This is a genomic window from Syntrophales bacterium (assembly GCA_023229765.1).
Taxonomy (GTDB): Bacteria; Desulfobacterota; Syntrophia; order Syntrophales; family UBA5619; genus DYTH01.
Genome location: JALNYO010000031.1, coordinates 1 through 45,713 on the forward strand (window position 1 = coordinate 1; position 45,713 = coordinate 45,713).

The 45,713-nt window shown below is 53.6% G+C and carries 42 protein-coding genes, 1 tRNA gene and 1 pseudogene; 28 read left to right on the top strand and 16 right to left on the bottom strand.

The features are described 5' to 3' along the window. The first annotated feature begins 252 nt into the window (after positions 1-252). From M0P74_13675 to M0P74_13710, 8 genes and pseudogenes are all read left to right on the top strand, one after another. Positions 253-2,463, top strand: a pseudogene (locus tag M0P74_13675) (FAD-dependent oxidoreductase). Between the two features lie 126 nt (positions 2,464-2,589). Then, positions 2,590-3,270: a 4Fe-4S binding protein gene (locus M0P74_13680; GenBank protein ID MCK9364633.1), complete on the top strand. Its 681-nt coding sequence runs from the start codon at positions 2,590-2,592 to the stop codon at positions 3,268-3,270. Between the two features lie 152 nt (positions 3,271-3,422). Beyond that, positions 3,423-4,079 carry a hydrogenase iron-sulfur subunit gene (locus M0P74_13685; protein MCK9364634.1) on the top strand — a complete coding sequence of 219 codons (657 nt, stop codon included), beginning with the start codon at positions 3,423-3,425 and terminating at the stop codon, positions 4,077-4,079. 51 nt (positions 4,080-4,130) lie between these two features. Further along, positions 4,131-4,583 carry an NAD(P)H-dependent oxidoreductase subunit E gene (locus M0P74_13690; GenBank protein ID MCK9364635.1) on the top strand — a complete coding sequence of 151 codons (453 nt, stop codon included), beginning with the start codon at positions 4,131-4,133 and terminating at the stop codon, positions 4,581-4,583. 12 nt (positions 4,584-4,595) lie between these two features. Then, complete coding sequence (locus M0P74_13695) at positions 4,596-6,524, top strand: 4Fe-4S binding protein (GenBank protein ID MCK9364636.1); 1,929 nt, start codon at positions 4,596-4,598, stop codon at positions 6,522-6,524. Continuing rightward, on the top strand, positions 6,521-7,156 hold the full coding sequence (locus M0P74_13700) for a 2Fe-2S iron-sulfur cluster-binding protein (GenBank protein ID MCK9364637.1): 636 nt from the start codon (positions 6,521-6,523) through the stop codon (positions 7,154-7,156). Before M0P74_13695 ends, M0P74_13700 begins: the two co-directional genes overlap by 4 nt. 296 nt (positions 7,157-7,452) lie before the next feature. Then, positions 7,453-7,602: a hypothetical protein gene (locus M0P74_13705; GenBank protein MCK9364638.1), complete on the top strand. Its 150-nt coding sequence runs from the start codon at positions 7,453-7,455 to the stop codon at positions 7,600-7,602. A gap of 303 nt (positions 7,603-7,905) precedes the next feature. Then, complete coding sequence (locus tag M0P74_13710) at positions 7,906-9,351, top strand: diguanylate cyclase (protein ID MCK9364639.1); 1,446 nt, start codon at positions 7,906-7,908, stop codon at positions 9,349-9,351. Between the two features lie 70 nt (positions 9,352-9,421). On the opposite strand, the gene M0P74_13715 is transcribed toward M0P74_13710, so the two are convergent. The 5 genes from M0P74_13715 to M0P74_13735 all read right to left on the bottom strand — a co-directional run bounded on the left by M0P74_13715 (position 9,422) and on the right by M0P74_13735 (position 13,446). Further along, entirely contained in the window at positions 9,422-9,697 is a 276-nt protein-coding gene (locus M0P74_13715) for a hypothetical protein (protein MCK9364640.1), read from the bottom strand. Beyond that, on the bottom strand, positions 9,697-9,963 hold the full coding sequence (locus M0P74_13720) for a type II toxin-antitoxin system ParD family antitoxin (GenBank protein ID MCK9364641.1): 267 nt from the start codon (positions 9,961-9,963) through the stop codon (positions 9,697-9,699). The genes M0P74_13715 and M0P74_13720 overlap by 1 nt, the downstream gene beginning before the upstream one ends. Positions 9,964-10,333: 370 nt before the next feature. Continuing rightward, positions 10,334-11,329, bottom strand: coding sequence for a methylmalonyl Co-A mutase-associated GTPase MeaB (gene meaB, locus M0P74_13725; protein ID MCK9364642.1), 996 nt, complete (start codon positions 11,327-11,329; stop codon positions 10,334-10,336). Beyond that, positions 11,326-11,736 (bottom strand): cobalamin-dependent protein, encoded by a 411-nt coding sequence (locus M0P74_13730; GenBank protein ID MCK9364643.1) that lies wholly within the window; start codon positions 11,734-11,736, stop codon positions 11,326-11,328. Before M0P74_13730 ends, meaB begins: the two co-directional genes overlap by 4 nt. 24 nt (positions 11,737-11,760) lie before the next feature. Next, on the bottom strand, positions 11,761-13,446 hold the full coding sequence (locus M0P74_13735) for a methylmalonyl-CoA mutase family protein (protein MCK9364644.1): 1,686 nt from the start codon (positions 13,444-13,446) through the stop codon (positions 11,761-11,763). A 263-nt stretch (positions 13,447-13,709) separates the two neighbouring features. Between M0P74_13735 and M0P74_13740 the strand changes: the two genes are divergently transcribed. The 6 genes from M0P74_13740 to M0P74_13765 all read left to right on the top strand — a co-directional run bounded on the left by M0P74_13740 (position 13,710) and on the right by M0P74_13765 (position 18,890). After that, positions 13,710-14,459, top strand: coding sequence for a TetR/AcrR family transcriptional regulator (locus M0P74_13740; protein MCK9364645.1), 750 nt, complete (start codon positions 13,710-13,712; stop codon positions 14,457-14,459). A gap of 13 nt (positions 14,460-14,472) precedes the next feature. Next, entirely contained in the window at positions 14,473-15,267 is a 795-nt protein-coding gene (locus M0P74_13745) for an EFR1 family ferrodoxin (GenBank protein MCK9364646.1), read from the top strand. A gap of 632 nt (positions 15,268-15,899) precedes the next feature. Continuing rightward, a complete protein-coding gene (locus M0P74_13750; protein ID MCK9364647.1) occupies positions 15,900-16,130 on the top strand; it encodes an antitoxin in 231 nt (76 codons plus the stop codon). A 298-nt stretch (positions 16,131-16,428) separates the two neighbouring features. Continuing rightward, a complete protein-coding gene (locus M0P74_13755; protein ID MCK9364648.1) occupies positions 16,429-16,920 on the top strand; it encodes a DUF3795 domain-containing protein in 492 nt (163 codons plus the stop codon). 30 nt (positions 16,921-16,950) lie between these two features. Then, entirely contained in the window at positions 16,951-17,208 is a 258-nt protein-coding gene (locus M0P74_13760) for a hypothetical protein (protein ID MCK9364649.1), read from the top strand. After that, positions 17,199-18,890: a glutamine--tRNA ligase/YqeY domain fusion protein gene (locus tag M0P74_13765; GenBank protein ID MCK9364650.1), complete on the top strand. Its 1,692-nt coding sequence runs from the start codon at positions 17,199-17,201 to the stop codon at positions 18,888-18,890. Before M0P74_13760 ends, M0P74_13765 begins: the two co-directional genes overlap by 10 nt. A 7-nt stretch (positions 18,891-18,897) precedes the next feature. On the opposite strand, the gene M0P74_13770 is transcribed toward M0P74_13765, so the two are convergent. Both M0P74_13770 and M0P74_13775 read right to left on the bottom strand, forming a co-directional pair. After that, a complete protein-coding gene (locus tag M0P74_13770) occupies positions 18,898-20,004 on the bottom strand; it encodes an HD domain-containing protein (protein ID MCK9364651.1) in 1,107 nt (368 codons plus the stop codon). Between the two features lie 3 nt (positions 20,005-20,007). After that, positions 20,008-20,610, bottom strand: coding sequence for a TetR/AcrR family transcriptional regulator (locus M0P74_13775; protein MCK9364652.1), 603 nt, complete (start codon positions 20,608-20,610; stop codon positions 20,008-20,010). A 185-nt stretch (positions 20,611-20,795) separates the two neighbouring features. Here M0P74_13775 and M0P74_13780 point away from each other — a divergent pair, with 185 nt between their 5' ends. Both M0P74_13780 and M0P74_13785 read left to right on the top strand, forming a co-directional pair. Continuing rightward, positions 20,796-23,030: a SulP family inorganic anion transporter gene (locus M0P74_13780; GenBank protein ID MCK9364653.1), complete on the top strand. Its 2,235-nt coding sequence runs from the start codon at positions 20,796-20,798 to the stop codon at positions 23,028-23,030. Positions 23,031-23,245: 215 nt separating this feature from the next. Then, positions 23,246-23,599 (top strand): helix-turn-helix domain-containing protein, encoded by a 354-nt coding sequence (locus tag M0P74_13785; protein MCK9364654.1) that lies wholly within the window; start codon positions 23,246-23,248, stop codon positions 23,597-23,599. Positions 23,600-23,938: 339 nt separating this feature from the next. Here M0P74_13785 and M0P74_13790 read toward each other — a convergent pair whose 3' ends face one another. From M0P74_13790 to M0P74_13800, 3 genes are all read right to left on the bottom strand, one after another. Then, the gene (locus tag M0P74_13790) at positions 23,939-24,241 is read right to left on the bottom strand and encodes a hypothetical protein (GenBank protein MCK9364655.1); all 303 of its coding nucleotides are present in this window, start codon (positions 24,239-24,241) and stop codon (positions 23,939-23,941) included. A 187-nt stretch (positions 24,242-24,428) separates the two neighbouring features. After that, positions 24,429-24,632 carry a hypothetical protein gene (locus tag M0P74_13795; protein MCK9364656.1) on the bottom strand — a complete coding sequence of 68 codons (204 nt, stop codon included), beginning with the start codon at positions 24,630-24,632 and terminating at the stop codon, positions 24,429-24,431. A gap of 285 nt (positions 24,633-24,917) precedes the next feature. Continuing rightward, positions 24,918-25,352 (bottom strand): hypothetical protein, encoded by a 435-nt coding sequence (locus M0P74_13800; GenBank protein ID MCK9364657.1) that lies wholly within the window; start codon positions 25,350-25,352, stop codon positions 24,918-24,920. A 109-nt stretch (positions 25,353-25,461) separates the two neighbouring features. On the opposite strand from M0P74_13800, the gene M0P74_13805 reads away from it, so the two are divergent. After that, positions 25,462-26,604 carry a Fic family protein gene (locus tag M0P74_13805; protein MCK9364658.1) on the top strand — a complete coding sequence of 381 codons (1,143 nt, stop codon included), beginning with the start codon at positions 25,462-25,464 and terminating at the stop codon, positions 26,602-26,604. A gap of 177 nt (positions 26,605-26,781) precedes the next feature. On the opposite strand, the gene M0P74_13810 is transcribed toward M0P74_13805, so the two are convergent. Then, positions 26,782-26,855, bottom strand: a tRNA-Gln gene (locus M0P74_13810). A 212-nt stretch (positions 26,856-27,067) separates the two neighbouring features. Between M0P74_13810 and queF the strand changes: the two genes are divergently transcribed. Beyond that, positions 27,068-27,481, top strand: a complete 414-nt coding sequence (gene queF / locus M0P74_13815; GenBank protein ID MCK9364659.1) for a preQ(1) synthase — start codon at positions 27,068-27,070, stop codon at positions 27,479-27,481. 182 nt (positions 27,482-27,663) lie between these two features. On the opposite strand, the gene M0P74_13820 is transcribed toward queF, so the two are convergent. From M0P74_13820 to trxB, 3 genes are read right to left on the bottom strand one after another with little or no spacing between them, the layout of a single operon-like run. Further along, positions 27,664-29,475, bottom strand: a complete 1,812-nt coding sequence (locus tag M0P74_13820; protein MCK9364660.1) for a long-chain fatty acid--CoA ligase — start codon at positions 29,473-29,475, stop codon at positions 27,664-27,666. Positions 29,476-29,529: 54 nt separating this feature from the next. Continuing rightward, positions 29,530-30,375, bottom strand: a complete 846-nt coding sequence (gene lgt, locus M0P74_13825; GenBank protein ID MCK9364661.1) for a prolipoprotein diacylglyceryl transferase — start codon at positions 30,373-30,375, stop codon at positions 29,530-29,532. Further along, on the bottom strand, positions 30,376-31,329 hold the full coding sequence (trxB, locus tag M0P74_13830) for a thioredoxin-disulfide reductase (GenBank protein MCK9364662.1): 954 nt from the start codon (positions 31,327-31,329) through the stop codon (positions 30,376-30,378). 197 nt (positions 31,330-31,526) lie between these two features. Here trxB and M0P74_13835 point away from each other — a divergent pair, with 197 nt between their 5' ends. Both M0P74_13835 and M0P74_13840 read left to right on the top strand, forming a co-directional pair. Then, entirely contained in the window at positions 31,527-33,674 is a 2,148-nt protein-coding gene (locus M0P74_13835; GenBank protein ID MCK9364663.1) for an acetate--CoA ligase family protein, read from the top strand. A 47-nt stretch (positions 33,675-33,721) separates the two neighbouring features. Next, positions 33,722-34,927, top strand: a complete 1,206-nt coding sequence (locus M0P74_13840; protein ID MCK9364664.1) for a DUF362 domain-containing protein — start codon at positions 33,722-33,724, stop codon at positions 34,925-34,927. Positions 34,928-35,249: 322 nt separating this feature from the next. Here M0P74_13840 and M0P74_13845 read toward each other — a convergent pair whose 3' ends face one another. Next, positions 35,250-36,494 carry a benzoate/H(+) symporter BenE family transporter gene (locus tag M0P74_13845; protein ID MCK9364665.1) on the bottom strand — a complete coding sequence of 415 codons (1,245 nt, stop codon included), beginning with the start codon at positions 36,492-36,494 and terminating at the stop codon, positions 35,250-35,252. Positions 36,495-36,910: 416 nt separating this feature from the next. Here M0P74_13845 and M0P74_13850 point away from each other — a divergent pair, with 416 nt between their 5' ends. The 8 genes from M0P74_13850 to M0P74_13885 all read left to right on the top strand — a co-directional run bounded on the left by M0P74_13850 (position 36,911) and on the right by M0P74_13885 (position 45,228). Continuing rightward, positions 36,911-37,870 carry a hypothetical protein gene (locus M0P74_13850; protein ID MCK9364666.1) on the top strand — a complete coding sequence of 320 codons (960 nt, stop codon included), beginning with the start codon at positions 36,911-36,913 and terminating at the stop codon, positions 37,868-37,870. A 390-nt stretch (positions 37,871-38,260) separates the two neighbouring features. Further along, positions 38,261-39,289, top strand: coding sequence for a 3-deoxy-7-phosphoheptulonate synthase (gene aroF / locus M0P74_13855; GenBank protein ID MCK9364667.1), 1,029 nt, complete (start codon positions 38,261-38,263; stop codon positions 39,287-39,289). Beyond that, positions 39,286-40,401 (top strand): 3-dehydroquinate synthase, encoded by a 1,116-nt coding sequence (gene aroB / locus M0P74_13860; protein MCK9364668.1) that lies wholly within the window; start codon positions 39,286-39,288, stop codon positions 40,399-40,401. Before aroF ends, aroB begins: the two co-directional genes overlap by 4 nt. Then, complete coding sequence (gene pheA / locus M0P74_13865) at positions 40,398-41,498, top strand: prephenate dehydratase (protein MCK9364669.1); 1,101 nt, start codon at positions 40,398-40,400, stop codon at positions 41,496-41,498. The genes aroB and pheA overlap by 4 nt, the downstream gene beginning before the upstream one ends. Beyond that, positions 41,498-42,760: a 3-phosphoshikimate 1-carboxyvinyltransferase gene (gene aroA, locus M0P74_13870; GenBank protein ID MCK9364670.1), complete on the top strand. Its 1,263-nt coding sequence runs from the start codon at positions 41,498-41,500 to the stop codon at positions 42,758-42,760. Before pheA ends, aroA begins: the two co-directional genes overlap by 1 nt. Further along, positions 42,760-43,314 (top strand): shikimate kinase, encoded by a 555-nt coding sequence (locus M0P74_13875; protein ID MCK9364671.1) that lies wholly within the window; start codon positions 42,760-42,762, stop codon positions 43,312-43,314. Before aroA ends, M0P74_13875 begins: the two co-directional genes overlap by 1 nt. Before the next feature lie 92 nt (positions 43,315-43,406). After that, the gene (gene aroC / locus M0P74_13880; GenBank protein ID MCK9364672.1) at positions 43,407-44,480 is read left to right on the top strand and encodes a chorismate synthase; all 1,074 of its coding nucleotides are present in this window, start codon (positions 43,407-43,409) and stop codon (positions 44,478-44,480) included. Beyond that, positions 44,473-45,228 (top strand): prephenate dehydrogenase/arogenate dehydrogenase family protein, encoded by a 756-nt coding sequence (locus tag M0P74_13885; protein MCK9364673.1) that lies wholly within the window; start codon positions 44,473-44,475, stop codon positions 45,226-45,228. Before aroC ends, M0P74_13885 begins: the two co-directional genes overlap by 8 nt. Before the next feature lie 3 nt (positions 45,229-45,231). On the opposite strand, the gene M0P74_13890 is transcribed toward M0P74_13885, so the two are convergent. Beyond that, positions 45,232-45,507, bottom strand: a complete 276-nt coding sequence (locus M0P74_13890) for a hypothetical protein (GenBank protein MCK9364674.1) — start codon at positions 45,505-45,507, stop codon at positions 45,232-45,234. Positions 45,508-45,713 lie beyond the last annotated feature (206 nt).

Consider the following 45,713-nt stretch of genomic DNA (forward strand, 5'->3'; position numbering starts at 1 on the left):
TGCGGTTGGCGCAGGCGGTGGAGGCAGGGGCCGAGGAACTGGTAACGGCCTGTCCTTACTGCATCACCAATTTCGAGGACAGCCGCTTGAACATGCAGGATAGCGAAGCGCTGGCGATTAAAGATATTACGGAGATTATCCAGGGATTGATTTAGGGAGAGAAAAAACCTGATAAGGACAGAGAAAATGGGAAAAGAACCAGTTGCAGAACAGCTTTGCGGAAGTATCACAAACGGCAATTTTGGAGATGTAATGGTTGTCGGGGGAGGGGTCAGCGGCATTCAGGCGTCCCTCGATCTCGGCAATGCGGGATTCAAGGTTTATCTGGTTGAGACGTCGCCGACCATTGGCGGCCACATGTCCCAATTAGACAAGACCTTCCCGACCAACGACTGCTCGATGTGAATTCTTTCACCGAAACTGGTCGAGGTCGGCCGGCACCCAAACATAGAAGTAATGACCTACACGGATGTTGACAGTGTAGAGGGAGAACCCGGGGCCTTCAAGGCCACCCTGATTAAGAAGGCCCGGTACGTTAATGTGGACAAATGCACGGGCTGCGCCACTTGCGTGGAGTACTGCCCGGTGCGATTTCCTGATCCCTTCAATCAGCAGATATCATCGAACAAGGCCGTTCATATATACTTTGCGCAGGCGATTCCCTTAGTCACTTATATCGATGAAAGCTGTCTTTACCTGAAAGAGAAGAAATGTCGGGTATGCGAAGCGGTCTGTAAAAACAAAGCCATAGATTTCAATCAAAAGGCCGAGAAGGTGGAAATAAACGTCGGGGCGGTGATCCTTGCTTCCGGGTTGGAGCCGTTTGACCCCAGGCTCCGGGGCGAATATGGCTACGGAACGATGCCCAATGTAGTGACCAGTATGGACTATGAACGGCTGCTGTGCGCCACCGGTCCTTATGAAGGAGAGATACTGCGCGCTTCCGACAAGAAGCATCCCCACAAGATAGCCTGGATTCAATGCATCGGTTCCCGGCAGGTTGTTCCCGGCGGCAACAGCTATTGCTCCGCGGTATGCTGCACCTATACCCAAAAACAGGTGATTTTGACAAAAGAGCATGACGCGGATGCCCAGTGTACGATATTCCATAACGATGTTCGTTCCTACGGCAAGGATTTTGAGAGATACTATCAAAGAACCGAGAATCTTCCCGGAATTCGCTTTATCAGAAGCTATGTCTCAATAGGGAGAGAGATCCCGGGAAGCAGGAATGTAACCATCAGGTACTCTACCGCCGAGGAGGGTGTGAAAGAGGAAGAATTCGACATGGTGGTATTATCCGTCGGCTTGAATCCACCGGCCCTCGCTTCCAGCCTGAGCAGGAAATTCGGGATTGAGCTGGAAAGCCACGGATTCTGCAAGGTAAATGATTCCAATCCGATTGCGTCCACCAAACCCGGGATCTTTGTAAGCGGCGCCTTCCGGGGGCCCGTCGATATCCCTGAGTCCGTTTTTACCGCCAGCGGCGCTGTCTCCCAATGCGGCGAGCTTCTTGACTACCGGCGGGGGGAACTGTCCCGGGAAAGGGTATATCCGCCGGAGCAGGATCTCTCGCAGGAGGAGCCGCGGATTGGCATATTTGTCTGTCACTGCGGCGCCAACATCAGCAGAATCGTTGATGTCCCCTCCACGGTTGAATATGCCTTGAGCCTGCCCAATGTTGTCTATGCCCAGGAACAGCTTTTTTCCTGTGCTACCAATTCCGCTAAGGAAATAACAGACAAGATAAAGGAAAAAGGGCTGAATCGGGTCATTCTCGCCGCCTGTTCTCCCCGGACCCTGGAGCCGCTGTTCCGCGACACCCTGCGCGAGGCGGGTCTCAATCAATACTATCTGGACATGGCCAATATCAGGGAACATTGTTCCTGGGTTCATGCCCGGGAGCAGGAAGAAGCCACCCGAAAGGCGCAGGATATAATCCGGATGTCGGCAGCCCGGGCTAGAAATTTGGAGCCCTTGAAGGAATATAACCTGCCCATCAACAAAACGGCGCTTGTTGTGGGAGGAGGATTGGCCGGCATGACCAGCGCGCTTTCCATCGCCAACCAGGGGCACGAGGTTTACCTGCTGGAAAGGGAAAAAGAGCTGGGGGGGATGGCCCGCAGGCTTTACTATACGCTGGAGGGGTTGGACGTCCAGACTTATCTCCATGAGCTGATCCAGAAGGTTTATAAGCACCCGCTGATACATGTATATGCCGACGCCGTTATCACGTCTGTTGCCGGTTACATCGGAAGTTTCGTTACCCGTGTGAAGTTTGAGGGAAGGACCGCGGAGATTAAGCACGGCGTTGCCGTCCTGGCGATCGGCGCCGACGAATATAAACCCGTCGAATACCTCTATGGAGAAGACGAGCGAGTAATGACCCAGTTGGAGCTGGAGGAGAAGATCGTCAATAGGGATGAGCGGCTGCTCCATTCTGAGAGTCTGGTGATGATCCAGTGCGTGGGCTCCCGTGAGGAAGGGCGAAATTACTGCAGCCGGATCTGCTGCTCTCAGGCTATTAAAAACGCCTTGAAACTCAAAGAGATAAATCCCGGTATGGATATCTACATTCTGTTTCGGGATATGAGAACATACGGTTTCAGCGAGGATTATTACCGGGAAGCGGCGAATAAGGAAGTAAAGTTCATACGCTATGATCCGAATGACAAGCCCGTAGTAGAGGCTGCCATTGAGGAGGGGCGGCAGATTCTTCGGGTAACTGTAACCGATCCGGTGCTGGGAAAGAAGCTTGCCATAGACGCCGATTCGCTCGCTTTGGCCGCTGCCGTTATTCCCTCCCAGGGAACCAAGGAAGCAGCCGGATTTTTCAAGGTGTCAACGGGGCTGGATGGATTCTTTACGGAAGCCCATGTCAAATTGAAACCGGTTGATTTCAGCGCGGATGGCGTCTATCTCTGTGGAACTGATCACTATCCGAAACATATAACGGAAACCGTCAGCCAGGCTTATGGGGCGGCCGGTCGGGCCTTGAACCCCCTTTCACATGAAACAATCGTAGCCTCCGGCTCCGTTTGCGAGGTGGATGAGAACAGGTGCGTCTCCTGCGGGGCCTGCATATCTGTTTGCGCGTATGGCGCGATCGAGTTCAGCGGTGCGCTTCAGGGTACAAAGGCGCAGGTTAATCCCATCCTCTGCAAGGGATGCGGAATCTGCAACACGGTGTGTCCGACCGCGGCCATCCAACTGAAGCACTTTAACGATGAAGAAATACTCAGCCAGATCGATGCCGCGGCTGGCTATTAGTGAAAAGCGAAGTTCAATGTTCAAAAAGGGGGTGAAAGCTAATGAGCGCGGAAGTTAAATTCAAGCCCAAAATATTAGGCTTTGTCTGCCAGTGGTGAGGATACGGCGCTGCCGACCTGGCTGGAGTTTCCAGACTGCAATATACCACTGAAATGAGACTTATACGCGTCATGTGCACCGGCAGGGTTGATTTGTCGTTTGTGCTCCGCGCTTTATCCAAAGGAATGGATGGGGTGTTTATTATCGGTTGCAATCTTGGCGAATGCAACTACACCACTCACGGAAATTTCCATGCCTTGGGCATGGCGCTTCTCTGTAAAAAAATAATGGCGCATATCGGTATTGACCCGGAGCGGTTGAGGGTAGAGTATATGTCTTCCGGGGACGGGATCCGCTTTGCCGAGGTCATGAATGAATTTAGCAGTAAGATAAAACATTTAGGCCCACTCGGCAAGGGCGAGGGAATCGAAAAAGGTCTGTTGGCGCAAAAGCTTGAAGCAGTGTTAGCGATAACCCCGTTCATCCGGCTCTTGGAAAGAGAGCGTTTGCGAGTGCCTCTGCGGACGTCGGAAGAGTATTACAAATTTTTCGCCAGTGCAGATGTCAACAAAATATTCAAGGAGTTTATCGTAGATAAGCTGGCGATAAGCCAGATCATGCTGCTTCTGCGGGAGAAACCGATGCCGACTGGGGAAATTGCCCGGCGCATAGGGCTTACGCCCTCGGAAGTATCAAGGCACATGAACAGTTCGTCAAGACAGGGATTGGTCAGTTACGATGAAGGCCAAAAGAGCTACGCCCTGGCCTGACGTGCAGGAACAGGTTCGGTTCAGCGGAAGGAGAGGGTTGAAAAAGCGGTCATGGATATTGAGAAAGTAAATAAAATTATTGATAAACATCAGGGCGACGCCAGTTCGCTGATTCAGGTGCTGCTGGAGATCCAGAAAGAAAATCATTGGCTTCCCAAGGAAGCGTTGAAGATGGTCAGTGAAAAATTACAGATTCCGCTGACCCGGATACAGCATGTCGCGACCTTTTACAAAGCCTTCAGTCTGGTTCCGAAGGGGCGTCACGAAATTCACGTTTGCATGGGCACTGCCTGTCATGTCCGGGGAGCAATGCGCGTTCTGGACTCGGTGCAGGACCTGACCGGGATCAAACCGGGCGAGACGGACCTGGATCTGAAGTTCAGCTTGGAGACGGTGAACTGCCTTGGCTGCTGCGCCCTGGGGCCGGTGGTGGAAATAGATGGGACGACGCACGGCAAAATGACTCCGTCCATGACGGCAGACGCGTTAAAACATTACGAGTAGGATAATAAAACTATGGCGCAGATCAATTCACCCGCTGAGTTGGAAGACTTCAGAAGGGGCTTGTTGTCGAAAAGAGAGCAAAATAAACCCTGCATTACGATATGTTCCGGGTCTGCCTGCCGCGCTTCCGGCAGTGAGGAGGTCGCCGCGAGCATGGTTGGGGAGCTGGAAAAGCAGGGATTGAGCGGGAAGGTGGATATCCGGAAGACCGGATGCCACGGTTATTGCGAGCGGGGGCCGATTGCGGTTATCCATCCCGAGGAGATCTGTTATCTGCAGATAAAGACCGGGGATGTTGAGGAAATTGTTGCCCATGCCGAAGGCGATCACAAGCTCATCGAACGGCTTCTCTACACGGACCCGGACAGCGGCGAAAAGATAGCTCATGAATCGGAGATTCCCTTCTACAAAAATCAGGAGCGGCTTATTTTTGGCTCCAACGGCAACATAGATCCCAAGAGCATTGACGACTATCTGGCGCTGGGCGGTTACGCCGCGTTATCCAGAGCCCTTTTTCAGATGACCCCCGAGCTGGCATTGGATGAGGTAAAAAAATCCAACCTGCGGGGAAGGGGCGGCGGCGGTTTTCCGACGGGCAGGAAGTGGGAGGAATCCCGCAAGGCGCCAGGCGAGATAAAATATGTGATCGTTAATGCCGACGAGGGAGACCCCGGGGCTTATATGGACAGGAGCATTCTTGAGGGCAACCCCCATTCGGTTCTGGAGGGGTTGACGATCGGCGCCTATGCCGTCGGCGCCCACGAGGGTTTTATCTATGTTCGCCAGGAATATCCTCTGGCGGTAGAGAATGTGACGATGGCAATTGCGCAGGCCGAGGAGTATGGTCTGCTGGGGAAGAATATCCTCGGCTCCGGCTTTGATTTTACGGTCAAGGTGCACCGGGGGGCCGGCGCCTTCGTTTCGGGTGAATCGAGCGCCCTGATGACGGCTCTGGAAGGGAAGACGGGGGAACCCAGGCCGAAATACATCCACACCGCCGTCCGAGGGGTGTGGGACAGACCGAGCGTTTTGAATAATGTTGAGACATGGGCTACCGTGCCCATGATCATCAACCGGGGAGCTGACTGGTTTTGCGGGATTGGGACGGAGGGCAGCAAAGGGACGAAGATTTTCTCGCTGGTGGGCAAGGTGGTTAATACCGGTCTGGTGGAAGTCCCCATGGGGGTAACCCTGCGGGATATCATCTACAAGATTGGCGGGGGAATCCCCGGCGGCAAGAAATTCAAGGCTGTGCAGACGGGGGGGCCGTCCGGAGGTTGCATGCCGGGGGACCTGCTGGACATGAAGGTTGATTTCGATGAACTCGCCCGCGCCGGCTCGATGATGGGTTCCGGCGGGATGATTGTGCTCGATGAAGATACCTGCATGGTGGATGTCGCCCGGTACTTTCTGGACTTTCTGTCCGATGAGTCGTGCGGCAAATGCGTGCCCTGCCGGGAGGGCATCCGGCAGATGCTGAAGATTCTTATCAGGATCACTGAGGGGCAGGGAAAAGAGGGCGACATCGAGCTTTTGCAGGAGATAGCCGAAGTAACGAAGGATGCCTCGCTTTGCGCGTTGGGACGGTCGGCGCCGAACCCCGTTTTAAGCACAATCCACTACTTCCGGGAAGAATATGAGGCGCACATCCGGGATAAAAGGTGTCCGGCGCTCTCCTGCAAGAAGTTGATCTCGTACTATATAGACCCGAAAAAGTGCCAGGCCTGCATGATCTGCTTCAAACAATGTCCGGCCGGGGCGATTATCAGCGGCAAAAACCTGATCCACATCATTGACCAGAATAAATGCACAAAATGCGGAACTTGCCTGCAGGTTTGCCCGCCCCGTTTCGGCGCGGTGAAGAAGCTTTCCGGTGAGCTTGTTCCTGCGCCTGTTTCCGAGGAAGAAAGAACGATAAAGAGAGAGCGGAAGGAAAAATGAGCGAAATAACGTTGCAGATTGACGGCAGGGAAGTTGCGGCAAAAGAGGGGATGACCATTTTACAGGCGGCTCAGGAGGCGGGGATATCCATTCCGACGCTTTGTCATCACGAGAAACTGGAGCCTTACGGCGGCTGCCGGATTTGCTCTGTCGAAGTCGAAAATCGCGGTCGGACCAGCATTGTCGCTTCCTGCCTTTACCCGGTGGAAAAGGGGCTGGTTGTAAAGACGAGATCGGAGCGGGTTGATCGAATTCGCAAGATGATTTTGCAACTGCTGATGGCCCATGCCCCGTTTGCCCCTGAATTGCAAAGGCTTGCCGGGGAGTATGGCGCAAACCCGGACCGTTTTGAAAAAGAGTCCTCCTTCTGCATTACCTGCGGCCTGTGCGTAAGGTACTGCAACGAGGTAAAGAAAAAGAACGCACTCGGCTGGATTGACAGAGGAATAAGAAAAGAGATCAGCTTCATCCCGGAAATAGCCGCCCGGGAGTGCAACGACTGCAAGGAATGTTTTCCGCTCTGCCCGACCTCGTACCTGCAGGCAGCCTTCGTTCTGGTCGAAGCCCTTGCGTTTACGGACATTAAGTGCCGCTTCCCCTCCGCTTCATCCCAACCTGCGCCAATAAAATAGACAACGGAGGTAATTGCAAAACTCCCCATTCTTGTCATTCCCGCAACGATTCTGAGCGGGAAAACGAAGTTTAATGTTCATAATCTGGTTTTAACTGCTTGAAAAACCATATTCCCGATAGAGACATTATGAACATTAAGCTTCGCTTTCGGGAATGACAAATGGTTTTGCAATTGCCTCAACGCTTTGTAATTGTCAGACCAGCCCGCCTTGCCAGATGTTTGCAGTTTCGGTGGGAGGCGGCCGTCCGTCTCCCGGTATTCTTCAAAGCCTTCTGGACGAGGAAACGTTTTTTCGTGGATAATGCGCCCTCGCTCTTTTTGGCCGCCCTGGGCGCCAGCATTTATACTTTTGCTTGGGGCCGCTTTCTCGCAGGTGTTTTGCTGTGGCCGGTTTCTGCCCTGCTCCATCACATGGTTACGGTGATGGAGTTTGCCGGTTTTTAAACCTTTGACAAGAAATATTCGGTGGACTTTTCAGGATATTACGAGTATTTTCAATCGCACTGTGGAGTTATCAGGAGATGATTTTGGGGATGAGTGGGAACAAAAACTTGCTTCCTGTAATCCACAAATTTTCAACCACGACAAAAAACGCAAGCTTTCAGGGGGTAATCAATACCTGTCAGGCTACATTCCATTTGACATTTCCGTGGATACGCGGCATTACTTCCAATAGTTGAGACACCTCCAATAAGCGCTTTACCTTTCTTTCCATCTGTCATCTTTTCTGATGACACGGGGGACAAGATGAAAGATCTATCCGGACCAAATCAAGAACTGCTCGAAGAGAATTCCTTATTGAAGCAGAGAATCCAGGAACTGGAACAATCGGAAGCAGAGCGCTGGCAGGCGACGGCATTACTTCGACAGGAACGTGATTTGTATCTGGATCTGGTCAACAATCAACCTGCGGGGATATATCGTATTCGGGTATTTCCAAGAGAACAGTGGCAAAAGGATGCATGGAGCAGTTCGGAATACTTTCCTCATTGCGTAGAGCTGGTCAGTGACCGCTTCTGTGAAATTCTGGGGATTAACAGGCAGCTTTATGAAACCAACCCCCGTATAATCTTCGATCTGGTTCATACCGAAGACAAAGCAGAATGCGTCCGCAAGAACGAAGAAGCCAATGCTAAGCTGATTCCCTTTCAGTGGGAGGGGCGTGTGTTTGTCGGAGGGGAAATTATCTGGGTTCATTTCGAATCGCTCCCCCGACCCATCGAAAACGGTGATGTTCTCTGGACAGGCATCCTCTATGACATCAGTGAGAAAAAGCAGGCGGAGGCATCGCTGCGGGAGAGCGAGGAACGGTATCGGACCTTGGTGGAAAATGCGAGCGACATCGTCTTCGGATTGGACGACACCGGACACATAACCTTTGTCAATCCGGCGGGACTCCGCATTATGGGATACGAAGAAAAGGAAATTATCGGAAGGCATTATCCGACATTTATCCGCCCGAACATGCGAGAGGAAGCCATGAAGTTTTTTGGCCATCAGTTCGTGAAGGGGATTCCCAATACCTACTCCGAATATCCCGTTATCGTGAAAGATGGCCGCGAGATCTGGTTCGGGCAAAACACCCAGTTGATCTTTCAGGACGGCAAGGTGGTTGCCTTTCAGGCAGTGGCCCGCGACATCACCGAACGTAAGCGGATAGGGGAGGCTCTTCAGAACAGTGAAAACAGATACCGGGAACTCAGCATCGTCGATGATCTCACCCAACTCTACAATTCCCGGCATTTTTACTTTCAGCTTAAAATCGAATTAGACCGGTCGAACCGCTATGAACAGCCTTTAACCCTACTCCTGCTGGATCTCGACAATTTCAAGGTATTCAACGACGCTTACGGCCATGTCGAGGGAGACCAGGTCTTGATGCGACTCGGCCAGGTGGTGAAACGATGCCTGCGCGAGACGGATTTCGCTTTTCGGTATGGCGGCGAAGAATTTACGATCCTGCTGCCGATGACGACAAGCGCGGATGCCGCCATTACAGCGGAAAGAATCCGGACGGAATTCAAGAAAGAGACATTTTCGCCGGTACCGGGTGAAGACGTCCATGTGACGTTGAGCATCGGTCTTGCGCAGTACAAGCCGCAGGAAGCGATGAAGGCGTTCGTTCACCGGGCAGACCAGCTCATGTACCAGGGGAAAAAGAACGGGAAAGACAGGGTTTGTTCTAAGTCATAGTTTCAAGCAGAGTTCAAAGTGTAATCCTCACTTCAAGTCCAACCCCAAAATCATTGATAGGTGAGGTGATTTAGAATCCCCTTCCCCCTGATTTCAAAGGCATTTTCACCCCACCCTTTTTCATTTCAAACCAACGGATCGGCAAGCCGTTGCCGATTAGCCCGACATATTCAATCAATGAGTATTGGCCCGAAGGAAGAAAAAGCATCTCCAGAATCCTGTGCCGACTCTGGGGATGGCTCCAAGCCAACGGCGCCACCAAAGACATGGCCTGCCGGGAGCTTCTTCTCACCTTGGAACGCATGGGACACAAAACGAAGGAGTATCTCTTGTGGATTCTCAACATCAGCCGTTTGCCCTGTTTTGTTGCGCATCAAGCCGTTTGCGGCCCCGTACCTTGATAGCTTCCACGTCTAAAGGGGTTGCTTCACCGCTATCCAAACCTTTCTTTATTTCTGCCCTAAGTTCTTCAACGCGCAAGGAATGTCTTCGATCTCGCTCTTCAAGAAGGCGCAAGGCATCGCGCATAACTTCGCTTGCGGAACCATAAAGCCCACTCTCCACCTTATTTTTCACCAGTGTTTCAAGTTGTGGCGTAAGAGAAATGTTCATTGTCTTATCTCCTTTGAGCTTTACGATAACATAGAATAACAAACTTTGCTATAACAAATTTAAGCCCGAAGGGTAAGTGATGCGCCTTGTAAATGAATGCGAGAAGGGCAAATCTTTTACCACACTCAGGGTGGCTAACAGCTTCCTGAAAGCAGTAAAACAGCAACCTTGAAGAAAATTCTTGATTTCGAACCAATTGCAAAACTCCTTGTCATGCCCGAATGGTTTTGTAGGGCATCCATGATTTCAAGTAGTTAAAAGCTGGATTATGAACATTAAGCTCCGCTTTCCCGCCCAGAAGCGTCGCGGGAATGACAGCATTGGGAGTTTTGCAATTGGCTCTTTCGACTGGAAATAGAGCGCATTACCTCTAAATGGGGTGGCTAAAGTTAAAAGAGGACAGGACCTCTTTGACCAGGGAGTAGGGATCGGTTTTTCCGGCGCGGATGGCTTCGATATATTGGCGTTTTTTCCCCGTGCCCTTGAGTCCGGCAAAAACCACCTTTTCCACTTCGTCTTTGAAAATCAGCCCCAGTTCCTGCTCGATTCGCTGGGCTTGCACCTCATCGATTTTACGTGTTTCGTGCAGGTATGACTGATGGTCCATGACGGCCTGCACCAGTTCATCCACCCCTTGGACGTTCATGGATTTGGATGCGCAGGCGATGGTGGGAACGACCCGGGGGATCCAGCCCTTTTTCTCCGCCAGTCCGTAATGGATGGTCGCTTCCAGGCTTCGCAGGCAGAAGTTGGCCCCGTCCAGGTCGGCCTTGTTCAGGACGATGATGTCGGCGATTTCCATAATGCCGGCCTTCATGGCCTGGATGTCGTCGCCCATGCCGGGGGTCAGGATCAGCAGGCAGGTCTGGGCCACGTGGATGATGTCGATTTCGTCCTGGCCGGCGCCCAGTGTTTCGATGATGATGATTTCGTTCCCCATGGCCTCCATGACTCGGACCACATCCGCGGTGGCCCGGTTCAGCCCGCCCAGATAGCCCCGCGAACCCATGGACCGGATGTAAACGCCGTCATCCAGGGAGTGGTTCTGAAACCTGATCCGGTCCCCCAGGAGTGCGCCGCCGGAAAAAGGGCTGCTGGGGTCGACGGCCACCACCCCGACCTTTTTCCCCATGGCCCGAAAGCGACCGATCAGGTGGTCGATAAGGGTGGATTTGCCGCTTCCGCCCGATCCGGTCAGACCGACGATCATGGACTGTCCGGTGTGAGGGAAGATCATCTTCATCATGTCGTTGGCCTGAGGAGCGCGATCCTCGATCATTGTGATCATGCGGGCCCCCGCCCGGCGGTCGCCGCCAAGCAGCCTTTCGACCAGTTCTTCCGGGGTCAGATTATTCTTCCTGCTCATAAAGCGACCTTCCTGCCGACGTTGTTTATGATGTAGCTCACAAACACCTCGGCCAGCGATCCTCCGCGGAAGACCTCGTCAATGCCCATTTCTTTCATGGTCGGGATGTCTTCGGGGGGGAAAGAGCCGCCGGCGACGAAAAGAACGTCATCCATACCCCGCTTCTTCATTTCTGCGACGATCAACGGCGTGAAAACCAAATGCTCGCCGGAAAGGTAACTCACCCCGATTACATCCGCGTCCTCGTCAAGCGCAGCTTTGACGATGCTCTCGGGTGTCTGGTACATGCCAAGATACACAACTTCCATACCTGCTTCCCGCAGCAGGGAGGCGACCACCTTAACTCCGCGGTCATGGCCATCCAGCCCGACCTTGCTGATAATCACTTTGATCTTTTCTTCGCTCATCTGCCTGGCCTCCGAAAATTGAAATCACTTAAATGGGGATTCGATGATGTTCAGCGGATCGTAGGAATAGCCGAAAACTTCGCGCACAGTCCCGAGCAGTTCGCCGGTGGTGGCCATGGCCTGAGTGGCGTTGATCATAGCCGGGATGGTGTTTCTGCCTGCGGCGGCATCTTCACGGAGCCTGTCTATAGCCTCTTCCAGCTTTATTTTGTCACGGCTCAGCTTGAACTTGCGCACACCCTCGATCTGGTCCTTGGACGAGTTTTCGGAAATGCGCTGCACGCCCAGCGGCGTGGTCTTTTCCGGTTCGGTCGTGAAGACGTTGACCCCGACTACCAGCTTTTCCAGGTTGTCCAATTCCTTCTGTCGCTTGAGCGCTTCCTGCTCAAAGCGGCTGTCCAGCCATTCGCTGCGGATAGCCTCCTCCGTGCCGCCGATGTCTTCCACTTCCTTCATGTACCGCAAGGCCTCTTCCTCGATTTTGTCGGTCAGGCTCTCTACATAATAGGATCCGCCCAGCGGGTCGGCCACATTGGTCACGCCTGTTTCGTAGGCGATTATCTGCTGAGTGCGCAAGGCCTGCAGGTGTCCTTTTTCCGTGGGAAGGCACATGGGTTCGTCATAGGAGCAGCAATGCAGGGACTGGACACCGCCGAGTACTGCGGTCAGGGCTTCGTAGGCGATACGGACCAGGTTGTTCAGCGGTTGCTGAGGGATAAGCGAGCAGCCGGCCGTGTGGACGGCAAAGCGGAAATGCATGGACCGCGGGTCTTTGGCCCCGTACTTTTCCTTCATCAGCCTGGCCCACATGCGTCGTGCGGCCCGGATTTTGGAGATTTCTTCAAAAATGTCCATGTGGCAGGAGACATAAAAGGTGAACCTCGGCGCAAATGTGTCAATGTTGAGGCCCCGGCGGATAAGCTCGTCGATGTAGCACATGGCGATGCCGAAGCCGTAGGCGATCTCCTGAGGCGCGGTGATGCCCTGCTCGCGCAGGTCGTACATGTTGACCGTGGTGTAATACCATTTGGGCATCTCCCGGGTGCAGAACTCCATGACGTCGGAGCCCAGCTTAATGGACAAATCGAGAGGGCAGGCGGGGCTGAACCCGCAGTAACGGAAGTGAATGGGGTCGTTTTGAATGGAGCCATGCAGCTTGCTGATGTCATAGCCCTTGTTCCGGGCCACGGCCACGTACTGGGCCATGGTCGCCGCCGCAGCGGTGGATGCGGTGATGAGCGACCAGCTAACCTTGTCGAGAGGGATGTCCCCGATCAGGGTTTCCATGTCCTTGATGTGCGAGATGTTGACCCCGGTCAGGCCGACCTCGTTATGAGCCCTGGGGTGGTCCGCATCCAGACCCATTTCATAGGTAACGTCGGCGATGGTGTTAAGGCCGGTCCCGCCGTTCTCGAAGCAGTAGGCGGCCCGCTCGTGGGTGTCCGCCGGCGACCCGATGCCGACGACTTCCCGGCGGGTCCAATACCGGCCCCGGAACATGTTGCGGTGCAGCCCGCGGGTGAAGGGGTACTCGCCGGCGTCGGCTATGTTTGCCTGGTAATTTTCCGCGGCCCGGTCGTCCGGCGTATAAATTTCCTTGACGTCGTACCCGGACCAGGTTTTCGTGCTGGCCGGTTTTTCGTAATATGCCTGAAGATAAACGTCCCAGTTGATTTTCTGATCTTCCCTGTCCGATTTATCGGTGCTCATGGCAATTCTCCTTTTCAATCCGGAAGTGTTATTCTAAAGCGAAAAGCTCAGCCGGTACGCAATCACCCCTCGGCGGGAGCTGATTTCCGTGAGGTGGAGGTTCAACCTTGACTTGCACTTGCTTACTGTATTATATTGTGACTGACTGGTTAGTAATAATAACTAACTGGCGAGTAACGTAGCAAAGAGAAAAATCCGTGTCAAGCATTTTTTAGCCTCAACTGAAAATATTTTCGGCTCATCATGGAATGACGGATAATACTATGGAACAGCAAACCGACTTCAAGAGTCTGGACAAAAGCCTGCGCAAGCAGATGGTCATCGACACGGCCATTACCATATTTCACCGGAAAGGTTACCGCACGGCCACCCTCGACGATGTGGCCCACGAACTGGGGGTGAGCAAGGCCGCCCTTTATCACTATGTGTCCTCAAAAGAAGCTCTGCTTTCCCTGATCTACATTCAGTCGATGAAAAGCTTTTTCGCCAACGCCAGCGATATCGAAGAAATGGATCTGGCGCCGCCCGAGAAGCTCCGCTTTTTCATCAGGAGCCACATCCGGAACATCGTTGTCAGCAACCTGCACATGTTCGCCGTCTTCTTCAGCGAAGAAAACCAGTTGCCGGAAAAGCAGTTTCAGGAAATCCGCGAAGAAAAACGAAAGTATTCCAAGATCGTTGAAAGGATCATCGCCGAAGGCATCGAACAAGGCTGCTTCCGCCCTTTGGATCCCAAGCTTCAGGCCTTTGCCATCATCGGCATGTGCAACTGGCTTTACAAATGGTATAAGCCGGACTGCGGGGGCAAATCGCCCGAGGAAATCGCCGATCATTTTCTTAACTTTCTGGAAAACGGATATTTGCAGCCGTCGCAGGGCGAAGAAGCCGCAGAGACAAAAACGAACAAGCGGGATAAAAAAAAGTTAGACAGGAAACTCCAGATAGTGGAGGAATTGAAGGAGAGGACAGAAGGGCTTTCCAGCCTGCTGATTGATTTGGAGAAATCTTTTTAGAGGATAATTATCGATGAAAACCGATCTATTCTACTATACGGGCACAGGCAATTCGCTCTGGACAGCCCGGATGCTGGGAAGCGCAATGGGCGACGCCGAGATCATCCCGATATCGAACACTTCCAGGGATTCGGTCGTGAGCGGGGCCGAGGCGATCGGAATCATCTTTCCCGTTCACATCTGGGGGCTGCCGCGCAGGGTCATTGCCTTTGTAGATGCGCTGGAGAAAAACGGGTCCCGGTACTACTTTGCCATAGCCGTCAACGCGGGACAGGTCGCCGCCACGTTGATTCAACTGAAGAAAAGAATGCAGGCCCGGGGATTATCGCTTTCCGCCGGATTCGAGCTGGCAATGCCGTCCAACTATATTCCCTGGGGCGGTCCCGGACCAAAAGAGAGGCAAATCCGGCAGATCGAGGTGTCACGAGACAAGATTGGCAGGATTGCAGCTTCCTGCGCAGCGAGAAAGAAACTACCGGTAGAAAAAGGCCCATTGTGGCAGAACATTTTTTTTACCGGGCTCAATCGGCTCTCCTTCTCCCGCATTCCAATGATGGACCGAAGCTTCTGGGTCGATGAAAAATGTAACGGTTGCGGCATCTGCAAGTCAATCTGCCCGTCCGGAAACATCGACATTCCAGAAGACACACCGATCTGGCTGCACCACTGCGAACAGTGTCTCGCCTGCATCCAGTGGTGTCCGCAGGAGGCGATTCAGTTCGGCAGGAAGACTCCCCGCTACAAGCGCTATCACCATCCGGAAATAACCTTGCGGGACATGCTCTCCGTTGGGCCGACGCGAAAATAAATAGCAGGTACTGCTGGCTATTGATAAGTTGGAGGTTGAACATGCCGCTGAAAAATGATCCCGATAAACCCGGCTCCCGCTGAGCCGCGTTTTATGTGAAGGTATGTTACGGATGGAGCAACGAGAACTATTTCAGTAACCCTGTGTGGCGGAATTCCCGCTGGAAGCTTCCCCCGGGCCGATACATAGTCCGGGTCGAAATACGAACGCAAGGTCAGAAGTCTGTGCAGTGCTTTCGATTCTGTAATGAAGGTACTCTGGATAGTTTTCGGTTTGAGCCACAGCAACCTGGAGACGAAAAGAAAATACAGCCAAGGATCACATAACCCGGCGCTTCACCGGATCGGCGGGAAAGGGCGCCCGCCTTCCGGTGAGCTTCCCGTTGGACGTAAATAAAAAACAAAAATTTACAACAGAGGAGGTAATTGCAAAACTCCGTGTCATGCCCGAATGCTTTTGTCGGGCATCCATGATTGCAAATAGTTAAAAACTGGATTATGAACATTAAACTTCGTTTTCCCGCCCAAAAGCGTCGCGGGAATGACAGCGTTGGGAGTTTTGCAATTCGCTCAGAGGCGAATTTAATTTGACAAGGTATATACTGCGATATACACTTATTGCGGAGGTGCGGGATGCAAACAGCGAAATTATTTCAAAATGGGCGCAGTCAAGCGGTTCGTGTGCCCAAAGAATACAATTTTGAAGGGACAGATGTGTTAATTCAAAAAATTGGCGAATCGGTCATTCTGTTTCCTAAAACCCGCGTTTGGGAAACATTTCTTCATGGTCTTTATGGGTTTACCGATGATTTCATGGAAAACGGAAGAGACCAGCCACAAATGCAGGAGAGAAAGGGTCTGTAATGTATTTGCTTGATACAAACACCTGCATTTTTATCAAGAACAAAAAGCCTCTCCGTGTCTTGGAGAAATTACGCAGTGTTATTGAAAAAAACGTTTATCTATCCAGCATCACGGTAGCCGAATTGCAATTTGGCGTTTACAACAGTCAAAACATTGAAAAAAACAGAATTTCATTGACTGAATTCCTGGTATAAATATTCCGACATCCTAACTGGAGTTCTTCAAGGATTTAAGAGTGATAAAGGTTGCCCTGAGCGGTTGGCGCCTTGAGCAGACTTACCTTGGGAGGGAAAAAGCTATGGCGACAAATCACGATTTAATTTCTCCTTGCGGTCTTTATTGCGGTGTATGTGCCATTTACATTGCCCATCGCGATAATAACAGCAGACTAAAGGAAGGTTTGGTAAATCTCTACAAGGGGGGAACTTCCGGCAAAGGCGCACTCCCCAACAGCGAATCCCTGTCAATCGAAGACATTCGCTGCCAGGGCTGCTTATCCGCTGAACGATTTATGCATTGCAGCCAATGTGAGATCAGAAACTGCACAAAAGAGAAGGGGTACGACGGGTGTCATCAATGCAATGAATTCCCGTGTCAGCACATTGACAATTTCCCCATGGCTGTCGGCAGAAAGGTCATCCTCCGGGCTGTCCCGTATCGGCGTGAGTTTGGCACTGAAAAATGGATACGGGACGAAGAGGCGCGCTATATATGCCCTGAATGCGGTAATAGAGTTTTTCGCGGTGCGATGAAATGTAATAAATGCAAGGCGCCGTTAGACCTGGACTAACAAATTAGCTTAAGTGGGCATAACGAAGGTATGGTTCGGGTTGCCGCCAACCGCTGGCTTTTCCCTGCCGACCGTTCGCTAAAAGAGAAAAATAATGCTAAAGAGCCAATTGCAAAACTCCCAACGCTGTCATTCCCGCGACGCTTCTGGGCGGGAAAACGAAGTTTAATGTTCATAATCCAGTTTTTAACTATTTTAAATCATGGATGCCCGACAAAAGCATTCGGGCATGACACGGATTTTTGTAATTACCTCAAAAAAGAAAGGGATTTAACTATATGGAAATGACAAACCCGTCTTTTCCTTCTGATTTTATCAGAGACAGCATTGATGACGATATCAAATCCGGCAAGTGTGCGGGGCCGGTAGCGACCCGCTTCCCGCCGGAGCCCAACGGCTATCCCCACATAGGTCATGCCAAGTCGATCTGCCTGAATTTCGGGATTGCCGCCCAGTATGGGGGAACCTGCAATCTGCGGCTTGACGACACCGATCCGAGCGGAGAGGGCATGGAGTATGTGGAGGCGATTATCCGCGATGTGAAATGGCTCGGTTTCGACTGGGGAAACAGGCTCTATTTCGCCTCCGATTATTACGAAAAATTGTATCAGTATGCGGTTGAACTGATCAGGAAGGGCCATGCCTATGTATGCGATTTGAACGCGGACGAGACGCGCGCGTACCGGGGGACGCTGACTGAACCGGGGAAGGAAAGCCCTTTTCGCAGCCGGTCAGTAGCGGAAAATCTGAATCTTTTTGAGGGGATGAGGAATGGAGAATTTGCCGAGGGGGCGCGCGTTCTGCGGGCCAAAATAGATATGGCTTCGTCGAACGTGGTTATGCGCGATCCGGTTATCTACCGAATCAAAAAGAGCAGCCACTATCGCACCGGGGATAGGTGGTGCATTTATCCGATGTATGATTTCGCCCACTGCCTTTCCGACTATAGCGAAGAGATAACCCACTCTCTTTGCACCCTTGAATTTGAAAACAACCGGCCCCTTTACGAGTGGTTTCTGGAGAAACTGGTCGAACTGCCGCATCCGCGACAGATTGAGTTTGCCCGCCTGAACTTGAGCTATACGGTGATGAGCAAACGCAAGCTAATGGAATTAGTTGAGAAAAACATGGTGAAGGGGTGGGATGACCCCAGGATGCCGACCCTTTCCGGGATGCGCCGCCGGGGTTACACGCCGGAGGCGATCCGAAATTTTTGCGATATAATCGGCGTTTCCAAAAACGACAGTCTGATTGACATGTCGTTTTTGGAGAACTGCGTCCGGGATGATCTGAACGAGAAAGCGCCTCGGGTAATGGCGGTGCTGCGCCCGCTGCGCGTTGTGATCGACAACTATCCGGAGGAACTTGTTGAGGAGTTTGATTGTCCGTACCATCCGAAGAACCCCGCGATGGGCTCGCGGAAGGTGCCGTTCTCACGGGAGCTGTTTATCGAAAAAGACGATTTTATGGAGAATCCACCCAAAAAATTCTTCCGGCTTGCCCCCGGCAAAGAGGTGCGCCTTCGCTATGGCTATTTCATCCGTTGCGTTGATGTTGTCAAGGACAATGCGACCGGCGAGGTGATCGAGGTCCACTGCACCTACGATCCGGCAACTAAGAGCGGTTTTGCGCCGGACGGACGGAAGGTCGAGGCAACGATTCACTGGGTGTCGGCAGCCCACTCCATGCCGGCGGAGGTAAGACTCTATGATCGACTGTTTAATGTCGCCGAGCCGCTTGCGCAGGAAGGCGACTTCATCACCTATATGAATCCGGGTTCAATGGAGGTCATCACTTCCTGCCGCCTGGAGCGAAGCCTTGCTGATGGCAAAACGGGGGAACATCTCCAGTTTGAGCGCCTGGGCTATTTCATTGCTGACCCGGAAGATTCCGCGCAAGGGGCGCTTGTCTTCAATCGAACGGTTACCCTGAGAGATTCCTGGACCAGGATTGCCGGCAAAACGAAATAGCCAGCCTTCAGCGGAGGAAATTGACGATGCGGGCGGAGATCGCCCTCTTCAGCGTCATTGCAATGCCGACAAGATAATCTTTTGTGCCGTAATACTTGTCCGTTGCGGAGACGATCCATGCCTCCGGATAAAGCGGGGGGATGATGGTCAGCGGCCACATATGCCGGAGGATAATGTCTTCCTCTTTTTTTGTTAAGGGTATGACTTTTCTTGCGTTTTCGAGGGCGATGCGGGGATGTCTGAACCCGTGCCAGCGCGGTCCCTCACGCAGCCAGTCGTAGTGAAAAAGGTCGTGCAGAAGCGCCCCCCTCGCAATCATCCGGGTGTCAAGATTAAATTTTCTGGCGATTCGAAAGCTTAACCACGCCACGTCCAGGCAGTGTTCCAGACGGTTTTTCTGGTAGTGGTGAAGGTGCTTTTCCAACGCGCCGACAAGGGGATCATTCAGAAGTGGTTCTATGATGTTCAAAAATTCGCGTTTGCTTGCCCTTGCGTCGCTGCGCCTTTTCTCCCCTGCCTCGGCGCCCAATTGGTCGCCTTTTATCAGGAAATCCACCATGATAATCTCCAGAAGCAGCAGGGCAAAAATGGTCATCGGCATGGTGAATTCCCGATAAAGGAGCATCGAAGGCGGGAGCAGAAAATATTCCAGGAGAAAGGCCAGGGCCACCCAGTACAGTGAAAACTTCAGGCACACATAGCCGCGTATCGACCAGGGGCCGTCGCTATAGTTCCACAAGCGAATGTTAAAAAACCGATCCAGCGACCAGCCGGCGAATAACTCCAGCAGCGTCGTGGTCGCTATGTAGATAATGGCCTTGGCTGCTATATGGATGGCGAGCAGAAGCGGTTTCAGCAGCACTACCTGCTCCTCTCCCGGTAAATAAGATAAAAATCCCAAAATGATAAAAACAAATGAATAATCAGATATTTGAGGTCTGACCAGACTAATCAGGACTGCCCCGAGACCGTATATGGGCAGATAGGGCCCGGTCAGAAATCCTGGATTGATCAGACGCCGCATCTTTAGCGACCGGTAAACGCTTTCGAGAAGCCAGCCGGCAACGGAGAACAGGGCAAATACGAACACCATCTCGATTATTTGGATCTGCATGGATCAGGTTCTCCCTTCTTTGGATGATAAAAGGCCATGACACAGTATATCGAAAAGGGACGCCGCTTCTGAGTCTGTATCTGCCAGCTTTGCCGGCAGGTCTGGCTGGTCATCGGCGGGCGAGGAGAACCCCCGCATAAGGTAGCCGATGAGTTTTGAAGCTTTAGCCATATCCTGGGCCGGGAATAAACCTTCAGTGGCCCCTTGCTCGAGGATTCCTTTCAGCAGCCGCTCCTGCGCGGAGAAAAAATGCTCCCTGGCGGCGGCTATTCTGGACACAAAACGGTAAGATTGGCTATATTCGTCGGCAAACAGCAGGGATTCTTCCCTGACCATTTTCAGACTTTCCTTTATGAAGGCATTGAGTTTTTCGAGCGGCGAAGGCAGATCTGCAACCGCCTGGCTTACCCGTTCCGCCATAAGACCGATTTTTCTGTCGAGCGCCTCTGTGTAAACCTGATCCTTGCTTCCGAAATAGTTGTAAATGGTCGCCTTGGCAACCATTGCGGCGCGGGCGATGTCGTCAATGTTGGTCTTATTTATGCCGTGACGGCGGATCATCTTCCAGGCCGTTTCCAGGATGGCTTCTTTTATGTTGGTTTTCATGGTTTATGTCTCGGCATTGCAATATTGTACTTTTTACGTCTAAAAGTATAAACAACAGATATTAAGATGTCAAGGATTTTTGCTGACCGATATTTCTCTTGACAAGCTTAACCCTCTTGGTTACGGTGCAAGCCTGCAAAGAAATGACGATTTCCGGCAAGCGGCGAATGAAGAGGTAAATGTTTATGACCGCTCAATCCGCTCAGACTAAGCACCCAACACCTGTATCGATCGATGATCTATGGGGCGGGCTGGCCGCCATGTTGGTGGCGCTGCCGTCATCAATAGCCTTTGGCGTCCTCGTTTACTCTGCCCTGGGAACCGGGTACGCAGGGGAAGGGGCCTTGGCGGGGATCATTGGCGCTGCCGCAATCGGACTTATTGCACCGCTTTTCGGGCGGACAAACGGACTGATCTCTGCCCCCTGTGCGCCGGCGGCTGCTGTCCTGTCCGCATTAGTAGTTGGTCTTCTTGCGGGGGGAGATGGCGGCGGGCTCAAACCGGTTGATATACTTCCGCTTATGGCTTTAACCGCTTTATTTTCAGCCGGGTTTCAGGTCTTTTACGGGGCAATCGGCGGAGGGAGATTGATCAAATATGTCCCTTACCCGGTTGTCAGCGGATATTTATCAGGGGTGGGGGTCATCATCGCCCTGGGCCAGCTTCCCAAACTATTCGGTTTTCCCAAGGCAACTCCACTTTTCCAGGGGCTGATTTCACCAGAACTCTGGAAATGGCAGAGCCTCCTGGCAGGGATTGTCACAATAGCGGTAATGGCCATTACGCCGCGAATTACCAAAAAGGTGCCGGCCGCCATCCTGGGGCTCTTGGGCGGGATTGTAACCTACTTCGTTCTCGCTACGTTTTCCCCGGAACTGCTGAGTCTGCAGAATAACCCGCTTGTAATCGGGCCAATCCATGCCTCCGGTTCATTCTTGGGGGCAGTCTCCGGGAGGTTGGCATCCCTTTTTTCCGTGAACGTTACATCAATCAAGATTATCCTTGTTCCGGCCCTCACCCTTTCGGTGCTGCTGTCAATCGACACTCTTAAAACCTGCGTAGTGCTCGACGCCCTGACGCGCAGCCGACACAAGTCAGATCGCGAGCTTATAGGTCAGGGAATCGCAAACGTGGTATCATTTCTTGCCGGCGGCATGCCCGGCGCCGGAACCATGGGGCCTACCCTCGTTAATGTGACCAGCGGCGGCCGGACGTATCGCTCAGGGGTAATCGAAGGTGCACTTGTGGTTATGACCCTTCTCTTGCTGGGCAAACTTGTTGCATGGGTGCCAATTGGCGCGCTTGCAGGCATTCTGTTGGCAATATCCTGGAGGATGCTTGACTTCAGGAACATGTCCCGGCTGCTGCGCCATCCTGCCGGGCGCTTGGACTTCGCCGTGATTGCATTTGTTATCCTCGTCGCCGTCACCGTTGACCTGATTGCGGCTTCGGGGGTCGGGATAGCACTGGCAATCATCTTGTTTATCCGTGATCAGATTCGTGGTTCGGTCATCCGCAGGAAGAGGGGGCTGGACCAGGTATCCTCAAAGACCAAACGTCTGGATGTGGAACGAGAGATTCTGAGGCAATCCGGCGGCCAGGCAGTCTTTTGCGAGCTGCAGGGCAATCTGTTTTTTGGCACTACGGACCAGCTTTTTACGCAACTGGAGAGCGATCTTCGAACAAAGCGCTTTATTCTCCTCGATATGCGTCGCGTCCAATCAATGGATTACACGGCGGCTCATCTTTTCGAACAGATGCAGGCCCAATTGGAGGAACGCGGAGGGCGCCTGCTGTTCACAGGCATGCCGTCAACGCTTTATGACCAGCGTGACTTCGAGCGTTACCTGGCGCAGTTGGGCGTTGTCAGACAGGGCGGCGGCGTTATGATTTCCGAGACACTCGATGGCGCGCTGGAATGGATGGAGGAGCGCATTCTGGAGGACTCGCACATAGCGCAATCAGGCAGCGAGCAGCCTCTTGAACTGAAGGACTTCGAACTGTTTCACCAATTCGACGAGAGTACGCTCAGTGAGCTGGCGTCTTGTGTAACGGAGTTGTCGGCGCCGCAGGGACAGAAGGTCTTCTCCCAGGGCGACCCTGGAGACAAGATATTTCTGGTACGACGGGGAAGTGTCCGGATACTGCTGCCCCTGAAAGGGAACACCCAACATCACCTCGCCACGATTGGCCAGGGAGACTTCTTCGGCGAGCTCTCATTTCTGGACGGCAGCATTCGTTCGGCCACCGTCGAGGCGAAAGTCCCGACCGATCTATACGCACTTTCCCGATCCAGTTTTAACGCCCAGAGCCATGCCAACCCTGTTTTTGGAGTCCAGGTCTTTGCCCGACTGGCACTTGCTATTGCCAAACGCCTTCGCCACACCGACGCCGAGTTGCAGGTACTTGAAGAGAGATGACAATCCTCTCAACATGCATCTTCCTGCCAAGATTTTTTAAAGAGAAGTCTGCCTGCGCGGATCGAGGGTAAGGAAGGAATCCCACAGCGGCAGCTTTCCGAATAGAAACCCCTTGCCCGACAACCGTTACCACTGCCACCTGAAGAAGGGCCACCCAACGTACGTGGCGATATGGGAAGTGGCGGACAAAGAAATAAGATTGATCGAGGTGATTTATGCAGGCACACACGAAAAAGCACCCTACTGAAACCGTTGAACTGCGATTCATCGGGCCGATTGTGAACATAGCGCGGGCCATTGAAAGCCTGAAACCCCTGGGGTTCGTGGACACGTCGGATTCTGTCCCGTGGCGGGAGGCCTACCCCGAATTTTCGGAAGTGCAGCTCGTCGGCAAGGCTTTGGCCGGCGCGAGATACCGGGAAGGGCTGACACAGATAAAACTTGCCGAACTGACCGGTATCCCGCAGCGGCATATTTCCGAAATGGAGAACGGCAAACGTCCCATCGGCAAAGAGATGGCGAAACGACTGGGAAAGGCCCTGAACATCGGGTACAAGGTGTTTCTGTAGGAAGAAAAGGCGGGGGATGGGAGCTAACCGGTTAAAGTGAATTATTCGTTGAAAAAAGTGTTCGATCCCGTTCAAGCACACGACGTCCTCTCTGGAAGTGAGCTCAGCAAGCCGAGCATCGCTGCAACCGAAAAGCCTGGTCATGATTTCCGCCTTCCTATAGACCCATTCTATTGACATGAACGCCGGTTATTCGGGCTTATCCCGTGCATTGGTAGCGTGTATGTTTTAGGGCGCTGCTCTTACCGATTTCACCTGCCTGGACCAGTCTTTTCAGCGTATCCTGCAAAGTTCTTCGGGGGATTTCCCTGCGTCTTTAACCTGAGAGCTTGATTGCTCTTATGGGTCTGTGGCATAAATATCATCGAGGGACTGTCGGGCTTCCTGATAGATCCTGGCGGAAAGCCAGAGTGATGAGGTTTCAAGATCGTTTAATGCCCGCTCCGTTCCTGCCCGCGACATATATCGGTGGGTGGCATTCCAAAGGATAATGCCCAGGGATCCATGCACTTCCATGCCCAAGAGGGAGACAAAAAGTCGCGTCGCCGAATCGTCGGTCAGAAACCAGTCGGCCTTTTCTCTGCGGGCAAGCACAACGGCTTCCGCCTCGCCTGCATGAAGATCGCCGACCTCTTTCCACATCCCGGCTTCTCGTTGCTCATGAGGGGATAGGCTTATAATCCGAAGCCACTCAGGCCAGGGGTCTTTCATGTGGAGGGCGGCTTGAACTTCGTTGAAGACGAGCTGTGGCAGGTAAAGAGCCTGAGCAAGGCCAGGCAATGGGCCTCGTAAAGATGAATGATAGGCCCGGCATCGCAGACGACGGTTTTCATTTGGCCGCATGAGCCTCTTTGATGGCCCAGGCGATGTCTTCCCGGGCGAAGCGTTCCATCAGGTCAACCCGGTTGCGACGGACAAATTCCGACATGGCCGCCAGGACGACATCCGGCTCGGACATGAAAAAACCGGACTGGACATAATCATGGATGCGCTCGGCCAGATGGTCCGGCACGGTGATCGATAGCGTTTTCACGAGCGGTTACCTCCCTTCTTCTAAAATATCCGAGTGGCTACCTTATCAGTCTTTGTGTTTATCCGCAAGCCCCACCGAGCCCGCCCCACCGAGCCCGCCGGTCACGGATACCTGATGAATCCATTTGGGCTGTAACGAGTCTTTTGCGATCATATCCAATTACCGGCATTATTCATTTATTTTTGCCGCTAATTTGATTGCGCGCGGGTCCACTCCGCTTTCCGCTTTGGCGAGCGGAGGCTGAAGGTCAAAGTCGATTTTGTCTGGAATTATTTATCCCCACCCTTACCCTTTGGGGCCGGTGGGCCTGACCTTGTTGAGATAAATCACGTTACCCGCCTGTTGCCCATAACCGGAGGGCTCCCCCTCTTGCAGAAGCAGTTGCTGGAAGACCTCTTTCGGGGAACGATATTCCAGGTACGACATCGGCGTTTCGTTCAGGTAAAACGAAACATCAAGGGGCGTCAGTTGTCCCTCTTCAAGGCGGAACTTGGACTGAAAAATGAGATCGTTCATGGAGCCCAGGATACGTCGATCGATGATCTTGGAAAAGAAGGTATCCCGGTCCTGCCACGGCAGGTCCTTCGCCACTCTCAGATGATTCCATTGCCCGGCCATGAATGCTTGCAGTCCGGTCCTGACCGACTGAATGAACTGCCGATCGGTCGTTATCCCCCGCCCAGGCATGATCAGGGAATACAGAGATTCGGTGTTGGTCACCAGGATATATTGCGTGCGCTGGAGGAGGGTGTGTTATTCAATAATTATTGAATAACAAGGACGGGTGTGGTACTCTGTTCAATAATTCTTGAATAAGCGGAGGGGAGATATGCAAAGAAGCGGTGGTTATGTGAAGCAAACGACCGGGTATCGGGCATTTATCCCAACGCCGCTACCCCCCAAACCTGCCGTGAAGATTGAGGGGGAACTTCAGAATCTGCTTTCCCGTGCCGACATGGCCCTTGCCCGGTTGGACGGTGTGGCGCAAATGCTCCCCAATGTTGATCTGTTTATCGCGATGTACGTCAAAAAAGAGGCCCTCTTGAGTTCGCAGATCGAGGGGACGCAGGCTTCCCTGGACGATCTGTTCGCCTATGAAAGCGGGGACAAACTTGAGAATCTGAACGATGTGACGGAGGTGGTGAATTACGTCAAGGCGATGAATTACGGGCTTGACCGTCTTCAGAGCTTGCCGATGAGTCTTCGCCTCATCAAAGAGATCCACGCCATTCTCCTTGAGGGCGTTCGGGGCAGCGAAAGACTGCCCGGTGAATTCAAACGATCGCAGAACTGGATCGGCCCCCCCGGCTGCACCCTCAACGAGGCGTCTTATGTGCCTCCTCCTCCCCATGAAGCGCTTGAAGCCATGGGGGCACTGGAGCACTATTTTCACGGCAAGGAGCGGTTGCCGATCCTTGCCGATTGCGCCCTTATTCACTACCAGTTTGAAACAATCCATCCCTTCCTCGACGGCAATGGCCGTATCGGGCGTCTGCTGATCACGTTCTACCTGTGCTGGAAGGGGGTTTTACACAAGCCGCTCCTGTACCTGAGCTACTATTTCAAGAAAAATCGCCGGGAATACTACGATCGTCTGAACATGGTCAGGGAGACGGGCAATTATGAACAGTGGGTGGATTATTTCCTCAAAGGGGTTGTGGATATTGCCGGCGCCGCGATGGATACGGCCAGGCAGATCCTCGAACTCCAGACCAAGCATCGCCGTCTGTTGTGGGAGAAAAAGATTTCCTCTTCGCTTGCCGTCGGGATTCTGGAGCAGTTATTCTATACGCCCACAGTTTCCATCGCCCGGATAGCCGAGCGGTTCAAAGTATCCTACCAGGCGGCGTCCACACTTGTGGCGCAGTTGGAAAAAGCCCAAATCCTCAGGGAAACCACAGGGCGGAAGCGTGACAAACGCTACGTTTACAGCGATTATCTGCATATCCTCGCCGATGGGACAAAGAGCTGAGAGCCGCGCCTCTTGCTTGACATTATGAGAGTGAACTCGATAATTGATGGGCTGCCGGCCAGGTAAAATGGTGGGATTAATCGCCAATCGGGAAATCCCTTTTGTTTTTAATCGGCTATTTCCAAAGAATGGTTCCCAACGACAGCATGAGAAATAATAGGGATCTGTCCCTAATTATGGCTGGGAGACGTGGATTCGAACCACGATTCACGGAGTCAGAGTCCGTTGTCCTACCATTGAACGATCCCCCACTGAACAGGGCTCGCCATTTACCATAGGAAAGAAGGATTATCAATAGAAAAGTTGTTTCCAGAAAAATATGGACAAGATCAAACAGTTTCATATAGAAGGTCAAACGACGCGGTGAAAATCCGTTCAGACGCTTCTTTATTGTTGGGGATGCTCGTGTCGAAACACGGATCATTTTTATTGAGACGAATATATTCATGAAGAAAGGGAATAAATGTCAACGATAACCGAAAAATCTGATCTGGAAGGGCTGACCCTGCTGGGAGGGGACAAAAAACCCGTCCGGAAATTAGAGACGTTTCCCAATCACAACCAGGGGCGCGATTATCTGATTACAATGCGTTCAGACGAATTCACCTGCCTGTGCCCGGCAACCGGGCAGCCGGACTTTGCGGATCTGACGATTCAATACATCCCCGACCAAAAAATACTGGAGTCAAAGTCGTTGAAGCTATACCTGTGGTCTTTTCGCGATCAGGGGGTATTTCATGAACACGTGGCCAATGCGATACTCGACGATCTGATCGAAGTCCTTTCGCCTCGCTGGTGCAAGATAACGGCAGAGTTCGCGGTGCGGGGAGGGGTATCGATCAAGGTGGAGGCGGAGCACGGCGCAAAACGCACCTGAATTTCGTCGTTGCCCCTTGCCTCGAGACCTTTGAATTTTGTAATTTCGAGGAGCGTTAGCGACGAGAAATCTTAATGCTCGTGCATAGTTAAAGATTTCTCCCTTCGGTCGAAACGACAATATTGGCAGTTATTCAAAGTCTTGCCTCGTCTTCCGGCCTTTATCGCTCCCAGTTTCCCCGTTTATTCCGGTGGGTACATCGCTTCGATGAGCGGCCCGTATTTCTGATTGATGGCCATCCTCTTCATCTTCAACGTCGGGGTGAGTTCGCCAGTATTCTGAGACCACTCGGCTTCCAGCAGCGTGAATTTTCGGATCTGCTCAACCCGTGCGTAATCCTTCATCCGCTCTGCCAGTTCCTTTTCGTAGAGACTTTTGACCTCCGGTTTGCTGATCAATTCGGCGCGGTTCGCAAAGGCGATATTGTTTTCCCCTGCCCAGAGCTCCAGGGTCGCAAACGTTGGAACAATCAGCGCCGACAGGTACTTGCGGTTGTCGCCGATGACCACCGCCTGCTCGATTAACGGAGAAGCCGCGAGTGCATTTTCAATGTTCTGCGGGGAGATGTTCTTGCCGCCCGAGGTGATGATGAGATCCTTGATCCGGCCGGTTATCTTGAGATACCCATCGGAGTCGATCGAACCGATATCGCCGGTGCGGAAAAACCCGTCGTCCGTGAAGGCGGCTTTCGTGGCGGCCTCGTTTTTGTAGTATCCCTTCATGACCTGGGGGCCCTTGATGATGATTTCCCCGTCCGCAGCGATCTTGATGATCGTGTCCTGCAACGCGGGGCCGACCGTTCCCGGTTTTATATGTTTTGGCATGTTTCCGTTGGTAACCGGGGCTGTCTCGGTGAGGCCGAATCCTTCCAGCACCTTGATCCCCATTCCCAGAAAGAATTCCGCGTCGGACACGGACAATGGTCCGCCGCCGGAAACGGCCGCTTCGAGCCGGTCCATTCCCAGGGCAACGCGAAGCTTGCTGAAGATGATCTTGTCGGCAATGTTGTACTTGATGGCAAACAGGCCGGTGCGGGGCTTGTTTTCGCAGACATAAGGCAGATTCTCTTTGGCGATGCCCATTGCCCAGTTGAAGAGGGCTTTCTTGATGGGGGAGGCGGAAGCTACCTTTGCGACTATTCCGGAGTGCACCTTTTCGTAAATGCGCGGCACGCTGACCAGGAACGTGGGCCTGATTTCCTGAAAGTTTTCCAGCAGTTTTTCCGTGCTTTCGGCGAAGGCGACCTTGTGCCCGCCGAGGAAAATCGGGCTATAGTAGCCGACGGTTCGCTCGAGGGAATGGGCGAGGGGTAGAAAAGAGAGAAAGGTGTGGCCGGGCCTCAAAAACTCGGGATCTACCGCCCGGAGCTGGTTTACATTGGCGACGAAATTGTGGTGGGTAAGCATGACGCCCTTGGGGGGGCCGGTCGTGCCGGAGGTATAGATGATCGTCGCCAGATCGTCGAAGCCGATGGGCGGTAGCCTTTTGTCAAAATCATCCTTTGCCGGGTAGCCCCTGCCTTCGCTATAGGCATCCTGCAGGGCGATGACGCCTTCGGGGAGGCTGGTTCCTTCCTCAAACAGGACAATCTCGTTCAGGGTCGGAAGCACTGGTTTGACCTTGAGGATCTTTTCCGCCTGCTCTCTGGTTCCGACAAAGCAGAGCCGGGCGTCGGAATTTTCGATAATGTACCGCGCCTCTTCCGCCGAATTGGTTGCGTAGATCGGGACGTTTACGGCGCCGACGGAGATAATGGCAAGATCCGCCACCCACCACTCATAACGGTTTGGCGAGAACAGCGCTACCTTGTCCCCGGGCTGGATGCCCCGGTTAATCAGAAACAACCCCAGAGCGCGCACCAATTCGTTAAGCTTCTTCCAGGAGAGTTCTTCCCATTTGCCCTTGTTCTTCCAGAGAATCAGGGTTTCGTCGCCGTATTGTTCAACGCGGTTCTGGAATACAGCGCCCATCGATGTTTCCTTGAACATTGTCATTGGCTTTCCTCCATGAAAATTTAAATGAATGGGCATTAAAACAAGGTCTTTGCTTTAATGATTTTTCCCCGACTGTTTTTTGCGAAACTGGTAAATCGCCATCCCGGTCAGGATCATCGCTATGCACAGGATTTGTCCCATGCTGAACGGGCCATACACAAAACCGAGTTGACTATCCGGTTCGCGGAAAAACTCTATAAAGAAGCGAATGAAGCCGTATCCTGCTATGTAACAGGCAACGATCGCGCCGGTAAAAGAAAATTTCTTGCGGATCGCCCAGAGGATGACGAAAAGGACAATCCCCTCGAAAAACGCCTCATAGAGCTGCGATGGATGGCGCAGCAGATGTCGCGGGTCAAGGGGGAAAAGCATCCCCCAGGGGACATCCGTCGGTCTTCCGTATAATTCGCCATTGATGAAATTGCCGATTCGTCCGAACGTGTAGCCGAGGGGAATCGCCGAGGCGAAAAGATCGGCAAAACGCCAGAATTCGATACCCCTTTTCCAACAGAAGATTATGCCGGCCAGCAGAACGGCGATGGCACCGCCGTGGTAGGACATCCCGCTTATTCCAATAAAACGAATCCCGCCCTCGAATTGAAAGGGGAGGATTATCTCCAGGGGGTGCTGGAGGTAATAATCCAGATTGTAGAAAAGCACATAACCGAGGCGACCGCCGACAATCACCCCGAAGATCGCCCAGGTAAAGAAATCCTGAACCAGCTCGGCGGTATAGGGCAGGCCATCTACTTTGATCCGGCGCATTATCAGCAGATAAACGCTCAAAAAGGCGGCCAGATACATCAGGCTGTACCAGCGCAACTGAAAAGCCCCTATCTGAAAGAGCCAAGGGGTTATATGAGAGGGGAGATCCCTCCAGAGGGCGATCAGATTTTCCACTTAGTAGGCCTCTCCCTTTAGATCTTCCACGTAAAGCTGGGCGGAGTAAGCGGCGTTCGCTCCATCCCCGCAGGCGGTCACCACCTGGCGGAGTTGTTTGGCGATGCAATCGCCGGCGGCGAACAGCCCCTGGGCCGATGTTTTCATGTTGGCGTCAACCTTGACATAACCGCGTTCGTCCAGATCAACCACTGCCCGCAGCATCTCCGTGTTGGGATTCAGACCGACAAAGATGAAGAGCCCGCTTACCGAAAGTCTCACATCCTCGTTCGTCTTCAGGTTATGCACCTTGACCCATTGCAGAAGATCGAGGCCGTCCACCTTATCGACAACGGAATCCCAGAGAAATTCTATCTTGTCGTTGGCCAAAGCGCGCTGCTGCAGGATTGCCGTCGCGCGCAGGCGATTCCGGCGGTGAATAACCGTGACCTTTCGGGCAAACTTGGTAAGATAGATCGCCTCCTGGATCGCCGTATCCCCTCCACCGACAACGGCAACGTCCCTGTTTCTGAACAGAGGGGCGTCGCAGGTAGCGCAGAACGAAACGCCCCTGCCGATGAACCGCTCCTCGCCGGCCACGCCGAGGCGGCGCCAGTTTGCCCCCGCCGCAAAAATCACGGTAAGCGCCTTATAACTCTTGTCTCCCGCAACCACTTCCCATCCTTCCTTGCCGTCCAATGTAGTTTTTTTTATCTCCGCAACATCATCGGCCGCGGTTTCGAGACCGAAACTCAACCCCTGCTTTTTAAAGTCTTCGATTAATTCAAGGCCATTAGCGCCGCCACGGCCGGGATAGTTTTCTATCGCGTCCGTCATCGTGATCTGGCTTGTCGTTGAGGCCCCCTCAAACAGGATTGCGCTGAGCGCCGCCCGCACCGCGTAAATCCCCGCGGTGAACCCGGCCGGCCCGCCCCCAACGATTGCAACATCGTATTGCTTTTCGTTCGCGTTCATTTTCCCTCCTTATATATCATTTGATTGATTCGCTTGAAATTTACGCCTGCTTACTAAACCTTAACCGCATACTTTGTAAAGTCATTTTTTGTGAGCGAGCGCTCGTTTTTTCTTGACAGCCCCGATCTTATCCCCTATAGTCCTCCCCTGTCACGTTTGAAACTTGTGGCCATTCATAAAAACACGGGAGAAACGTCATGGCCGACAATCCATTGCATCTGCTTATGAACCCCAAATCCATCGCGGTCGCCGGCGCCAGCAATAATCCGGAAAAAATGGGAACGTTGCAGGCTCTTTCCATATTGAAAGATGGTTTTCCGGGACAATTTTATCCGGTTCATCCGACTGAGAAAACAGTCTTGGGTCACAAGGCGTACCCATCCGCGTCTGCTCTTCCGGAGGCGCCGGATCTGCTTCTTTTGATCGTTCCCACCGCATTGGTAATCCCCATGCTTGAAGATTTCGCGAAGCTTGGCACGAAGCGGGCGATCATCATCAGCGCGGGGTTCAAGGAAGTCGGCCCGGAAGGCAGGGCTCTGGAGGAACGCCTTCAGGAAATTGCGAAAACTTACGGGCTTCGCTTTCTCGGTCCGAACTGCATGGGGATCGTCAACACGGCGCTTCCCTTAAACCTGACGATCGGCAAGATGGACAGAAGACCGGGGTCGCTCGGCATGGTTTCCCAGAGCGGCACCTACGTCACCCAGACGCTCTGGTATCTTCATGAACGGGGAATCCGCTTCAGCAAGGCAATCAGTTGCGGCAACGAGGCCAACATCGATATGGTTGACGCCCTTGAATACCTCGGCCAGGACGAGCAGACGAAGGCGATTATCATGTATATAGAAGGGATACGCGACGGCCGGCGTTTTATCGAAGCAGCGCAGAGAATTACTCCCCACAAACCAGTGCTTGCCCAGTACGTGGGAGGTTCCGCCTCCGGCGCCCGTGCGGGTCTGAGTCACACCGGTTCGCTGGCCGGGCCGGATTTTCTCTACGAAGGCATTTTTAAGCAGGCCGGGATCATTCGTTGCGATTCCATTGAAGAACTCTACACCCACGGCTGGACGCACGCGACCCAACCGCCGCTGCGCGGTCGCCGGCTTGCGGTTGTTACCAATTCCGGAGGACCGGGCACTGCGATCTCCCACAACGCCGATCAGGGAGGAATGATCGTCCCCCGTTTTTCCGACGGGTTGCAGGCAAAAATCAGGGAGTTGATTCCTCCCCATGGTTCCAGCGCCAATCCGGTTGATCTGACCTACCACCGGGAGATGAAGGTTCTGACCACTGTAATTCCGGAAATGATTATGGAAAGCGGCGAGATTGACGGTCTTGTCCTGCACGGAGCAGTGGGCTCCGGTTTTATAAAAATGGTTTACGACCACATGAAGGAGATGACGGGAGGAATGACGGAAGATGAGGCTTCCCGGCAGATGTCTCACGATATGACCGAGGCTCTGGCGCTCCCCTGGAAACATAACCTGCCGATGACGGTCAGCTCCTTTTTCGGTCGTGGCGATGACAATACGTCCAGATACATGGATGGCGATATCCCTGTTTTTGATTCTCCGGAGAAGGCGGCGCGGGGGATGGCCTCGCTGCTTTGCCGCCTGCGGATACGGGAGAGAAAGCCGATAGTGAAGCCGGTCCTGCCGGAAGTTGCCGCGGAGGGGGTGAGAATAATAAAAACCGCCCTTGCCGCCGGGCAGCGGGCCCTCGACGAGCATCAGTCTAAAAGACTCCTTGCCGCGTACGGCGTTCCCGTCACGCGGGAGCAATTAGCCGATTCTGAGGCAGAGGCCATAAAAGCGGCGGAGGAAATAGGGTTTCCACTTGCCATCAAGGCGTGTTCCCCGGAGATCATGCACAAATCCGGCAAAGGCTTGATTGAACTGAACATTCAGACAAAGGAGGCCCTGCTGAGGGCTTTTTGTGCGGTGCGAACCGCCGCCGGTGGAGATATCCCGATTTTAATCCAGCAAATGGTCGCCGGGAGCCGCGAGTTTGTCGCGGGCATGACGAGATTCCCTGGTTTTGGCCCCTGCGTGCTGTTCGGTCTGGGGGGGATATTTACCGAGGCGCTGCAAGACACCACCTTCCGCGCGGCGCCGTTCGGCATTATCGAGGCGGCGGAGATGCTCGAAGATATCAAGGCCAAAGCGCTGCTCGGCGAAATTCGCGGGATGCCGGCGGCAGACGCTCCCGCGCTTGCGGCCATTCTGCAAACGGTGGGAAATATCGCCGTTCTCCATCCGGAGATCGCCGAGATAGACCTCAATCCGCTTATTTTGGCAGGGGCTGATCCGCTTGTCGCCGACGTGCTTTTTGTCCTGGCAAGCTGATCCTGCGACTGGTTCTGCAATCCGATCAGTGGTGAAAGGAAATAAATATGGAACGAAGAGACTTTCTGAAAGTGGCGGCAGGGGCATCGGCAATTGTATTATGTCCGTTTGCCGAAGGCGTCGGGGCAGCTCCGAATCCCATTAAGACCAGACAATTTGCCTCTGGCGCTCCGACCAGGGTATTTCTGGCAGGTGTGGGCAAGGGCGCTTCCGAGCAAGATATAAAAACAGCGGTCCGAAATGCCGCCGAGGCGTCCACCGACTTTTCATGGCTGTCCAAGGGTGATGCCGTCTTCATCAAACCGGTAAATAATTCAGACAGCCCCTACCCCGCCACCACAAGCCCTGCAGCCATTGCCTCCATGATCGGACTCCTCAGGGAAAAGGGGGCGCGCAGGGTAATTGTGGGCGACATGTCCGGGGTCCGGAACCTGCGATTTTCTCCGAAATCTCTTTCCGGAAGCTCTCGCGCTTTGATGATTGCGTCAGGGTTGGCGAAGGCTGTTCAGACCTCTGGCGGAGAGCTGCACTGCTTCGAAGAAAGCGGGTGGGAGGCCTTTTATGAGGATTTTCCGTCTGCCGGTTCACACTGGAAGCGCGGCCTCATGATGCCCAATATTCTCAAGGAGATTCAGCACATCGTCCTGATGCCCCGCTGCTCCAGGCATGTATTGGCGGGGAGCTCATTGGGGCTGAAAGCCGCCGTGGGTTACTGGCGACATGACACACGCCTGGAATATCACCGGGATGCGGCCACTCTGCAGGAGAAAACAGCCGAAGGCAATACGGTTGCGACCCTGAGGGATAAACAGCGCCTCGTGATTTCGGCGGCAGACAAGGTGCTTGCCACCTATGGTCCGGACAACGGTTATGTCTTTGAACCGGATCATGGTCTGATAATCGCCTCTGACTCGGTGGTGGCCCACGACATGGTTTCGCTGGCCTGGCTTCTGGAAAACCGGCGCATTATGCCCGCTTCGGAAAGGGATGGTTTTATGGATACGAACAGGCTGATTCCCCAACTCGCCAATCGCATTGTGACCGGCTGGCTGGGCGGATGGGAAGCGGCTCTGGCGTCGGAAACAATGAACAAAGACAGCATCAACGCCATCTGGGATGACCGGGTACTTGCCCGCAGCTACGAGCTCTTTGGGGGCGTCCCGGCCATTCTGCTGGAGTCGGCTAACAGCGCATTTCCGGAAGCCCTGAAGAATCGCCTGAGCAGGATGACGGCAGTTCCGGCCTGGGCGTAATCGCCTGGATGCTATGGGCCTGTCCACAAATAACCTGAACATCTTGCATCTCATCTTTGGGCCATCTTTGGCTGCGACTCAATCACAAAATCCTCAACGTAGCGCTGCTACGTCTGCGGTTTTGTTCAATCGCCGCAACCAAATCTAACCCAAATCTGAGCGCAATCTTGCCCAGGTTATTTGTGGACAGGCCCTATGCAAGGTGCAGTCCATTAAAAAAGCCATTTAAAGCATTAGAAGAACGATTCCGGCGCAAAAGTGCGGGGAAGGCATCTATTGAAGCGAAAACAGGGGGATGTCCTGCGCGGTGTCAGCGGTTTTGTCAACTGCCAGGAGGGGAGTTTTTCGCTTTACCGCCGTGGAAATCATCCCTTTCGATCAGCCACGACAGGGAGAATCCGAAAACCAGGCCCCAGAAAGGCGCACCGATGTTGAATATCGCAACATTGGCAACGGTAACGATGAAGGTCAGAAGCGCACCGAAGGTAAATCGGTCTTGAAACGCGGTCGAAAACGCCGTCTGCAGTACGCGCAGCATCGCAAGCCCGGCCAGCGTTGTGATGAAAGCCGGAGGGGTTGCCAGCATCAGGTGGGTAAAGAGGGGCGATAACAACCCGAATATCAGCGCGAGCAAGCCAACCAGCAAGCCCGCCGTGTAATGCCGTTCTTTTTTCCCCGATCCTGAAATGATCGCATTGACGGGTCCCGTCAGACAGGTTGACACTGTGCCGACCAGAGCGGCCACCATTGACCCCACGCCGCAGGCAACCGTGATCGCATTGATCGGCGGCTGGTGCCCGGCAGTTTTGAGCACGGCGATCCCCTGACCGTTATGGACGACCAGCACCGTAATTGCCAGCGGCGCCACCAGTTCCACCATCGCCTTCCACGAAAATACCGGCGTATATAGATTAGGCCTTGCCAGATTAAGAAACTCTCCGTCCGCAGGTTGGAAAACCCCCAGGAAGGCAATTGCCGCAACGCCTGCGAGCAGTGCGCCGATAAGGGGGGGCACGAGGCGGCCGAGACGCGGCAGGGCGCTCAGCGCGAGAAATGCCGCCGTCATTGGCGCGGCAATCCAGAAATTGTCACGGATCGTAAAGATCAGATCCAAATCGAAGCGCAGGAAAACCCCCGCGACCATGCCCATGACAATCGGCATCGGGATGGCTTCCATAGTGCGGCGCACCCACCCACTCAGGCCGAGTACGAGCATCAGCAGTCCTGTGGCGATAAAAGCGCCAATTACCTCAGGGAAAGTCAGATGGGCCAGCGCCGGTCCGACCAGAACCGTACCCGGAATAGTCCAGAAAAATACAAGCGGCTGGCGGTACAGCCAGCAGAAGCCGATGCTGATGAGCCCATTGATGAAGAAGGAACCGAATATCCACGAGGCGAGATCTGATTCGCTCAGGCCCCCGTGTGTTCCCACCGAGAGGATGATTGCCACCGGCGCCGAGGCCGCAAATATGAAAGCGACGAACGCGTTTATTGCGTATTCGGCGCCGAAATTCGATATTACTGAGCTCGGTTTGAGCAGGGGCCAGCGGGGCTTCTCAAGTTGCATGGTTTCTTCTTAACGTAAGCCTCCTTAAGGAAGGGGCAATCGAACTTCATCAGGCGCATCTCCGGATGCGGCGCACTATCTGATGCGGGTTTGCAAGGCATTGCTTTTGACGGGCGGGACTATATGCAACAACGGATTCTTCTGTCAAGGCAATATTGGCCGCAAAAGATGCTCTGAGTCGTCGTTGCTGAGGGAAGGCTGCAAGCAGTTGCGAACGTCTTTGGGGAATCAATTAAGGAAAAAGCTATTTCCGGTCTTTTTTCTGCGGGCGCCTGAATAAGGCGGTTTTTTGTTTGCTATTTTCAGATAAGATGCTATCGGATGGAAGAATTTTACCTTGATTCGCGCAATGTGTTTTGCGATTGGATTATTATCGAAAAAAGAGGGTTTTAAAATTACAGGGATGATTATCAGATATGGAACAGATGCCGCTTTTTCTTGATGAATTTGTTTTGCTGAATGACGCCGCGAACGCTCTCAACGAACTGCGCCTCGATGAGGCACAGGTTTTATTGACCGACTACCGCAATCTCTATCCCGCCAACAGAGAAGATGTGGAAGAGAAGTTGCGGATCGTCCGGTTTTTGCAGGAGCAGTTGGGCTTGCTGCCGTCCGCCGGCCCGGAACTGCCCAGTTTGCTGTTTCAAATCTGGCGCTCCTTCGAGTCTTTCTGCGGTGCGCTGGCGCACAATGCCCGGGCGCCGGAAAAGCTCCGTCGCCGTTTTTTCCGGCGGATCAACGCCGCCGTTGAAAATTCCTCATTAACGGATGATTCCCTGCTGGCTGCGGATATCCCCGTTGGCTACGGTTATATTCAGACCGGCGAATATGAGCGGGCGATCCGCTCTCTGCAAATCGGCCTGCTCTCAATAAGGGAAAGTGCCCCCCTTTTTGGCTATCTTGGCGATGCCTGGTGGGGCCGTGGCAACCGGGAGACAGCGCGGCAGCTCTATTTTGAGGCCTGCCTTATAGCCCCTTGCGCCATTGACTGGCAACATCTGCGCGACGAGGAGCTGAAAGAACTGTTGGAACTCCTCCCCGACGAATATAACTGGAAGCCGGCTCTGGCCGGCGAATGGCTCCCCGTCTGCGCGTACATCCGGGGAATCTTCAAGCCCAAAATGATCAGAATACTTGATGAATTAAGCGTTTTCACCGAAAGGTACCGGGAGCTGCAGAAGGCCTTTCGCCGCAGTCCCGAACCCGTTATTGCCGCCCGCATCTTCACGAAAGGCATCGTCCTTTGCGACAACGAGCCTTTTTTACGGAATATCCGCGGCATTGATTTCGCTGATATCCGGCGGGAGATGAAATCTGCCGCTCCCGTCCTTTTCGCGGAATATATGAAGGAACTGGAACGGCGAAGGCGTATTTGACGTTTATATTGCGTAACTACTTAATATCACGCCAAGTATCGTCAGGAAATGTTCTTGCGGGGGCTGTAATAAAATTTTGCTGTACTAAAATTTTTCTTGACAAGATAAAAAACATGTGGTCAGTAAGCGCCGTAAATGAGGTTTGGGGTTCATAAATATTTAGGCGAGATGTAAGTTAAATGGGCAGAGCGAATGTTTTTTCCGAAAGCTGGTATTGGTTTTATTACTTTATCGGATCGGTCTGCCCGGCGCTCAGGGGGAAGTAAGGAACCAACTTAACTTAACCAAGCCATGGACAGACGGAAAGACGCTGCCCATGGCTTTTTTGTTTTCAGGCTGTGGGAAGAGCGCCGAGCTCGCCACGGCCTTTTTTATTACAGGAGGCAAAAGATGATTATCCTGATGAAAAAAAACTCAACAAAAGAAGATATCAACGAGGTAACGGCATGGATTGAATCGGCTGGCTACAGACCCCACATTTCCGAGGGGGTGGAACGGACAATCATCGGCGCCGTCGGGAACGATCAGGGCAGGGTTCTGCTGAAATCTGTCGCTTTCTTGCGCGGAGTGGAAAAGGTTGTACCGATCCTCAAACCCTATAAGCTCGCGGGGAGGGAATTCCAGGAAAAAGATACGATTGTCCGAGTCGGCAATGTGGAAATCGGGGGGCCGCAGTTTACCGTAATAGCCGGTCCCTGCTCAATCGAAAGCGCGGAACAGATGATGGAAAGCGGGTACATCGCCAAAAAGGCGGGCGCCCACGTTCTGCGGGGTGGCGCCTTCAAACCGCGCACCTCGCCCTATAGCTTTCAGGGGATGGGGGAAGAAGGGCTGAAAATACTGAAAAATGTGGGCGAGAAAATGGGCATGCCGGTCGTGACAGAGGTCATGGATACGAAGGATATCGATCTGATTGAGGATTACAGCGACATGTTTCAGATCGGCGCCCGCAATGTTCAGAATTTTGCCCTGCTGAAAAGGGTTGGCATGTCCCGTAAGCCGGTGCTGCTGAAGCGGGGCATGATGACGACAATCGAGGAGCTGCTGATGTCCGCCGAATACATCCTCTCCGGGGGAAACAACCAGGTGATACTATGCGAGCGGGGGATCCGCACTTTCGAGACCGCTACCCGCAACACCCTCGATATAAGCGCCGTTCCCGTCATCAAAGAGTTGACTCACCTGCCGGTGATTATTGACCCCAGCCATGCCGCCGGCCATGCGAAGTACATCATTCCGCTCACCCGTGCGGCGGTTGCCGTAGGGGCGCATGGCGCGATCATCGAGATTCATCCGGAACCGGAAAAGGCCCTTTCCGACGGGCCGCAGTCATTGCGCCCCGAGGTTTTCTACCGGCTGATGGACGAGGTAAGGATTATGCAGGACGCCATGCAGAACAAAATAGGGAAGCTGTCATGAGAAAGCTTGAATTAACGCTTAAAAAGAGCCGTGACGACTCCTATCAGATTAATATCGGCGAGGGGATTCTGGACTGGGCAGGGATGACGCTGGGCAAAAGCGGAACCGCCAGCCACTGTGTGGTCGTAACGGACAGCACGATTGACGCCCTGCATGGAGAGCGGGTGCAAAAGGCCCTGGAAAAAGCGGGGCTCCGGATAGAGCGGATCGTACTGCCGCCGGGCGAAGAAACAAAGACGATGGCTTCCGTGCTTGAGGTTGCCGAGCGCCTGATCTCCCTCGGTGCGGACCGGCAAACGCTGCTCGTTGCTCTCGGGGGAGGCGTGATCGGCGATCTGACCGGTTTTGTCGCTTCGCTCTATATGAGGGGCATTCCCTTTGTCCAGATGCCAACTACCCTGCTTGCCCAAGTGGACAGCAGCATCGGCGGAAAAACTGGGGTTGACGCCGTCTCCGGGAAAAATATCCTGGGAACCTTCTATCAACCCCAAGGGGTCTTTATTGATACAGAGTTTTTAAAAACTCTTCCCGACGCGATTTTCCGGAGCGGTTTTGCCGAGGTGATCAAATACGGCGCCATAGAAAATCCCTCCCTTCTCAAAGATATCGAAAAAGCCGCCGGTAAAAACGGCCTTCGGGACTCTTCGTTCCTGACAAGCATAGTGATTGAAGCCTGCCGGATCAAGAAGAGCATTGTGGAGCTCGATGAGCGGGAAGGGGGGCTGCGGCGGATTCTAAATTTTGGGCACACCATTGGCCACGCAGTGGAGGCGACATCCGGCTACAAGCTATCCCACGGCGAAGCGGTGGCGATCGGCATGGCGGCTGCGGCGCGCCTTTCCGAAAAACTCCACGGTCTGCCGGCAGGCGACGGGGAAAGAATCAAATCCGTGCTCCGCGCAGTCGGGTTTCAATACATGATTCCAGCGGGTATTGATATTGATGCCATTCTTGCACGGTTGTCCATGGACAAAAAAGCGGAGCTTAATGTCCATGAAGGGGGGGGAAAAATAATCAATTTTGTCATGATCCGCAGATTGGGCAAACCATTCATCCAGGGAGGCATCCGGGAAGAAATCCTGAGAGAAACGCTGGAGGAACTTAGCTTATGAGCGAAAATGCCCTCCAAGAGTTAAGGGAAAGAATTACCGGGGTTGATCGCGAAATCATCAGGCTTCTCAATGAGCGCGCCTCCTTGTCGCTTCAGATCGGCAGAATCAAAAAAGAGGCCGGCCGGGAAATCTACGACCCGTCCCAGGAGGAGAATATTTACCGCAATATCGTGGGAAATACTGCAGGAGTTTTGCCCGACTGCTCCCTGAAAAATATTTTTCGGGAGATTATCTCCTCTTCGCGGGCCCTGCAGGCGCCGGTTAGCGTCGCCTATCTGGGGCCGGAGGCCTCTTTCAGCCATCAGGCAGCATTGGCTCATTTCGGCAACAGCATCACGGCCGCGCCCAGGGCCGCAATTGCCGATGTTTTCAACAGTGTCGAAAAGAAGGAAAATGATTGGGGGATTGTTCCCATAGAAAATTCCACGGAAGGCTCGGTGAAGGCAACGCTGGATCGTCTGATCGCGACCCCGCTTGTCATACGGGCGGAGGTTTTTTTACGGATACGGCTTTGTCTGCTGTCCAATTGCAACGAGAGGGGGGATATTCAAAAGGTTTATTCGCATCCCCAGGCCCTGGCGCAATCCCAGCAGTGGCTCCGCAGATACCTGCCGGTCGCTTCCCTCATTGAGGTGGAAAGCACGGCGGGGGCGGCCCGCAGGGCGCTTGCCGATCCGTCCGGGGCTGCCGTCGGCAGCAGTCTGGCCGCTGATTTCTACAACCTCAAAATTATGGCAGAGGGCATTGAAGACAGCCCTCTCAACACGACCCGTTTTTTTGTCATCGGGACAAAACCGGCCCGGCAGGAAGCGGGGGACACGGAAAAAAGCAAGACCTCAATCCTTTTTGGAACGGCTCATGCGGCCGGGGCCCTGCAGCATGCCCTTGCTCCCTTTGCCGGGGCGGGAATAAGTCTGACCAGAATCGAATCCTGGCCCATGAAGGAGCGACTTTGGGAATATCTCTTCTTTGCCGATTTCACCGGCCATGTCGAAGAGGAAAAGACGCGGCGGTGCCTGGAGGAACTCAGGGGACGGACTGCATTTCTCAAGATACTTGGTTCCTATCCGCGAGGCGCTGAAGGGGAGCAGTCGTAATGATCGCCATTAAACCACTCGCAAATCTCAAGGCGGTTGTAGGCTTGCCGGGTTCGAAGAGTCTGACGCAGCGGGCGATGGCGATCGCCGCTCTGGCCCAGGGAGAGTCGCGGCTGAAGAATATCCTGATCGCCGACGATACGCTCATTCTTGCCGAGGCGCTCCGGAAGCTTGGTGTGGAAATAAGGCAGAGCGGCGCGGATGTGGTAATACAAGGGGCGGGCGGGGCGATCTCCGGAACCGGCAGGGCGATGTCGCTTGGCAATAACGGCACAGCGCTGCGTCTGCTTGCGGGGATTGTCTCCCTGGGAAAGGGACAATTTTTGCTGACCGGCGACAACCGCCTCTGTGAGCGGCCCTTGAAACCGCTGCTGGATGCCCTTGCCGTTCTTGGTGTAGAGAGCCATACTGAAGGAGAAAAAGGTTATCCGCCGGTAACGATCGTCGGAGGAGGGCTGCGGGGCGGCAAGGTTGTGCTGTGCGATATCGGAAGCAGCCAGTACGTGTCCTCGCTGCTGATTGCCGCCCCATACGCTGCCGGGGCGATAACGATTGTCCTGGAGGGGCGGATTCCCTCTTTGCCCTACATTGCACTGACGATCGAGACAATGGATGCGTTCGGCGTCAGGGTTGCCTCCGCCGGCGATAACCGTTACATCGTCCAAAGCGGACAATTCTATCGGGGACGGGAATTTACGATCGAGGGCGACGCCTCGAGCGCCTCCTACTTTTTTCTCGCAGCCGCTCTGCTGAAGGGCCGCATTCGGGTGGAAAACATCAATCCGCAAACGCGCCAGGGCGATATCGGCTTTCTTGACCTTTTGGAGAATCTCGGCTGCGCGGTCAGCCGCGAAAATCAAGTTATTGAAGTGCTTGGGAAAAAAATGCCGAACGGGGAGATGGTATTTGATATGGCCAAAATGCCGGATATTGTCCCCTCGCTTGCGGTGCTCTGTGCGGCGCGCCAAGGCCGGAGCGTCATCCGCAATGTTGCCCATCTGCGGCTGAAGGAAAGCGATCGGATTGCCGCCCTGGCCGCGGAACTCCGCAAAACCGGAATCGCCGCCCTGGAAATGCCCGACGGCCTGATTATCGAAGGGGGAGTTCCCCACGGCGCGCGGATAAAAACGTACAACGACCACCGCATTGCGATGAGCTTTGCGATCCTGGGCCTGAGCGCGCCGGGGATGGAGATAGAAGATGAGGCCTGCGTCGGGAAATCCTTTCCCGGGTTCTGGAAAGCTCTGGAGGGTCTGTATTAATGAACATAATCCTCATCGGGTACCGTTGCACCGGAAAAACTTCTATCGGCCGGCTTTTGTCAGAGATGAGCGGGCGCCCTTTTTTTGACACGGATGAGCTGGTCTGTAGCCGGGCCGGAAAAAATATCGCCATGATCGTCGCCGACGCAGGCTGGGCAGCGTTTCGAGAGAAAGAACGCTCCGTTATCGAGGAGGTGTCCGGGTCGGAAGGGGTGGTTATCGCAACCGGAGGAGGCGCCGTGCTTGATCCGGCGAATGTGCAATGCCTCAAAAAAAACGGCAGGATAATCTGGCTGGTCGCCTCTGCCGATACTGTCAGCAGGCGGATGGAGGGCGATGTGGCCAGCGGCGAAAATCGCCCGCCTTTGTCGGGGGAGTCACTCGCCGAGGAAGTGAGAAAAACTTTGGTGCAGCGGGAGCCCCTCTATCGCCAAAGTGCTGATCTGGTCGTTGACACAGATGCGCTTGCCGGGAAGGAGGTTGCAGCCATCATTGGTCGCGCCTTTCCTGAAATATTCGGCCTTTTTCCTCCGGGGGGGGCCAGGGGTAAATAAGGAGAAAAACGATTTCAGGTTAAATACTCCTGGCAGCACGCCGTCATAAAGAAGGATAAAAGTAGTTTTTATGAAGAAAGGGTTTGGTGATCATGGCCGGCAACACATTTGGCACACTGTTCAGGGTAACAACATGGGGAGAATCGCACGGTCCGGCGATCGGGGCGGTGATCGACGGCTGCCCTCCCCGGATTCCGCTGACCGCTGCCGATATCCAGCAGGATTTGGAGCGACGCAAGCCCGGCGGGCTGCCCTCGGCAAGCCCTAGACGCGAGGAAGACATTGTGCAGATTCTGTCGGGGGTTTTTGAAGGAAAGACAACGGGAACGCCGATTTCTCTTTTAATCAACAATCGGGATGTTGATGAAGGCGCCTATGAAGGGTTGCGGAATCTTTTTCGGCCGGGTCACGGCGATTTCAGCTACCAGGCCAAGTACGGGATTCGCGATCACCGGGGTGGCGGGCGCGCTTCCGCCCGGGAGACGGCCGGCCGGGTTGCGGCGGGCGCCGTCGCGCGAAAAATAATCTCTGCGGCAGGAATAAAGGTGTTTGCCTTTACCCGGGAGTTGGGCGGAATATCCGCCGAAGGGCCCGTCCCTGTAGCGCGCCCCGCCGGGCCGCTTTACTGTCCCGATCCGGAAGCGGAAAAAAAGATGATCGCCCGCCTCGCGGAGGCGAGAAAGGCGGGGGATACCGTGGGCGGGATTGTTGAGGTTATCGTCCGCGGATGTCCCGCCGGACTTGGGGAGCCTGTCTTTTCAAAGCTAGATGCCGATCTGGCCGGCGCCTTGATGGGGATAGGCTCGGTCAAGGGTGTGGAGATCGGGGCCGGATTTGCGGCGGCAAGAATGACCGGTTCCACCTGCAATGACCAGATGGGGAAGGAGGGCTTCCGGACGAACAATGCCGGCGGCATCCTGGCGGGTATTGCCAATGGCAACGAAATAGTCATCCGCGCTGCCTGCAAACCGATTCCCTCGATCGCGCTGACGCAGGATACCGTCGACATTCACGGCAACCCTGTTACTGTCGAAATCGGAGGCAGGCACGATGCGGCGGTTATCCCCCGGATCGTTCCGGTTTGCGAGGCGATGGTCTGCATGGCGCTTGCCGATCATCTGCTTCGGCAGCGGGCGATCCAAGGGGGCGGGGTGACTGATGAGTGACTTTTCGATCGGGATTATCGGGGGAACCGGGGGGATCGGTCAGTGGTTCGCCGATTTTCTTGTCAGGGAAGGATACGCCGTTCACGTCGCGGGGAGAAAAACGGGTTTGCCGGCGGCTGAACTCGCCGCCCTCTGCCGCATCATTGTCGTGGCCGTTCCCATTGCCGCCACAATTGCTGTTATCGGGAAAGTCGGGCCGCATCTTTCCGCTGACTCGCTCCTGATGGATCTTACCTCTCTGAAGGAAGAACCGGTAAGGGCAATGCTCGCCGCAACCAGCGCCGAAGTAATAGGTTGCCATCCCCTCTTTGGGCCAGACGTTTCCTCGCTGCATGACAACAATATCATCCTCTGTCCCGGCCGGGGGGAGAGCTGGCTATCTTTCTTGAGTGGGCTTTTTGAGGCGCGCGGCGCCCGGGTGACCATAACAAGCCCCGCGGAGCACGACCGAATGATGTCCCTTATCCAGGGGCTGACCCATTTCAATACGATCCTGATGGAGCTTGCCCTGCGGGATTCAGACAGAAAACAATCAGAACTGGAGCCATTTTCGACCCCGATATTCCGGGCAAAACAAGCGCTTGGCGCCAGGGTATTTGGGGCCAATGCCGACTTGTACGCGGCAATTCTTACAAAAAATCCCCATATCATGCAGGTTATCGAATGTTACGAGAAAAACCTTTCCCTGGTAAAAGGACTTATCGCCGAGCGAAACACGGTGGCGCTGGCGGAACTGCTGCGAAAATAAGCATCAGCCCATGTTGATGGTATGGAGTTTCAGAAGAAAATTTTTGAAGGTCTCTTTTGTTGTCTCTTTTATCGAAACCAGACGAACAAACACCGCCTTGTTGTAAAATGAATAACCGTTTTCCATGGCCTCCGGATTCTCATCGTCGTCGATGAAACGCTCGATAAACGCCATTGCGAATTTTCTTGCCTCGGCCTGATTTTGTGCGGTTATTAAAAAATGATGATATTTTATTCCTTCGTCTTCCGATTCGCTGATTTTTATCCAGTAGTCCTGCATTAGCCCTCTCCTTCATTACTCGCTGTAAGAAACGGGCGCATTCTACACAGTTTATAAAAAAATGCAAATAAAACTAAAATTCACCGAGCCCATTGCAAAACCATTTGTCATTCCCGAAAGCGAAGCTTAATGTTCATAATGTCTCTATCGGGAATATGGTTTTTCAAGCAGTTAGAACCAGATTATGAACATTAAACTTCGTTTTC

Coding starts and splice junctions, on each gene's coding strand:
- aroC (MCK9364672.1), top strand. CDS start 43,407: ATGGCCGGCAACACATTTGGCACACTGTTCAGGGTAACAACATGGGGA.
- M0P74_13835 (MCK9364663.1), top strand. CDS start 31,527: ATGGCCGACAATCCATTGCATCTGCTTATGAACCCCAAATCCATCGCG.
- M0P74_13690 (MCK9364635.1), top strand. CDS start 4,131: ATGGATATTGAGAAAGTAAATAAAATTATTGATAAACATCAGGGCGAC.
- M0P74_13695 (MCK9364636.1), top strand. CDS start 4,596: ATGGCGCAGATCAATTCACCCGCTGAGTTGGAAGACTTCAGAAGGGGC.
- M0P74_13700 (MCK9364637.1), top strand. CDS start 6,521: ATGAGCGAAATAACGTTGCAGATTGACGGCAGGGAAGTTGCGGCAAAA.
- M0P74_13715 (MCK9364640.1), bottom strand. CDS start 9,697: ATGTTGAGAATCCACAAGAGATACTCCTTCGTTTTGTGTCCCATGCGT.
- M0P74_13750 (MCK9364647.1), top strand. CDS start 15,900: ATGCAAACAGCGAAATTATTTCAAAATGGGCGCAGTCAAGCGGTTCGT.
- M0P74_13890 (MCK9364674.1), bottom strand. CDS start 45,507: ATGCAGGACTACTGGATAAAAATCAGCGAATCGGAAGACGAAGGAATA.
- aroB (MCK9364668.1), top strand. CDS start 39,286: ATGAGAAAGCTTGAATTAACGCTTAAAAAGAGCCGTGACGACTCCTAT.
- M0P74_13770 (MCK9364651.1), bottom strand. CDS start 20,004: ATGCAGATCCAAATAATCGAGATGGTGTTCGTATTTGCCCTGTTCTCC.
- M0P74_13780 (MCK9364653.1), top strand. CDS start 20,796: ATGACCGCTCAATCCGCTCAGACTAAGCACCCAACACCTGTATCGATC.
- meaB (MCK9364642.1), bottom strand. CDS start 11,329: ATGAGCAGGAAGAATAATCTGACCCCGGAAGAACTGGTCGAAAGGCTG.
- M0P74_13735 (MCK9364644.1), bottom strand. CDS start 13,446: ATGAGCACCGATAAATCGGACAGGGAAGATCAGAAAATCAACTGGGAC.
- M0P74_13685 (MCK9364634.1), top strand. CDS start 3,423: ATGAGACTTATACGCGTCATGTGCACCGGCAGGGTTGATTTGTCGTTT.
- M0P74_13755 (MCK9364648.1), top strand. CDS start 16,429: ATGGCGACAAATCACGATTTAATTTCTCCTTGCGGTCTTTATTGCGGT.
- M0P74_13805 (MCK9364658.1), top strand. CDS start 25,462: ATGCAAAGAAGCGGTGGTTATGTGAAGCAAACGACCGGGTATCGGGCA.
- trxB (MCK9364662.1), bottom strand. CDS start 31,329: ATGAACGCGAACGAAAAGCAATACGATGTTGCAATCGTTGGGGGCGGG.
- M0P74_13760 (MCK9364649.1), top strand. CDS start 16,951: ATGGTTCGGGTTGCCGCCAACCGCTGGCTTTTCCCTGCCGACCGTTCG.
- pheA (MCK9364669.1), top strand. CDS start 40,398: ATGAGCGAAAATGCCCTCCAAGAGTTAAGGGAAAGAATTACCGGGGTT.
- M0P74_13850 (MCK9364666.1), top strand. CDS start 36,911: ATGGAACAGATGCCGCTTTTTCTTGATGAATTTGTTTTGCTGAATGAC.
- M0P74_13730 (MCK9364643.1), bottom strand. CDS start 11,736: ATGAGCGAAGAAAAGATCAAAGTGATTATCAGCAAGGTCGGGCTGGAT.
- M0P74_13785 (MCK9364654.1), top strand. CDS start 23,246: ATGCAGGCACACACGAAAAAGCACCCTACTGAAACCGTTGAACTGCGA.
- M0P74_13765 (MCK9364650.1), top strand. CDS start 17,199: ATGGAAATGACAAACCCGTCTTTTCCTTCTGATTTTATCAGAGACAGC.
- M0P74_13845 (MCK9364665.1), bottom strand. CDS start 36,494: ATGCAACTTGAGAAGCCCCGCTGGCCCCTGCTCAAACCGAGCTCAGTA.
- M0P74_13775 (MCK9364652.1), bottom strand. CDS start 20,610: ATGAAAACCAACATAAAAGAAGCCATCCTGGAAACGGCCTGGAAGATG.
- M0P74_13710 (MCK9364639.1), top strand. CDS start 7,906: ATGAAAGATCTATCCGGACCAAATCAAGAACTGCTCGAAGAGAATTCC.
- M0P74_13680 (MCK9364633.1), top strand. CDS start 2,590: ATGAGAACATACGGTTTCAGCGAGGATTATTACCGGGAAGCGGCGAAT.
- aroF (MCK9364667.1), top strand. CDS start 38,261: ATGATTATCCTGATGAAAAAAAACTCAACAAAAGAAGATATCAACGAG.
- M0P74_13745 (MCK9364646.1), top strand. CDS start 14,473: ATGAAAACCGATCTATTCTACTATACGGGCACAGGCAATTCGCTCTGG.
- M0P74_13840 (MCK9364664.1), top strand. CDS start 33,722: ATGGAACGAAGAGACTTTCTGAAAGTGGCGGCAGGGGCATCGGCAATT.
- M0P74_13885 (MCK9364673.1), top strand. CDS start 44,473: ATGAGTGACTTTTCGATCGGGATTATCGGGGGAACCGGGGGGATCGGT.
- queF (MCK9364659.1), top strand. CDS start 27,068: ATGTCAACGATAACCGAAAAATCTGATCTGGAAGGGCTGACCCTGCTG.
- M0P74_13875 (MCK9364671.1), top strand. CDS start 42,760: ATGAACATAATCCTCATCGGGTACCGTTGCACCGGAAAAACTTCTATC.
- aroA (MCK9364670.1), top strand. CDS start 41,498: ATGATCGCCATTAAACCACTCGCAAATCTCAAGGCGGTTGTAGGCTTG.
- M0P74_13820 (MCK9364660.1), bottom strand. CDS start 29,475: ATGACAATGTTCAAGGAAACATCGATGGGCGCTGTATTCCAGAACCGC.
- M0P74_13720 (MCK9364641.1), bottom strand. CDS start 9,963: ATGAACATTTCTCTTACGCCACAACTTGAAACACTGGTGAAAAATAAG.
- M0P74_13740 (MCK9364645.1), top strand. CDS start 13,710: ATGGAACAGCAAACCGACTTCAAGAGTCTGGACAAAAGCCTGCGCAAG.
- M0P74_13790 (MCK9364655.1), bottom strand. CDS start 24,241: ATGTGGAAAGAGGTCGGCGATCTTCATGCAGGCGAGGCGGAAGCCGTT.